The 57671-nt window shown below is 41.0% G+C and carries 43 protein-coding genes, 8 tRNA genes and 3 pseudogenes (2 of these 54 only partly in view); 31 read left to right on the forward strand and 23 right to left on the reverse strand.

Going from position 1 to position 57671, the window contains the following annotated elements; translation table 11 throughout:
* The 14 genes from BCU57_RS05725 to BCU57_RS05790 form a co-directional block, all read right to left on the reverse strand.
* On the reverse strand, window positions 1-95 hold the start of the coding sequence (locus BCU57_RS05725; protein ID WP_102437226.1) for an electron transport complex subunit E. 601 nt of this gene lie to the left of the window's left edge; 95 of the gene's 696 nt are visible here — the first part of the coding sequence; the start codon lies at window positions 93-95; its stop codon lies off the left edge, out of view.
* Window positions 88-723: an electron transport complex subunit RsxG gene (gene rsxG, locus BCU57_RS05730; protein ID WP_102437228.1), complete on the reverse strand. Its 636-nt coding sequence runs from the start codon at window positions 721-723 to the stop codon at window positions 88-90. The genes BCU57_RS05725 and rsxG overlap by 8 nt, the downstream gene beginning before the upstream one ends.
* Window positions 724-735: 12 nt before the next feature.
* A complete protein-coding gene (gene rsxD, locus BCU57_RS05735; RefSeq protein ID WP_102437230.1) occupies window positions 736-1785 on the reverse strand; it encodes an electron transport complex subunit RsxD in 1050 nt (349 codons plus the stop codon).
* Window positions 1786-1787: 2 nt separating this feature from the next.
* On the reverse strand, window positions 1788-4397 hold the full coding sequence (gene rsxC / locus BCU57_RS05740) for an electron transport complex subunit RsxC (RefSeq protein WP_102437232.1): 2610 nt from the start codon (window positions 4395-4397) through the stop codon (window positions 1788-1790).
* Window positions 4391-5017: an electron transport complex subunit RsxB gene (rsxB, locus tag BCU57_RS05745; protein ID WP_102437234.1), complete on the reverse strand. Its 627-nt coding sequence runs from the start codon at window positions 5015-5017 to the stop codon at window positions 4391-4393. The genes rsxC and rsxB overlap by 7 nt, the downstream gene beginning before the upstream one ends.
* Window positions 5018-5019: 2 nt before the next feature.
* On the reverse strand, window positions 5020-5598 hold the full coding sequence (gene rsxA, locus BCU57_RS05750) for an electron transport complex subunit RsxA (protein WP_076536414.1): 579 nt from the start codon (window positions 5596-5598) through the stop codon (window positions 5020-5022).
* Window positions 5599-5735: 137 nt separating this feature from the next.
* Window positions 5736-7637 carry a GGDEF domain-containing protein gene (locus tag BCU57_RS05755; RefSeq protein ID WP_102437236.1) on the reverse strand — a complete coding sequence of 634 codons (1902 nt, stop codon included), beginning with the start codon at window positions 7635-7637 and terminating at the stop codon, window positions 5736-5738.
* 177 nt (window positions 7638-7814) lie between these two features.
* Window positions 7815-7890 (reverse strand) — tRNA-Asn (locus tag BCU57_RS05760).
* Window positions 7891-7908: 18 nt separating this feature from the next.
* Window positions 7909-7984, reverse strand: a tRNA-Asn gene (locus BCU57_RS05765).
* 35 nt (window positions 7985-8019) lie between these two features.
* Window positions 8020-8095, reverse strand: a tRNA-Asn gene (locus BCU57_RS05770).
* 32 nt (window positions 8096-8127) lie between these two features.
* Window positions 8128-8203: transfer RNA gene (locus BCU57_RS05775), tRNA-Asn, on the reverse strand.
* 26 nt (window positions 8204-8229) lie between these two features.
* Window positions 8230-8305 (reverse strand) — tRNA-Asn (locus BCU57_RS05780).
* A 23-nt stretch (window positions 8306-8328) separates the two neighbouring features.
* Window positions 8329-8404 (reverse strand) — tRNA-Asn (locus BCU57_RS05785).
* A 39-nt stretch (window positions 8405-8443) separates the two neighbouring features.
* Window positions 8444-8519: transfer RNA gene (locus BCU57_RS05790), tRNA-Asn, on the reverse strand.
* 1424 nt (window positions 8520-9943) lie between these two features.
* Between BCU57_RS05790 and uvrB the strand changes: the two genes are divergently transcribed.
* Window positions 9944-11983 (forward strand): excinuclease ABC subunit UvrB, encoded by a 2040-nt coding sequence (uvrB, locus tag BCU57_RS05795; protein WP_102438163.1) that lies wholly within the window; start codon window positions 9944-9946, stop codon window positions 11981-11983.
* A gap of 166 nt (window positions 11984-12149) precedes the next feature.
* On the opposite strand, the gene asnS is transcribed toward uvrB, so the two are convergent.
* Entirely contained in the window at window positions 12150-13550 is a 1401-nt protein-coding gene (gene asnS, locus BCU57_RS05800) for an asparagine--tRNA ligase (RefSeq protein ID WP_102438161.1), read from the reverse strand.
* Window positions 13551-14088: 538 nt separating this feature from the next.
* Window positions 14089-14682, reverse strand: a complete 594-nt coding sequence (locus tag BCU57_RS05805; protein WP_102438159.1) for a CoA pyrophosphatase — start codon at window positions 14680-14682, stop codon at window positions 14089-14091.
* 404 nt (window positions 14683-15086) lie between these two features.
* Between BCU57_RS05805 and malQ the strand changes: the two genes are divergently transcribed.
* From malQ to BCU57_RS05835, 6 genes are all read left to right on the forward strand, one after another.
* The gene (malQ, locus tag BCU57_RS05810) at window positions 15087-17273 is read left to right on the forward strand and encodes a 4-alpha-glucanotransferase (protein WP_102438157.1); all 2187 of its coding nucleotides are present in this window, start codon (window positions 15087-15089) and stop codon (window positions 17271-17273) included.
* 54 nt (window positions 17274-17327) lie between these two features.
* Entirely contained in the window at window positions 17328-19565 is a 2238-nt protein-coding gene (glgB, locus tag BCU57_RS05815; RefSeq protein WP_102438155.1) for a 1,4-alpha-glucan branching protein GlgB, read from the forward strand.
* Between the two features lie 2 nt (window positions 19566-19567).
* Window positions 19568-21697, forward strand: a complete 2130-nt coding sequence (glgX, locus tag BCU57_RS05820) for a glycogen debranching protein GlgX (RefSeq protein ID WP_102438153.1) — start codon at window positions 19568-19570, stop codon at window positions 21695-21697.
* Complete coding sequence (locus BCU57_RS05825; RefSeq protein WP_102438151.1) at window positions 21684-24197, forward strand: glycogen/starch/alpha-glucan phosphorylase; 2514 nt, start codon at window positions 21684-21686, stop codon at window positions 24195-24197. The genes glgX and BCU57_RS05825 overlap by 14 nt, the downstream gene beginning before the upstream one ends.
* 55 nt (window positions 24198-24252) lie before the next feature.
* Window positions 24253-25515: a glucose-1-phosphate adenylyltransferase gene (glgC, locus tag BCU57_RS05830; RefSeq protein ID WP_102438149.1), complete on the forward strand. Its 1263-nt coding sequence runs from the start codon at window positions 24253-24255 to the stop codon at window positions 25513-25515.
* Between the two features lie 145 nt (window positions 25516-25660).
* Window positions 25661-27355 (forward strand): glycogen synthase, encoded by a 1695-nt coding sequence (locus tag BCU57_RS05835; protein ID WP_347231998.1) that lies wholly within the window; start codon window positions 25661-25663, stop codon window positions 27353-27355.
* Window positions 27356-27519: 164 nt separating this feature from the next.
* Here the strand turns inward: BCU57_RS05835 and pabB are convergent, their stop codons facing one another.
* Entirely contained in the window at window positions 27520-28935 is a 1416-nt protein-coding gene (pabB, locus tag BCU57_RS05840; RefSeq protein ID WP_102438147.1) for an aminodeoxychorismate synthase component I, read from the reverse strand.
* 157 nt (window positions 28936-29092) lie between these two features.
* On the opposite strand from pabB, the gene BCU57_RS05845 reads away from it, so the two are divergent.
* The 10 genes from BCU57_RS05845 to BCU57_RS05890 all read left to right on the forward strand — a co-directional run bounded on the left by BCU57_RS05845 (window position 29093) and on the right by BCU57_RS05890 (window position 38587).
* Entirely contained in the window at window positions 29093-30634 is a 1542-nt protein-coding gene (locus BCU57_RS05845; RefSeq protein ID WP_102438146.1) for a fumarate hydratase, read from the forward strand.
* Window positions 30635-30919: 285 nt separating this feature from the next.
* On the forward strand, window positions 30920-32980 hold the full coding sequence (locus BCU57_RS05850) for an alpha/beta hydrolase family protein (protein ID WP_102438144.1): 2061 nt from the start codon (window positions 30920-30922) through the stop codon (window positions 32978-32980).
* Window positions 32981-33592: 612 nt separating this feature from the next.
* On the forward strand, window positions 33593-34225 hold the full coding sequence (locus BCU57_RS05855) for a YchE family NAAT transporter (protein ID WP_102438165.1): 633 nt from the start codon (window positions 33593-33595) through the stop codon (window positions 34223-34225).
* Window positions 34226-34461: 236 nt separating this feature from the next.
* Window positions 34462-34549, forward strand: a tRNA-Ser gene (locus BCU57_RS05860).
* Between the two features lie 419 nt (window positions 34550-34968).
* The gene (locus BCU57_RS05865) at window positions 34969-35142 is read left to right on the forward strand and encodes a hypothetical protein (protein WP_157936433.1); all 174 of its coding nucleotides are present in this window, start codon (window positions 34969-34971) and stop codon (window positions 35140-35142) included.
* A 44-nt stretch (window positions 35143-35186) separates the two neighbouring features.
* Entirely contained in the window at window positions 35187-35387 is a 201-nt protein-coding gene (locus BCU57_RS05870; RefSeq protein ID WP_413211404.1) for a DUF3465 domain-containing protein, read from the forward strand.
* Window positions 35388-35407: 20 nt separating this feature from the next.
* Window positions 35408-35593 (forward strand): DUF3465 domain-containing protein, encoded by a 186-nt coding sequence (locus BCU57_RS05875; protein ID WP_413211405.1) that lies wholly within the window; start codon window positions 35408-35410, stop codon window positions 35591-35593.
* Between the two features lie 95 nt (window positions 35594-35688).
* Complete coding sequence (locus BCU57_RS05880) at window positions 35689-36258, forward strand: hypothetical protein (RefSeq protein ID WP_303503452.1); 570 nt, start codon at window positions 35689-35691, stop codon at window positions 36256-36258.
* A 94-nt stretch (window positions 36259-36352) separates the two neighbouring features.
* A complete protein-coding gene (locus BCU57_RS05885; RefSeq protein WP_102436206.1) occupies window positions 36353-36568 on the forward strand; it encodes a hypothetical protein in 216 nt (71 codons plus the stop codon).
* A gap of 432 nt (window positions 36569-37000) precedes the next feature.
* Window positions 37001-38587: a BCCT family transporter gene (locus BCU57_RS05890; protein ID WP_102436208.1), complete on the forward strand. Its 1587-nt coding sequence runs from the start codon at window positions 37001-37003 to the stop codon at window positions 38585-38587.
* Window positions 38588-38657: 70 nt separating this feature from the next.
* Here the strand turns inward: BCU57_RS05890 and BCU57_RS05895 are convergent, their stop codons facing one another.
* A complete protein-coding gene (locus BCU57_RS05895) occupies window positions 38658-39374 on the reverse strand; it encodes a 3'-5' exonuclease (RefSeq protein WP_102436210.1) in 717 nt (238 codons plus the stop codon).
* Between the two features lie 3 nt (window positions 39375-39377).
* Window positions 39378-41261 (reverse strand): DUF294 nucleotidyltransferase-like domain-containing protein, encoded by a 1884-nt coding sequence (locus BCU57_RS05900; protein WP_102436212.1) that lies wholly within the window; start codon window positions 41259-41261, stop codon window positions 39378-39380.
* Between the two features lie 267 nt (window positions 41262-41528).
* On the opposite strand from BCU57_RS05900, the pseudogene BCU57_RS05905 reads away from it, so the two are divergent.
* The 7 genes and pseudogenes from BCU57_RS05905 (at window position 41529) to BCU57_RS05935 (ending at window position 46602) form a co-directional block, all read left to right on the forward strand.
* Window positions 41529-42527 (forward strand): annotated as a pseudogene (locus BCU57_RS05905) (transposase).
* Between the two features lie 429 nt (window positions 42528-42956).
* Entirely contained in the window at window positions 42957-43304 is a 348-nt protein-coding gene (locus BCU57_RS05910; RefSeq protein ID WP_102436214.1) for a hypothetical protein, read from the forward strand.
* Window positions 43305-43417: 113 nt separating this feature from the next.
* Window positions 43418-43687: pseudogene (locus BCU57_RS05915) on the forward strand (DUF885 family protein); the annotation flags it as partial.
* Window positions 43688-43893: 206 nt separating this feature from the next.
* Window positions 43894-44658, forward strand: a complete 765-nt coding sequence (locus BCU57_RS05920) for a response regulator transcription factor (protein ID WP_102436218.1) — start codon at window positions 43894-43896, stop codon at window positions 44656-44658.
* Window positions 44659-44867: 209 nt separating this feature from the next.
* Window positions 44868-45998, forward strand: a complete 1131-nt coding sequence (locus BCU57_RS05925; RefSeq protein ID WP_102436220.1) for a M14-type cytosolic carboxypeptidase — start codon at window positions 44868-44870, stop codon at window positions 45996-45998.
* 8 nt (window positions 45999-46006) lie between these two features.
* Window positions 46007-46324, forward strand: a complete 318-nt coding sequence (locus BCU57_RS05930) for a zinc ribbon domain-containing protein (RefSeq protein WP_076536453.1) — start codon at window positions 46007-46009, stop codon at window positions 46322-46324.
* Window positions 46321-46602 carry a YeaC family protein gene (locus tag BCU57_RS05935; RefSeq protein ID WP_102436222.1) on the forward strand — a complete coding sequence of 94 codons (282 nt, stop codon included), beginning with the start codon at window positions 46321-46323 and terminating at the stop codon, window positions 46600-46602. The genes BCU57_RS05930 and BCU57_RS05935 overlap by 4 nt, the downstream gene beginning before the upstream one ends.
* A gap of 106 nt (window positions 46603-46708) precedes the next feature.
* Here BCU57_RS05935 and ansA read toward each other — a convergent pair whose 3' ends face one another.
* Window positions 46709-47719 (reverse strand): asparaginase, encoded by a 1011-nt coding sequence (ansA, locus tag BCU57_RS05940; RefSeq protein ID WP_102435808.1) that lies wholly within the window; start codon window positions 47717-47719, stop codon window positions 46709-46711.
* A gap of 162 nt (window positions 47720-47881) precedes the next feature.
* Window positions 47882-49723 carry a signal peptide peptidase SppA gene (gene sppA, locus BCU57_RS05945; protein ID WP_102435806.1) on the reverse strand — a complete coding sequence of 614 codons (1842 nt, stop codon included), beginning with the start codon at window positions 49721-49723 and terminating at the stop codon, window positions 47882-47884.
* 163 nt (window positions 49724-49886) lie between these two features.
* Between sppA and BCU57_RS05950 the strand changes: the two genes are divergently transcribed.
* The 6 genes and pseudogenes from BCU57_RS05950 (at window position 49887) to BCU57_RS05975 (ending at window position 55589) form a co-directional block, all read left to right on the forward strand.
* Window positions 49887-51902, forward strand: coding sequence for an FAD-dependent oxidoreductase (locus BCU57_RS05950; RefSeq protein ID WP_102435804.1), 2016 nt, complete (start codon window positions 49887-49889; stop codon window positions 51900-51902).
* Window positions 51903-52316: 414 nt separating this feature from the next.
* Entirely contained in the window at window positions 52317-53210 is an 894-nt protein-coding gene (locus tag BCU57_RS05955) for a hypothetical protein (protein WP_102435802.1), read from the forward strand.
* Window positions 53211-53737: 527 nt separating this feature from the next.
* Window positions 53738-54204, forward strand: a pseudogene (locus tag BCU57_RS05960) ((2Fe-2S)-binding protein).
* On the forward strand, window positions 54204-54728 hold the full coding sequence (locus tag BCU57_RS05965; RefSeq protein ID WP_102435800.1) for a molybdopterin cofactor-binding domain-containing protein: 525 nt from the start codon (window positions 54204-54206) through the stop codon (window positions 54726-54728). Before BCU57_RS05960 ends, BCU57_RS05965 begins: the two are co-directional and overlap by 1 nt.
* Complete coding sequence (locus BCU57_RS05970; protein WP_102435798.1) at window positions 54729-55067, forward strand: hypothetical protein; 339 nt, start codon at window positions 54729-54731, stop codon at window positions 55065-55067.
* Window positions 55068-55148: 81 nt separating this feature from the next.
* The gene (locus BCU57_RS05975) at window positions 55149-55589 is read left to right on the forward strand and encodes a molybdopterin cofactor-binding domain-containing protein (RefSeq protein ID WP_157936417.1); all 441 of its coding nucleotides are present in this window, start codon (window positions 55149-55151) and stop codon (window positions 55587-55589) included.
* A gap of 247 nt (window positions 55590-55836) precedes the next feature.
* On the opposite strand, the gene BCU57_RS05980 is transcribed toward BCU57_RS05975, so the two are convergent.
* Both BCU57_RS05980 and BCU57_RS05985 read right to left on the reverse strand, forming a co-directional pair.
* Entirely contained in the window at window positions 55837-56961 is a 1125-nt protein-coding gene (locus BCU57_RS05980) for an IS91 family transposase (RefSeq protein ID WP_413211406.1), read from the reverse strand.
* On the reverse strand, window positions 56958-57536 hold the full coding sequence (locus BCU57_RS05985; RefSeq protein ID WP_413211448.1) for a tyrosine-type recombinase/integrase: 579 nt from the start codon (window positions 57534-57536) through the stop codon (window positions 56958-56960). The genes BCU57_RS05980 and BCU57_RS05985 overlap by 4 nt, the downstream gene beginning before the upstream one ends.
* 100 nt (window positions 57537-57636) lie before the next feature.
* On the opposite strand from BCU57_RS05985, the gene BCU57_RS05990 reads away from it, so the two are divergent.
* Window positions 57637-57671, forward strand: partial view of a transposase gene (locus BCU57_RS05990; protein ID WP_413211407.1) — the beginning only. It continues 943 nt past the right edge of the window; only the first 35 of its 978 coding nucleotides appear in the window; the start codon lies at window positions 57637-57639; its stop codon lies beyond the right edge, outside the window.

Here is a 57671-nt window from a genome sequence, read left to right on the forward strand (position 1 = left end):
GTTACAGCTAATAACGGACATAAGCCTAATAACTGAACCAATCCGGGATTGTTTTTCCATAATCCTTGCCAAGCTATTTCGCGGTAATTAGTCATGATCTCGTCCACATTGGTTTACGGTGCTATAAAGCATTTGCCTGTTGTTTTTAACATAGGTTAGGGCATTATTAATCGCTTTGACATAAGCTCTTGGGGTAATGGTAGCCCCTGTAAATTGGTCGATGTTACCACCATCTTTTTTAACGCCTAATGGTTTATCGTTTGAATTAAAAACTAACCCAGCAAAGGCTAAAACCCAGTCAGATTTTCTTAAATCAATTTTGTCACCTAAGCCAGGTGTTTCCTGATGTGCTAAGGTTCTTACGCCTAGTAGGGTGTTGTCGTTATCGACACCGATAATAAGCTTGATATCACCGTTATAACCGTCAGGGGCAATGGCTTCAATGGCCATTGCAACAGGTAAATCGCCCTGTTTAGCAATATAGGCTGATAACGATTGATCGCTGCCCAAATATGCTTCATCAATCACGGCAATACAATCGTCAGTTAATGCATTGTCATGCATTGCTTGAGGTATGATTTGTTGCAGCACGCGTGTAAGTTGCTTGCGTTGCTGGTCAATAATCCTGTCTGCAGTTAAATAGTTCACGCTTGCTACTAAACCAGTGCAACACAAAGCAAATATCGCAAGTATCAGGCCATTTCGTGTAATAATATTAGACATAATAAATCCTGTTTAATTTCCTGCTCTATGGCCGTATGAGCGCGGACGAATGTAGTAATCAATAAATGGGGCACACATATTGGCAAGTAAAACTGCAAAGGCGACCGCATCAGGGTAACCACCATAGGTTCTAATCACAAAAATAAGCACGCCTATGATAGCGCCAAATAACAATCTGCCCCGGGGACTGGTTGCAGCGGTAACAGGATCGGTCGCAATAAAGAAAGCACATAACATGGTGCCACCAGAAAACAGATGCAGTAATGGGCTAGCATGAGTACTTGGATTTAATAAAAATCCCACACCTGCACAGATAAATATCGCTAATAATATGCCAGTACTGATCTGCCAGCGGATCACCTTGAGCTTTAACATCACAAGGCCACCAAGTAAATACGCAATATTGACCCAAAGCCAGCCAACACCTGCTATGCCGTCAAAAACATTCTTCTGTAAACTTTCGGCGCTAGTTAACCCCATAGATAAATCAGTTTTGAATGTGTCTAACGGTGTCGCCATAGTATGACCGTCGATGCCAAGGCGATATAAATGAATATCCACATTGGATAATTCAAATATTGAATTTAATGCTGCAATAATGCCCACATGATTGCTAGCAAGTTCTGCAGGTGCAACCCATGAGGTCATTTGCACTGGAAACGAAACCAGTAACAGAACATATGCAGCCATGGCAGGATTAAAGATATTATTACCTAGCCCGCCATATAAATGCTTTACGATCACGATAGCAAAAAGACAGCCTATAACCGTCATCCACCAAGGTGTTAAGGGCGGTATGGCAACGGCAATCAATAAAGCTGTAACTAAGGCACTATTATCTGCTAAGGCTGTTTTAATTGATTTATTACGTAACTTCATTATGCAAGCTTCAGCGCTTAAGGCTGTTACTACGGCAATAATGATTTGTACCAAAGTCCCCATACCAAAGAAGTAGGTTTGGGCTAAAATACCCGGAATTAAACAGTAGGCAACACGCAGCATGACTTTATTGGTCTGCAGTGTGGTACTGACATGTGGAGATGAAGCTATTTTAAATGCCATGTTTATTCCTTTTCACTCAGCTTACGCTGATTTTCAAGCTTCTTCGCTTTTGCTTTAGCAACTGCAGCTGCAATTCGTGCTTTTTTGTCGTCAGTAGCTTCTGTTGGAGCAGGCTCTTCTTTAAGCTTTGCTGGCGCTGATACAGTTTCATTTTCAGCGTCATGTTTAGGCGCAAGTTTTTTCGCTTTGGCCTTAGCAACAGCGGCTGCAATTTTCGCTTTTTTGTCGTCAACGGGTTCTGACTGTACTTTTGTCACTTCGCTAACAACTTGCTCGTTAGCAGCTTGTTCGTTAGTAGCTTGAACAGAGGCAGAGACATCATCAGTTGCATTTGTTGCAGCGAGCTTTTTCGCTTTAGCTCGTGCAACGGCAGCCGCAATTTTCGCTTTTTTGTCGTCAATTGGTTTTGACGTTACTTCTGTTACTTCGCTAACAACTTGCTCGTTAGCTACTTGAACAGAGGCAGAGATATCATCAGTTGCACTTGTTGCAGCGAGCTTTTTGGCTTTAGCTCGTGCAACGGCAGCCGCAATTTTCGCTTTTCTGTCGTCAATTGGTTCTGAGGTTACTTCTGTTACTTCGCTAACAACTTGCTCGCTAACAACTTGCTCGTTAGCTACTTGAACAGAGGCAGAGATATCATCAGTTGCACTTGTTGCAGCTGTTGCTGCGAGCTTTTTGGCTTTAGCTCGTGCAACGGCAGCCGCAATTTTCGCTTTTCTGTCGTCAACTGCTTCTGACGTTACTTCTGTTACTTCGCTAACAACTTGCTCGTTAGCGGCTTGAACAGAGGCTGAGACATCATCAGTTGCACTTGTTGCAGCGAGCTTTTTGGCTTTTGCACGTGCAACTGCTGCGGCGATTTGTGATTTTTTGTCTGTAGCTGTGTTGCTAGGTTCACTGCTAGTAGTAACAGTGCTAGTAGTTACAGGCGTGTCATTAGCATCAGCTGGAACTGCACTGGCGAGTTTCTTGGCTTTTGCTCGGGCAATAGCGGCTTTAACTGCTGCACTTTTATCTGTAGTGGCACTATTGTTATTGGTTTCTGCAGCGGGTGTTGCCGTCGCTTGCTTTTTGGCTGCAATACGCGCCATTGCTTCTGCAACAGCATCTTTTTTACTGCTATCCATAGCAGCTTTACGTTTTTCTGCTGCGAGTCTTGATTTTTCTTCGCGGGCACGCTTTTCATCTTCAAGGCGTTGCAAGCGGGCTTCAAAACGTATTTTAGCCTGTTCAGCTTGGAATTTTTCTTCCGCTTCATTTTTAAGCGCTGATTTGGCAATGCGATAATACTCAACAAGTGGAATATCACTGGGGCAAACATAACTGCAACAGCCGCATTCAATGCAATCTTTTAAATTAAAGCTAGCGGCCTTATCGTACTCCTGGGCTTTTGCATGCCAGAATAATTGTTGCGGTAACAACAGAGCTGGGCAGACAACAGCACATTCTCCGCAGCGGATACAGGCTTTTTCATCGACATCAGGGGCGATTTCATCACTGCTTGGTACCAATATGCAGTTTGTTCCTTTTAATACTGGAACATCAGTATTGGGCAGTGCATAACCCATCATAGGACCACCGATGATGACTTTAGCACTTATGTTATTAGTGTCTTTGACTGGCGTTTGTGTTTGCTTGAGTGCATGGGTGATCGGTGTACCGATAGGTAACCAATAGTTGCCTGGTTGTGATACTTGATTACCCGTGATGGTCACTAATCTCTCAATCAGAGGTTTACCATTTAACACAGCATCTTGAATCGCAAAGGCGGTGCCGACATTGTGCACCACAATACCTTGCTGGGCCGGAATGCTACCTGTGTGTATTTCTTTACCGGTCACAATTTGAATCAACTGCTTTTCGCCACCGGAGGGGTACTTAGTTGGAATGATGGTGATACGAGTCATTTTTGCTAAGGATTCAAAGCCTGCTAACGCCGTCTTCATCGCTGCAGCAGCTTGTGATTTGTTATCTTCGATAGCGATAATTATCCGTTGAGGTTTCAACAAATAATCGATGACTTCGATGCCTTTGATGATGTCAGTTGCGTATTCACGCATTAACACATCATCAGAGGTGATATAAGGTTCACACTCAACACCGTTAATGATCACAAGATCAATTTCACTGGCTGGATTAAGTTTTATATGACTTGGAAACGTTGCGCCGCCCATACCCGCGATGCCAGCTTGCTTAATTTTCTCAATAACTTGTTGGTTACTAAGTTCTGTCAATGTCGCAGGCAAAAATACCGCAGCAGTATCTTGACCATCAGCGGCAATGGTGCAAGTTAAACAAGGTAAACCAGAGGCATGATTACTTGCATGCTGTTCAATACTGATAATTTGACCAGATGTAGGCGCATGTACAGGAAGGTACATAAAGCCTTCACCATCAGTGAGCATTTGCCCTTTGAGTACCTGCTCGCCGACTTTTACTGTTAAACGAGCGCAATCACCGACTTGAGGCAGCGGTACTCTATATTGAGCTGCTAAGGGTAGTTGGCGTACAGCTTGAGTATTAGACAGAGTCTTAAGTTGTGGAGGGTGTATTCCACCTGGATAATGCCATAAAGTCCCTTTATCAATTTGTTCTAATAAAGTTAGCACTGAGATACCTCGTTTACATCGTTTACATCGTTTACTTTAGCTGCTTTTGAGCTTTTAACATGATCAATATCAATAAGCGTGACTGGGATAGAAGATAATTTCCAATCCCAGTTCTTTAGGTTTTGTTCAACTGGGATCATATCAATACAGTCAACTGGACAAGGCTCTACACACAAATCACAGCCGGTACAATCTTTAGTAATAACCGTGTGCATCAGTTTACCCGCGCCTAAAATGGCATCTACTGGGCAGGCTTGAATACATTTAGTACAACCAATACATTCATCTTCTCTGATGTAGGCGACTTTTTTAACCGTTTCCTGAGCTACTTCGTTTAATGGCTCTGGATCAACTCCCATTAATGACGCAAGTTTCTCCATAGTCGCAGTGCCACCAGGCGGGCACTTATTGATGTTATCACCATTGGCAATAGCTTCAGCATATGGTCGGCAGCCTGGATAGCCACATTGACCGCATTGGGTTTGCGGCAACAGGGCTTCTACTTGATCGACAATAGGGTTTCCTTCGACTTTAAATTTAATTGAAGCGTAACCAAGAATTAAGCCAAATATTAAGGCTAAGATGGTTAGCACAATGACAGCGATTGCAATACTAGACATGATTATTTAACTAGCCCCGCAAATCCCATAAAGGCAAGCGACATTATGCCTGCGGTAATCATGGCAATAGCACCACCTTTAAAAGGTAAAGGCACGTCAGCCGCCGCCAAGCGTTCGCGCATGGCTGAAAACAATACTAGTACTAAAGAAAATCCAACCGCTGCACCAAAACCATATACTGCAGATTGAATAAAGTTATGATCTTCATTGACGTTAAGTAGGGCGACACCGAGTACTGCGCAGTTGGTAGTGATGAGCGGGAGATAAATCCCTAATGCCCTATGTAAAGAGGCACTGGTTTTTTGTACTAACATTTCAGTAAATTGCACCACAACAGCAATGACCAAAATAAAGCTCATGGTTTTTAGATAGGTGATACCAAAAGGCTCAAGTAAAAATTCGTTGGTTAAGTAGCTAAGTATAGATGCTAATGTGAGTACAAAAGTTGTTGCCATGGACATACCGATGGCAGAAGCTAACTTGCTAGATACCCCCATAAAAGGGCATAGTCCAAGGAATTTTACTAATACAAAATTATTAACTAGCACTGTGCCAATTAACAGTAAGAGATAGTCTGTCATTACTACACTTTTCTATATGAGAGTTCTTTAAGAGATTAGCAGTATTATCTAAGGTTTAGGCTGGTTTAACAACGGATAAAAAAAAGGGTTATGTAAATAATAACCCTTTTTTTGAATAAAGGTCTTACATTGGTTATTTATTTATCTGTTTTCGCGATAATTTCTGGTCTGGCAATGTAATAACCTTGTAAGCCATCAACGAGTAATTTTTCAAGTGTTAGTTTCTCTTCTTGCTTTTCTACGCCTGTAGCGACCACTTTTATGCCAATTCTTTTGGAGATATCAACAATCATTCTTATGAAGAATTTATTGTTGTTGTTTTGATCAATCTTATCGCTATAACTGCTGTCAAGCTTGATAAAATCGGGTTTTACTTCCCTAAAGAATTTGAAAGATGAAAAACCTAATCCAAATTGTTGAATGGCAACCTTAACGCCAACTTTGTGCATCTCATTAACGAAGCGTTGGCTTGCATTTAAGTTCTTCTGCATACCTGATTCATTGACTTCAAAGATTAATCTTGCAGCAACACTGCGGTGGCTAGATAAAATATCTGTTAACCAAGACACAAAGACTTCATGGGTAGCAGATGAGGCACTAATATTGACGCCAAAATTACCCTTAAGGCTTGGATTGGTGCTGAGTAATTGTATGCAATGAACGATGAGCATTTTATCCAAATCGATATTTAATCGATGACGTTCAGCCATTGCGACCACACTGGCTGTGGGTAAATTGGAGCCTTCATTATTAAAGAAACGGGCAAATAACTCACGATAAACATCGACTTGATTATTACAAGGTAAGATTGGTTGTTGAAAAAACTTAACCCCTTTGCGGTTAATGAGGTCATTGATGGTTACTTTCCAGTGGTTATCGCCTAATTGTTCGTTACCATTGAATTTTTCAAGAATATGGTATCTGTTAAGGCCAGATGTTTGCGCGATGCTGACTGCGGTATCCGCGAACACCAATAGCGCGTGAGGGTCAAACTGGTTTTCAAAAGGGACTAAACCGGCATTGGCAATATTATCGGGTTCAATGGTTTGGGCATATTCATCAAAGCTTCTTTTTAGGTTATCTAAAAATCGCTCAGACTCTTTTGTCGTAATACCATGAATAAATAATGCAAAATCACTGCTTGATACCCGGTAAAATTCATTGACTCCCATCTTAGAGCCAGCTGTTCTGATGCAAGTCGCAATTTTATTTAAATAATCATCGCCAGCTTCACGTCCTTGCAACTGGTTTATACTGGCAAGTTCAGCAGCTTTAACAATACAAAGCACGCCAAATTGCTGCTTATCTGATTTCGAAATAGATTTTATTTGATCGTCAAAGCGTCTTCGGGTTGAAAAGCCGGTGACAGCATCCTGATAAGCGGCTTTGGTAAGGGTATCATTTTTGTTATGAAAACTGTCGATGCTGGCTTTTAATTCGCCTCGGCTCTTTTCAAGAGCAATACCTATGGGTTTAAGCGAGCCTTTTAATCTTGAGGTTTCTACAGCTTGAAATGACAGACTAGAAATATTACTGATGTAATCAGATGCATACTTTATCCCTCTGCGGTGCACATGCATTAACAGCGCAAAACTCAGCATAATAACTAAATACGCTAAAATGGTCAGACTCGCTGCTTTTTCAAGGTTAACAAAGCTTGTGGTGATAACTGAACTCGTGTTTAACCGGACTTGCAGGCGAGCGTCAGCAAACGTATTAATATGACCTAATTCGATAGAAAAAATTTTATCTTCAAAGTCGGCGTCAGTTTTAGCTAACGTTCCATAGGTAAAGTTATTATCACTGTCAGTACTGTGGATGTATTGGAAAAATTGGAAGCTAAAATTTTCGCTTAATTGCTGAAAGAGTGCCTGTCCATCACTATTCCATTCTGTAATTGAATTGATTTGGTGCTTGTAATTTTCAATTGCAATATGGCCTTGGCGTTGCATTTCTTTATTTTCAAGGTCATAAATACGAAATAATAACAGACCAAAAATAACAAAAAGTACTAACTGGAAAGATTTTGATAAGCCCATGAATGATCCGTTTCCTGTCTTAAATGCTTGAGTTTAATGAGAATAATGTACTCAAGGTATTATAAACTTAAAAAAGAAATATAACTGTATTAAATTGTAATAGAAAAAGACATAAAAGGAGAGGATTTTAAACTAAAAACGTGAGATATAACATGATGATATGCTAGAGGTAAATCTTGGCTCCCCGGACTGGACTCGAACCAGTGACATACGGATTAACAGTCCGCCGTTCTACCAACTGAACTACAGGGGAATTGAAGATTTATTGAAGTGGCTCCCCGGACTGGACTCGAACCAGTGACATACGGATTAACAGTCCGCCGTTCTACCAACTGAACTACAGGGGAATTGATACTTCATTTTTACAAACATACTATTAAAGTGGCTCCCCAGACTGGACTCGAACCAGTGACATACGGATTAACAGTCCGCCGTTCTACCAACTGAACTACAGGGGAATCGATACTTTAATTTTTACACTATTTTGAAGTGGCTCCCCAGACTGGACTTGAACCAGTGACATACGGATTAACAGTCCGCCGTTCTACCAACTGAACTACAGGGGAATCGATGCTTCAAAATTTGTTTTAATTGGCTCCCCGGACTGGACTCGAACCAGTGACATACGGATTAACAGTCCGCCGTTCTACCAACTGAACTACAGGGGAATCGATTAAAACTAAGATAAAATTGGCTCCCCGGACTGGACTCGAACCAGTGACATACGGATTAACAGTCCGCCGTTCTACCAACTGAACTACAGGGGAATTGCATTTTATCTTTATTTTCAACTAACTAAACTAAATTGGCTCCCCGGACTGGACTCGAACCAGTGACATACGGATTAACAGTCCGCCGTTCTACCAACTGAACTACAGGGGAATCGTCTTTAGCAATGTATTGCTGAGAACGGAGCGCATAGTAAAACGCCCTGATCAATCCGTCAACTCGAGATATAAAAAAAAGTGAAAAATTGATGTTAACTGCTCACCTAATACACATTGAGGCTTATAAATGGCCGTTATGGGTGTTTTTTAGTTAACTTATTTTTTGATTAAAACAGCTTTTAGAAATAAATGCTTGGTATTTCTAAAGCTTATATTTTCATATCGGCGCTAAAACAAGCTGATTTAAATGTTCAATACGCCTAATGTCACTTTTAGATTACTTTTTAGTGCTCAAGTGAATCTGCAAATAAGCCTGCCTGGTCAATTTAAGCTTTATGGTCATTACCACTTGTCGCAACTAAAGGACAGTTAAACGCTTCTATATAAGCTAAGTTCAAGCAAGCTGAGTAAAATAAAGACGTATCCCACTGCTTGGTCAAGCGGCTAATATAAGATGCTCGCTGTACATTTATAGGGCGACTTGAGTTATAGCGTTTGCTGGCTTGATATCTCTAGTCATAACTGCCATCAAATTGATCCATCAGCTAGCGCTATTCGTAACGCTATTAATTGGATTTAAAATTGATTGAAGCTTTGCTTATGTCACAACGCAGGTATCAGCGCTTATTCACCATTCTTAACAACACCGAATAGGGAATACCAATAAAGGTTGCGCAGCAGTTTGTTTCACTCTTGGCAGAATAGTTAAAAATGGAGTAAGTATACTAGTAGTAATGGGTGATATGCAGCTTGAGTGTACTGAGCTAACGTCTTAATTAAAGTAAGTCAGGATATAGACTCAAGCAGGTATTTTAAGCTAAATGCTTGATGTTAATCACATGCTATTTAATTTGCTAAAACCTAATAATCGAAACAGTGCAATTGTTATGTAAATTTTTTCTAGTTCGTAAGTCTAACTTTCAAATGTAATTTTATTTCATGATAGTTTTTTTACGATTTTATTAAACCGCACCTATTGCAATAGCCCATCAGTATTGGGTTAGAGTGACTTATCCACTAAATCTGTGGATAAGCCTGTGTGTTACTCTTGAAATATGCCCTCAAGCCCTTATAAACATTGGTAGTGACTTAAAATCTACCAATATTCAGCATGAATAAAATTCTGTTTAATTTCAGAGTGATAAGAAATGCAATGCTTTTATTCTGATGAATGTTGTTTAGCGAGCCTTAATGTAAACAAGCTTAAGTTAATGTTGTGTATTAAATGGTGCATTCATGAAGGGATTTAGGCACTTTGTTCACCTAATGCAGCCTAAAACTCCGTTTGTAGCAATATTTCATATTTCTAAGCTTGAAATGTAATAAATTACTGCTAAGTGTTGTTTTCTATAAATCTCATTCGCAAAGATGGATGGCTTCAGTATAAAATGCACCTTCAACAAAGAAGGATATATCCTAGTGTCAGAATCGGTTTTTAATCTTGTATCAGACTATACACCTGCTGGTGATCAGCCCACGGCAATCAAGCAATTAGTTGATGGCTTAGATGCAGGCGTGGCTAAGCAGACCTTATTAGGGGTTACGGGCTCTGGTAAAACCTTTACGGTAGCTAATATTATTCAAACCTTAGGACGCCCAACGATTATCATGGCGCCAAACAAAACCCTTGCAGCGCAGTTATACGGCGAAATGAAAGAGTTTTTTCCTAATAATGCCGTAGAGTATTTTGTTTCTTATTATGATTATTATCAGCCAGAAGCCTATGTTCCGGCGTCAAATACCTTTATTGAAAAAGATGCCTCGGTCAATGCGCATATTGAACAAATGCGGCTCTCTGCAACCAAAGCCTTATTAGAACGCAAAGACGTGGTGCTGATAGCCTCAGTGTCGGCAATTTATGGTTTAGGTGACCCCGAACTTTATATGAAAATGCTATTGCATCTTCGTCAGGGTGATCTGATGGGACAAAGAGACATCATTACCCGCTTAGGTGAATTGCAATACACTCGCAATGATATTGATTTACAGCGTGGTACTTTCAGGGTTCGCGGTGAAGTGATTGATGTCTTTCCTGCTGAATCAGAGCGTGATGCAATACGAATTGAATTATTTGATGATGAAATTGAGCAGCTCAGTGAATTTGATCCATTAACAGGGCAGGTTACTAAGCGCTTAGCAAGAACCACAGTCTATCCTAAAAGTCACTATGTCACTCCTCGTGAAACGATTATCGAAGCAACGGAACATATTAAGGAAGAGTTAAGAGAACGCCGTCAGGAGCTTTTGGATAACAATAAGCTAATAGAAGCGCAGCGGATCTCCGAACGGGTGCAATACGATATTGAAATGATGGTCGAACTGGGTTATTGCTCTGGTATTGAAAACTATTCACGCTATCTATCAGGTCGTACAGAAGGCGATGGGCCGCCTACCTTATTAGATTATCTACCAGCAAATGGCCTGCTGATTATCGATGAATCACACGTTACTGTGCCACAAATTGGCGCTATGTATAAAGGTGATAGAAGTCGTAAAACAACCCTAGTTGAATATGGCTTTAGACTACCGTCAGCGTTAGATAACCGGCCGCTTAAGTTTGAAGAGTTTGAGCAATTAATGCCTCAAACCATTTTTGTCTCTGCCACGCCCAGTGATTATGAGTTTGAACAAAGTGATGGCGAAATTGCAGAGCAGGTGGTTAGGCCGACAGGTTTATTAGACCCTGAATTAGAAGTGCGCCCAGTGGCGATACAAGTAGATGATTTGTTATCTGAAATTCCAAAGCGTGTCGCGGCCAATGAAAGGGTTTTAGTCACAACCTTAACCAAACGGATGTCAGAAGATCTTACAGAATACCTCGATGAACATGGGGTGAAAGTACGCTATTTACATTCAGACATCGATACCGTTGAGCGAGTCGAAGTTATTCGTGACTTAAGGCTTGGCGTTTTCGATGTATTGGTGGGGATTAACTTACTTCGTGAAGGACTCGATATGCCTGAGGTGTCTTTAGTGTGTATTCTTGATGCTGACAAAGAAGGCTTTTTGCGCTCTGAGCGCTCTTTAATCCAAACCATTGGCCGCGCTGCACGTAATGTTAACGGTAAAGTGATCTTATATGCTGACAAAATTACCAACTCTATGGCAAAAGCCATGGAAGAAACCGAACGTCGCCGCACCAAACAACATGAGCATAACCTGAAATTAGGCCAAGTACCTAAAGGGGTAGTTAAGAAAATCACCGATGTGATGGACTTAGGCGATCCTCACCGTGGTAACAGTAAACATCAATATACCGCCTTCGGTAAAGTTGCAGAGAAATCGCCTGAATATGGCGATAAAAACACTAAGGTGCTAAGTGTTGCAGAGTTAGCCAAGCAGATTGATGTACTTGAAAAGCAGATGCATCAACATGCGCGAGACCTTGAATTTGAACAAGCTGCAGCCTTAAGAGATGAAGTAAAACAATTGCGAGATAAAATCATTATTAACAGTTAACGATTAAAATATCAGTTCTTAAAAAACCTATTAAGTAATGGCTTAAAGTGATAATTACTTTGCTGAGAGCTTTTTTATTGAATGAAATTCAAAGGTATTTTGCCATATTTAAGCCATAAAAAAACGCGCTAATTAAGCGCGTTTTTATTGAGTGAGCCAGTTAGATTTAGAAGTTGGCTGACTTAGGTGAACGTGGGAATGGGATCACGTCTCGGATATTGCTTACGCCAGTAACATAAGATACTAGACGCTCAAAGCCTAAACCAAAACCTGCGTGTGGCACAGTGCCATAACGACGTAGATCACGGTACCACCAGTAATCTTCTTGGTCTAAGTTCATCTCAGCAAGACGAGCATCAAGAACGTCTAAACGTTCTTCACGTTGTGCGCCGCCAATAATTTCACCAATACCTGGTGCTAATACGTCCATTGCTGCTACAGTTTTACCGTCATCATTAAGACGCATGTAGAATGCTTTGATGTCTTTAGGGTAGTTTTTAACAACAACAGGCGCTTTAAAATGCTCTTCAGCAAGGTAGCGTTCATGCTCTGAATGTAAGTCGATACCCCATTCAACATCAAACTCAAACTTCTTATCACAAGCTTTAAGAATCTCAATGGCATCAGTGTAATCGATTTGGGCGAAGTCACTGGTCACGAATGCTTCTAAACGCTCAATGGCAGTTTTCTCTACTCGTTGAGCAAAGAATTCTAAATCATCACGACGTTCTTCAAGAACGGCTCTGAAACAGAATTTCAGCATGTCTTCAGCAAGTTTGGCCGCATCATCTAAATCAGCAAAAGCCACTTCAGGTTCAACCATCCAAAATTCAGCTAAATGACGGCTAGTATTTGAGTTTTCAGCGCGGAAAGTCGGGCCAAAGGTATACACTTTTGATAATGCACAAGCGTAAGTTTCAGCATTTAACTGACCTGATACGGTTAAGAATGATTCTTTACCGAAAAAGTCTTCGCTGTAATCAACTGTGCCTTGATCGTTACGGGGTAGATTTTCTAAATCTAACGTCGAAACGCGGAACATTTCACCCGCGCCTTCAGTATCAGAAGCAGTGATAAGTGGTGTAGAAACCCAGATATAACCTTGTTCATTGTAAAAGCGATGGATAGCTTGAGATAAACAGTTACGAACACGGGCCACTGCGCCAATAATGTTAGTGCGTGGGCGAAGATGAGCTAATTCGCGTAAATGCTCAATTGAGTGACGCTTAGCAGCCATAGGGTAAGTATCAGGGTCTTCAACTAAACCTGCAACTTCAACCTTGGTTACTTGCATTTCAAATGCTTGGCCTTTACCCGGAGATTCAACAACTTCACCAGTCATGATCACAGAGCAACCAGCAGTAAGCTTTAGCACTTCATTGGTATAATTTTCTAAATTATTCGGTACAACACCTTGAATAGGATCAAAACATGAACCGTCATAAACGGCTAGAAATGAAATACCAGCTTTAGAATCGCGGCGTGAGCGAACCCAACCACGTACCGTAACTTGCGAACCGATCGCAAAGTCACCTTTAAATACAGAAGCGACAGATGTAATGCTCATTGTTGCTTAGTTCTCCAATGAATCAATGATATAAATAGGGGCTTTATATTACCTTGAAATGGGCTTTTCACAAGGGTAAAAGCCGCTTGCAGGCAGATATTTTCACAAGTTTTAACAAACCCAGCAGAATCTGCTTAAAAATATTGCGGCAATATTACTTTTTTATCTGAAAATTCAGTTATAAGCGTATGACAAAGTGATGTATTTAAAACCTGCCAAACTTAACTAGCGGTGATATGTAGATGACCAAGGCTAATACAAGTCTTACTTAGGCTGCTATCAGTGGCTGGCGCTTAGCCGTTTTCCAATTTGGGGATTTTAGTGAGACTTATGCTAATAGAAGCCGCTGTTATAGCGATTAAAATTATAGCTAGTTCCAATATAGCGAGCTCAAAAGGATTGAGAACCGATTATTCTGAGAGCCTGCTTTAACTGTAACACTTGAATATGTCACAGGTAGCGGGTTTGTAATTCGCTAGCTTATTTGAATGGTTGGTATCATCTCGTTTGTAGGGAAACTAAACTTAAGTTTCTTTTATTAACCATTAAAAACGTTAGCTGAATTGTTTAAATGACAACAGAGTAAATTAATGATTGCCGCTGTTACTCCCCAAATGAATTTACCTTGATAGGGCATATAATGGACATCATAAAAGCTGCCATGACGTTGATACTGAATACTGTGTCGATTTTTAGGGTTTAAAAAGTGTTTAAGTGGCACCCAAAAAGCCTCGGCGACTTCTCCTGGATCTAGCGCTATCTCAAAAGGTTGTTTAACAATGCCGATAACTGGGGTTATTTCAAATCCGGTAAAGGTTGTATGGGGCGGAAATGTACCGATCACATCAACATTTTCAGGTAATAAGGCAATCTCTTCTTCAGCCTCTCTAAGGGCAGTAAAAATCATACTGCTATCTTGTTTATCTACTTTACCGCCAGGGAAACTAAATTGACCTGGGTGGGCGCGTAAATGTAATGCTCTTTTGGTTAGCAACAGTTGAAGCTCGCCATCTACTTCGAGTAAAGGCACTAATACCGCGGCTTTTCTAGAGCGAAGCTCTTTTGGTGGGGAAACAATATGGTTTGTTAATGTTTGCAATGAAAAGTGAATATTGAACTGCGTAGTATTCATCAAACGTCCCAGATAATCATATTGGTTTTATAAAAATAAAATGGCGCAAGTCTTCCCTTTAAATTAGCACAATAACCGTAAGTTTGACGGTTTTAAGCTGTTTATAAGCAAAGTTTTATGGCTGTTATTTTACTTTTTAGGCCCTGCAGTAAAATTGGGTTTGGTTTTTTTGCACGTTTGCTGTGCGTTAATGCACCAAAGTGATTGTTTTTAATTACGCTTTTAATTTCGTTTTAAACAAGTTTGTAAATTTAATTTACAATCAGTTGGTTTTAAGATCTTGAAATTTAATCTTTTTATTCTGTAACCTGATTGAAATTAAACTGTCGTTAAACTGTGATGTTGTGCTGGCATGGTAACTGCTGGGTTATTAATCAGTTAAGACATTCGCGAGGGCGACAAATATGGGACTAGGGAAGTTACTGTATTTGCAAGGCGTAGGCGCTGAGTTTATAGATTGCTTTGGCAACAATGTACAGATCCAGCCTCTAGATAGAAATGGAATTTTACAATCCATGTGTGTTAATGATGCATCAACTAAAGGTGCATCAACGAGTGACACGCTAAATGATATTGCTGCTAATCGTTCTTTTGTTAGCTCGACTTTAAGCGATGAATTTATTCAGCAACGGATTTTTGAATTAGATGCCGCGCCATGGTTACAGCCTCTGCATGGGTTTCAATGGAGCTATGTGGATGACCCTATTGTTGAGTTTCATTTACCTGAGCATTTTACTGGCAGCATAAAAGTTGAGATTGAAATTGAACATGGTGATAAATTTCATTTTCCAATCAGCCTCGGCCAAATGCGGGTTGTGGGTGATTATGGCATTGATGGTATCAGTTATCTTAAATATCAGTATCAATTAAATGATGACATTAATGCCCCGCTAGGCCTTGGTTACCACGGTATCAGTGCCACTGTTGAATCTGCAAGCTCCAGTGAAACATATACCGGTCAATTAATGATTGCGCCGCGCAGCGCCTATGTTCATGCTGACAGTAAAACAGCCAAATGGGGGCTTAGCACCCAACTTTATAGCCTTACTAGCCAAAGCCAGTGGGGGATTGGTGACTTTAATGATTTACAAAAGCTCATCGAGTTAGCTGCTGCCAAAGGCGCAGATTTTATTTTACTAAACCCATTACACGCTCTGGATTTACCAGAAAGTGCCAGCCCTTATAGCCCATCAGATAGACGTCGACTTAATCCGTTATACATTCACATCGAGTCAGTGGCTGAATACGCTGCCATTGAAGGGGTTATAACTTCTAAGCTTTGGCGAAATAAACAATATCAATTAGCTCAGTCTAGATTGCTTGATTACTGCGAGATACATGAAACTAAATTTTCTATTTATCAAATGCTGTTTAACGCGTTTATTAAAGAGCATAAAAACAACCACAGTAAACGCTATCTAGACTTTGCCTGTTTTAAGCAACAGCAGGGTGAAGGTTTAAGCCAATATGTCACCCACCAGCAACAGCGAAATTCGTGTTTTACAGATGCAGAATTTCTGTGTTATTTACAATTTATCGCTTATGAGCAATTACTTCAGTGTCAGGCAAAAGCCAAAACTGCAGGCATGTCCTTAGGGCTAATTCGTGATATGGCAGTCGGTGCCTCGCCTACGGGGGCTGAAGTCTGTGCAAATATCGATAATTTTTGTACCAATGCCAATATTGGTGCACCGCCAGATCCTTTTGCCCCTCAAGGGCAAAACTGGGGTTTAACGCCTTTTGACCCTATCAAATTAGCCCAGCATAAATTTGAGCATTTCATTGATTTGATCCGCTCGAATATGGTGTCTTGTGGCGGTTTACGAATCGATCATGTCATGGGCTTATTACGCTTATGGTGGTGGCCTAAGCAGGAAGGTTTAGGCAATGGGGCATATGTGTATTACCCATTGGATACTTTATTAGCCATTTTGTGCCTAGAAAGTCAGCGAGCCCAATGTGTGTTAATTGGCGAAGACCTTGGCATAGTGCCGCCAGAAATTGTCGCCAACCTAGCTAAAGCAAAAATATTTTCAAACGAACTATTTTACTTTGCTAAACATCATGACGGCTTTATGAACCCCGCCTTTTATAAGTCTCACAGTTTGATGATGCTAGCAAACCATGATGTGCCGACATTAACGGCGTGGTGGACTGCGGCAGATATTGAATTACGGCATCAGTTAAATCTGTATGACAACGAGCAACAACTTGATGAGGCGAAATCGCTAAGGCTGATAGAGAAACAACAACTACTGGATTTACTTAGTCAGCATCATCTTATCAAAGCCAATATTGTGATGGGTGAAGTTGATTTTGAGCAATTAATGCTTGCTTGGCTCCAGTTATCGGCATCGGGTAATTCAGCCCTATATAGCATTCAAATTGACGATCTGATCGATGAAGTCAAACCGATAAACATTCCCGGTACTTGGAAACAATACCCCAATTGGTGTCGACGCTTAAGTCGCACTTTAGAACAAATTTCAGCAGATTCAACAGTCAATAACAGGCTCGATGCCATCAATAAAACCAGACGTAGCAAATATATAGATGACAGCGGCAAGCCTGAATGGGCTGTTTACGGCTAATGCGAATAACGAACAGCGTAATCATTAATTCAAACATTTATGGAGCAATGCAAAATGACTAATAATGCCCCTTACTTTAATCATGGAACCGATACCGCATTACTGAGTGGTAATTTTACTGATGTATTTTCATTACTGGGTATGCATAAAGCCGACAATGGCAAATCTTTGATCGTTAGATGCTTCGTCAAAGGTGCAATAGAAGTTGAAGTGATCAGTCTAAAAGATGGTAAAAAAGTCGCTTCATTAACCCAAGTTGATGAGCAGGGTTTATTTGCTGGCACTATGGGACGACGGGTTAAGCCATTTTTATATAGCTTAAAAGTGACTTATCCAATGAGTATTGAAACCATAATCGATCCCTACCAGTTTGGCAGCTTGCTGGATGATGATGACATCTACTTATTTGCTGAAGGAAAGCAGCAAAAAAGCTACCAATTTCTAGGTGCGAACTGGAAGACTATCGCAGGTGTAGAAGGTGTTCATTTTTGTGTCTGGGCGCCGAATGCTCAAAAAGTTGCCGTAGTAGGTGATTTTAATCATTGGGATGGCAGAGCCCATATCATGCGCTTTCATCCTAGTAATGGCATTTGGGAAATATTTATTCCCAATGCTGATGCAGGCCAATTTTATAAATTTAGTGTCACTACACAAGATGGCGCTTTAACTGAAAAAGCCGACCCTTATGCGATTCAAATGCAAGCAGCGCCGGGTAATTCATCGGTTGTTCCACACAAAACTGATTATAAATGGCAAGACAAAAAATGGCTTAAGCAGCGCAAAAAACAGCAACTACATCAATTGCCTATGTCTGTTTATGAAGTTCATCTCGCTTCATGGAAGCGTAAAGGTGAGTGGGGCGATAGTTACCTCAGTTATCAAGACTTAGCTGATGAATTGATTCCATATCTTAAAGAAATGGGCTTTACCCACCTGCAACTGATGCCAATCAGTGAATACCCATTTGATGGCTCTTGGGGTTATCAACCTGTTGGTTTATATGCAGCAACTTACCGCTTTGGTGATCCCGTTGGCTTAAAAGCCTTTATAGATGAATGTCATCAACATGATATTGGGGTTTTATTAGATTGGGTGCCGGCTCATTTCCCTAAAGACCCTCATGGACTGGCTAAGTTTGACGGCAGTTGTTTGTATGAACATCAAGATCCACGTCAAGGGGAGCATCCTGACTGGGACACTTTAATATTTAATTACGGCCGCGGCGAAGTACAAAGCTTTTTACTCAGTAATGCCTGTTATTGGCTTGAAGAGTTTCACTTCGATGGGCTAAGGCTAGATGCCGTGTCTTCCATGCTATATCTCGATTACAGCCGAGAATCTGGTCAATGGCTGCCTAATGAGTATGGCGGACGCGAAAACATTCAAGCCATTGAATTTTTGAAATTGCTCAATGAGCGAATCTATGCCGCCTACCCAGGTGTCACTATGGTGGCAGAAGAATCAACCGCTTGGGGCGGAGTGACTGACACCACTGAAAATGGTGGCTTAGGCTTTGGCTTTAAGTGGAATATGGGCTGGATGAATGACTGCTTGAGTTACCTTAGTCGCGATCCCATTTACCGTAAACACCACCACCATGAAATGACCTTTAGCTTAGTGTATGCCTATACCGAGCAATTTATTTTGTCCTTAAGTCACGATGAAGTGGTGCACGGTAAAGGCTCGTTACTGCATAAAATTCCCGGTGATGATTGGCAAAAGTTTGCCACCTTAAGAAGCTTTTTAGGCTTTATGTGGGGCCATCCAGGTAAAAAACTGCTGTTTATGGGCACAGAGTTTGCCCAACGTGATGAGTGGAATCATAACCAAAGCCTAGATTGGCATTTACTGCAATACGCGCCGCACCAAGGCATGCAAGATTGGGTTAGAGATCTCAATAGCTTATACAGTGAAAGCCCAGCCTTATATGAACTGGACCATCAGCCATCAGGTTTTCAATGGCTGGATTGTGATAATGGTGATGCCAGTATCTTTAGTTTTATTCGCTATGCCAAAGACAGTGGGCAGCATTTAATATTTGTGGTCAATATGACCCCGCAAGTGCATTACGACTTTAGGGTCGGTTTACCTTCTGAAAATGATTATATCGAAGTGCTCAATAGTGATAGCCCGTGTTATGGCGGTAGCGCGGTAAGCAATGACACCATTATTAATACCGATGTTGACTGGCAAGGGATGGCACGCAGTGGTCTGGTGACTGTACCGCCATTGGCGACGATTGTGCTCAGTGTTAAGGTCGCCCGCACCAGTTTAGAATCTGAAGAGGATTAACTATGGAATCGGTTAACCCTTTGCTTACAGGAAAGCCTTACCCCTTGGGCGCCAGCGTTGATGATAATGGCGTGAACTTTGCGCTATTTTCAGCTAACGCCACCCAAGTGGTGCTATGTCTTTTTGACGAGTTTGGGCTTAACGAACAACAATTTCCGTTAACCCAAAAAACCAGACAAATTTGGCATGGTTACTTGCCACAAGCGAAAGCGGGTACCTTATATGGTTATCGGGTTTATGGACCCTATCAACCCTTACTTGGGCACCGCTTTAATCATCATAAACTATTGCTAGACCCTTACGCCAAGCAGCTGTTTGGTGAACTTGAAGCTAACGATGCAACTTATGGCTATCAAATTGATAGCCCTGATTCTGATTTATCTTTTTGCAGCAAAGATAACGCCAAATACATGCCCAAATGCTGTGTAGTAGATGACAGAGCACTAAGAAACAGACCGGTTAAAAGGCTTAATATTCCTTTAGAGCAAACCATCATTTATGAAACCCATGTGAAAGGTTTTAGTGTGTTAAATCCTGAAGTAAATGATGATATTAAAGGCACTTATGCTGGCCTTGCAGCCCCCAGCAGTATCCAATATTTAACCCAGTTAGGGGTTAACTGTGTTGAACTACTGCCAGTGCAAAGCTTTTTCAATGAGCCATTTTTAATCGAAAAGAACCTCAGTAATTACTGGGGCTACAACAGCATTGGATTTTTTGCACCCAACGCAGCTTATATGAGTGGCGAGAGTATTACTGAGTTTCGAGACATGGTTGATAGCCTGCACGATGCGGGTATCGAAGTGATCTTAGATGTGGTTTATAACCATACCGCAGAAGGCAGTCGTTTGGGGCCCACCTTAAGCTTTCGCGGCATCGACAACGCCAACTATTATCGATTGGTGTCTAACGAACAGCGTTTGTATATCAATGATACCGGTTGTGGTAACACCTTTAATTCCAACCATCCGCAAGTGTTGCAATTGATTATGGACTCATTGCGATATTGGGTTGAAGTCATGGGAGTCGATGGTTTTAGATTTGATTTAGCCAGTTGCTTAGGCCGTGAAACCTATGGTTTTGATCCAGGATGCGGTTTTTTTGATGCCTTAGCGCAAGATCCCGTGCTGTGTCAGGTGAAACTGATTGCAGAGCCTTGGGATATTGGCCCTGGGGGTTATCAGCTGGGTAATTATCCTATTGCCTTTAGTGAATGGAACGATCGCTACCGAGATACTATGCGCCGTTTTTGGCGCGGCGATCATGGCATGCTACCTGAATTTGCCAGACGCTTTCATGGTTCAGATGATTTTTTTGAACACCATGGTCGCAGTCCATCGGCGAGTATCAATTTCATTACCAGTCATGATGGTTACACCTTAAAAGACTTAGTCAGTTTTAACCAACGGCATAACTTGGCCAATGGTGAAGGAAACCGTGACGGCCATCATGAAAACCTTAGTGCCAATTACGGCGAAGAAGGCGAAACCAGCAAAGTTGTGATTAACCAAACTCGTCAACGTCAGCAACGAAACTTTCTTGCCACGCTATTGCTGTCTCAAGGGGTACCCATGATCTTGTGTGGTGACGAGATGGGTCACAGTCAGCAAGGCAATAACAATGCTTATTGCCAAGACAATAAGATTAGCTGGATAGACTGGCAAACTATTGATTGGTCATTAGTTGAATTTACCTCGCAATTAATTAACTTACGTCAGCGCTTCCCGATTTTATGTCATAAAGACTTTATTCATGTACCTGATAATAAACGTGATAGTGGCTTTGTTTGGTATGGGCGTGATGGCGAACCTATGTCCAAACGCCAATGGAGTGAACAAAGCTGTCGCAGTTTGGCGGTGGTGATAACTTCCGGTGAATTGGCGCAACAACCCCACGCACTATTACTGGTACTCAATGCTGATGTTGAAAATCAATCATTTACCTTACCGAGTTTAAATTGTTACGGCCCTTGGCAATGCTTGCTGTCAACCCAAAACCTTAATAACGACAATTTAGCGCAAAGTGAATTGATTAAAGAAAGTAAGGCAGTACTCCAAAGTCGAAGCCTGATGTTATTTCATGCCAATTTTCAACTAGTTCAAGATAAGGAATTAATCGATGACAGTCACTAAAAGGAAAACCCGCGAGAAAAAACCGGCCACTAAAGCGGCTAAATCGACACTCAAAAGTGAACCAAAAAGTAATGACCATCTAGATTGCGATCCTTGTGACAGTTTAGATGCGACCTTTAAGCGACAGCTTCAAGGGGTGTTAAGCCGTGATGAAAATGCCACCAATGATATGTATGGGGCGTTAGCGTCAGCGGTTAAAGCCAATTTACTGCAGCAATGGCGAGAAACACGCTTAAAGGATAACCAATATCAGCAAAAACAAGTGGCTTATTTATCGCTGGAATTTTTAATGGGCCGCACTTTAGGTAATGCTTTACTCAGTTTAGATTTAACTGACCAAACTCGTGAAGCACTAAATAGCTACGCAGTAGATTTAGAAACCTTACAAGAAGCCGAGCTTGATGCTGGGTTAGGCAACGGCGGTTTAGGCCGCTTAGCCGCGTGCTTTTTAGATAGTTGCGCTAGTTTAGACCTTGCGGTTGTTGGTTATGGTATTCGCTATGAATACGGCATGTTTAAGCAAAAAGTGGTTGATGGATATCAAATAGAGCAACCGGATCGCTGGTTAAGAGAAGGCAATCCATGGGAAGTGAGATTAGCCAATCACACCATTAGTGTGCCATTTTTTGGCCATACTGAATCCTATGTCGATCTACAAGGTCATCGTCATTATGTGTGGATTGATACTCAAGATGTCAACGCAGTGCCACACGATATGCCAGTACCCGGCTATAAAAACGATCGGATTAATACGTTAAGGCTGTGGAAAGCTGAAGCCACTGATGATTTTGATTTAGCAGAATTTAATGATGGTGATTATACCGAGGCCGTGGCCCGTAAAAATATGGCCGAGCAAATTACCATGGTGCTGTACCCCAATGACGCCAGTGAAAATGGTAAAGAGCTGCGTTTAAGGCAGCAGTATTTTTTATCTTCGGCCAGTTTACAGGACATTTTACTGCGCTATGTGGCGGTTCATGGCAGCGATTTTAGTCGCTTTAGTGAGCTTAATGCCATGCAACTTAATGATACTCACCCCAGTATTTCAGTACCTGAATTAATGCGTTTGCTCATGGATACCTATGGCTTGGATTGGGAGCAAGCATGGGATATTACCTCAAGCAGCGTGGCATACACTAATCACACCTTGCTACCAGAAGCGCTAGAGCGCTGGCCTGTGCGCATGCTAAAGCACATGTTGCCACGCATTTTGGACATTATTTATGAAATTAATGCCCGTTACCTCGAAGCCGTTGCTCACCATTGGCCAGGTGATAATGACAAATTAGCGGCGATGTCGATTATCGAAGAAGGCCACGAACCCCATGTGAGAATGGCATACCTTGCAATTGTGGCTAGCTTTTCGGTTAATGGCGTCGCAGGTCTGCATACCCAATTATTAAAGTCTGGTTTGTTTAATGATTTTTATCAGCTATGGCCACACAAATTCAATAATAAAACCAACGGTGTGACGCCAAGGCGCTGGCTGGCCCATTGTAATCCGCGCTTGGCACAGCTAATTACTCGCCGTTTAGGTGATAGTTGGGTGACCGATTTAACCCAGCTAACAGCCCTTAATGCCTTTACCGATGACCAAGCCTTTTTGAAGCAGTGGCAGACCGTCAAATTTGATAACAAGGTAGATTTAGCCAAATTAGTGGCAGCTGAGTGTGAGGTTGAGTTTGACCCTAAGATGATGTTTGACGTACAGGTTAAGCGCATTCATGAATACAAACGCCAGTTACTGAATATATTGCATGTTATTCATTTATATCAACGCATTGTGGCGGGTGATACCCAAGGGATGCAGCCCCGTTGTGTGCTGATTGGCGGCAAAGCGGCGCCTGGTTATGCCATGGCCAAGCAAATCATCAAACTCGCCAATAATGTGGCCCATATGGTGAACTCAGATCCTGTGGTAACGCCATATTTACGTTTTGCTTTTTTGCCAAACTATAACGTCAGCGCCATGGAAAAAATTTGCCCGGCCACAGATTTATCTGAGCAAATCTCCACTGCTGGTAAAGAAGCATCGGGCACCGGCAATATGAAATTTATGATGAATGGCGCTCTCACTATAGGCACCCTCGATGGTGCAAACGTTGAAATGCTTGAAGAAGTGGGTGATGACAACTTCTTCTTATTTGGTCTTAATGCTGACGAGGTTAGTCAGCTTAAATCTCACTACAACCCCCATCAATATATTCAACAGTCACCCGCACTCAAACATGTGTTAGAGATGCTTAAAAGTGGCCATTTCAATTTAGTGGAACCGGGTATTTTTGACAGCATTATTGCTGCCATTGAAGACCCATATGATCAATGGATGATCGCCGCCGATTTTGATGCATATCGCGTAGCACAAGAAAACGTCGCTGCTGCCTATGCCAATCAAGAACACTGGACTCAAATGAGTATTAGAAATACTGCATCCAGCGGACGTTTTTCTAGTGACAACACTATTAGTGCGTATCGTGACGACATTTGGTTTGCCAAATAATCACGCCATTATATTTTCAGCAAGTTGCTGAGTTTAAAGTTAGGAGTCTTAATATATGTCAAATGCTCGTTATATTAGTAATCTTACCCGTGATACCTATGCATTAATTCTAGCTGGTGGTCGAGGCTCTCGCTTACATGAGTTAACCGATTGGCGTGCTAAACCGGCGTTATATTTCGGAGGTAAGTTCCGCATTATTGATTTTCCATTATCAAACTGCATTAACTCAGGGATCCGCCGAGTTGGGGTTGTCACCCAATACAAATCTCACTCGTTAATTCGCCATGTTAGCCGTGGTTGGGGCCACTTTAAGAAAGAGTTAGGCGAGTCAGTGGAAATCCTGCCAGCATCACAGCAAACCTCAGGCAACTGGTATGAAGGCACTGCTGATGCGGTATTTCAAAATATCGATATTATTCGTCATGAGTTACCTAAATACGTGATGGTGTTATCTGGGGACCACGTTTATCGCATGGATTATGCCGGTTTACTGGCCGCTCATGCGGAATCTGGCGCGGATATGACAGTGTGCTGTTTAGAAACGCCCATTCCTGAAGCGGCTAATGCGTTTGGGGTAATGGAAGTGGATGAAGATATGCGAGTGGTCGGCTTTGAAGAAAAACCTGCCGTGCCTAAATCTATCCCAGGTAATGAAGAGTTTTGTTTAGCATCGATGGGCAACTATGTGTTTAACACTAAGTTTTTATTCGATCAGTTAAAGAAAGATGCCAATAACGAAAACTCAGACCGAGATTTTGGTAAAGATATTATTCCGTCTATTATCGAGCACGCCAATATATTTGCTTTTCCGTTCACCAGTGCTGTACCTGATGAGCCAGCATACTGGCGTGATGTGGGCACCTTGGATTCATTTTTTCAAGCCAATATGGAGTTATTGTCACCCACACCAGCACTGAATTTATATGATGCTAAATGGCCAATTTGGACTTATCAGGAGCAACTTCCACCCGCTAAATTTGTTTTCGATGATGATGATCGCCGTGGTATGGCGGTAGATTCAATCGTTTCTGGTGGTTGTATTATTTCAGGTGCTAAGGTCAAGCGTAGTGTGCTGTTTGATGAAGTGCGGGTGTGTTCATACTCATTAGTGAAAGACTCGGTGTTGTTACCTGATGTAGTGGTACTTAAAAATTGCCGTATTCAAAATGCCATTATTGATCGCGGTTGTATCATTCCTGAAGGTATGGAAATTGGCTTTAATCGTGCCCAAGATATTGCCCGTGGATTTAGGGTGTCAGAAAAAGGCATAACCCTAGTTACTAGAAAAATGCTCGGTTTACCTACGGGTTATGAGTAATTGATTTAGTCGACTTATTCAATTTAGTCGGCTTTTCAATTTAGTTGAGCTGCAGGTTTACCCTTTGGTTAAACTTGGCGGCTCAGCATTTTACATCATGTAACACCGAATAAAAAACCTAATAGCATTTAAAAGGTATTCACTAGTGAAAAAAGTATTAATGATCGCAGCTGAGAACGACGCGATATCTGGCGCGAAAGTCGGTGGTATGGCTGATGTTATTCGCGACTTGCCTCCAGCATTAGCAAGCGAAGATATTATTGTGGATGTGGCTATGCCTAATTATGGCTATATTGCACAAACTTATAATGCTAATAACATCGGCACTGTAGCGGTAAAATTTGGTGCTAATATTGAAATCGTCAGCGTGGCGCTGATGCCAAGACCCAGAACCAGTGTTGACGGCAATACAAACCTTAACAGCCAAGTATACTTATTTGAGCATCATTTATTTAATAGCGAGGGTAATCAAGTTTATTGTGCAGGCAGTAATGATAGGCCCTTTGCTGATGACGCCACTAAGTTTGCCTTATTTAATTTAGCGGTAGCCCAAGCTTATATTGATGGTTTAATCCCCGAAGTTGATGTGATGCATATGCATGACTGGCACGCCGGAATGCTGGTGATGTTACGGGCATTTGACCCACAATATGCCATGTTAAAGCAATGCCAATGTGTATTCTCAATTCATAATTTAGCCCTGCAGGGCATAAGACCAATACGTGATGATGTCTCATCATTTGCTGCATGGTTTCCTGAGCTAACGCAGCATTTAACGGATGAGCAAAAAGCCCATTTAAGCGATCCACGATACCCTAACTGTGTAAACCCAATGAAAATGGGTATTGAGCTCAGTGACAAGGTACATTTAGTGTCGCCGACCTATGCTCATGAGGTGTTAATGGCATCCGATCATCAAAATGGTTTTTTTGGTGGTGAAGGCTTAGAAGCATCCATGTTAGATAAACATAATCGTGGCGATATTGTTGGTATACTCAATGGCTGCGTTTATGAGAATGATGATAGTGGTGTTAATGATAGTGATGTTAATAGTGCTGAAAGTGAATTGACCACTGCAAAACCTGATAAGAAAACCGCTAACAAATCGATTAATCAGCTATTAGTGAAATCACAAGATGCAGTCATTAAATGGTTAGGTAAAACAGACTCTGCTCGCAGTGTCGATCAAATAGCTTTAGCGCGTTTACAACAATGGCAAATGCAACAAATCAACCAAGCGAGCTCGATTGATTTCTTAATGACATCAGTAGGGCGGTTAACAGATCAAAAGGTGTTGCTGTTACGTCAACCCTATCCCGTTGTGGCAAACAGTACTGGCCAAAGCCTATTAGACGCTATGCTGATTGAGTTAAAACGATTAAAACCCCAAGGGGTGTTTATGCTACTGGGGAGTGGCGATCATGTCATAGCCAAAGAGTTTCAACAGGTCGCGTCAAGGCACAGTAACTTTGTGTTTATTAATGGCTATGATCAGCAATTATCCGATGAACTTTATCAGTTAGGTGATTTGTTTGTCATGCCAAGTAGCTTTGAGCCTTGTGGTATCAGCCAATTATTAGCCATGAAGCAAGGTCAGGTGTGTATTGCCCATGGGGTAGGTGGTTTACGCGATACCATTAAAGATCAGCAAACCGGTTGGTTATTTGAAGGTCATAATTTAGCTCATCAAGCGGAACAATTTATTCAGGTGTTAATTAACGCCTTAAGCTTGAGTAATGAGCAACCTGAGCAATATCGTCAAATGGAGATTGCTGCCAGTCAAGAACGCTTTAGCTGGCAACAGGTGGCTAAGCAATATCGCCAGCAGTTATACAGTTGAATACCTTTTTACTACTAAGTTAAAGGTTAAGTAAAGCGGCAGTGTGATGATTGTGAGATTTAACTCAACCCTTAGCTTAGTTAAGTTTTAGCTGAGTTAACTTTCGTAAGCTTCAGCTTAACCCTTAACAGAGCTATTACTATGGTTGAATTAATATGCTTGTTTTAGAGCTTTTCTAATATAGGCAGAATCTTACTGACCTTATCAAAGCATTCTTGATACTCAGCATCGGCATTAGAATCTGCCACTACACCGCCACCGGCCCAGCAATAAATCTTATCTTCTTCAGTCAGCAAGGTTCTAATGGTAATGCTGGTATCCATAGTGCCATCTTGACTGATATAACCAATACTGCCGCAATAAATACTGCGTCTTGATGGCTCTAATTCTTCGATAATTTGCATGGCTCTAATTTTGGGCGCGCCAGTGATAGAACCACCCGGAAAGGCTGCCTTGATAATATCGATGGCAGACAAATTAGCCGCGAGGGTAGCTTCAATGGTGCTGACTAAATGATGCACCGCAGGGAAGCTCTCAATATCAAATAACTTGGGCACATTAACTGTGCCCGCAGTGGCGACTTTACTGATGTCATTACGCAGCAAATCCACAATCATCACGTTTTCAGCGCGATCTTTTACTGAGTGCTGTAACTGCTGGGCTTTTTGTTTATCAATTTCTGCATCTGCTGAGCGAGGCAAGGTGCCCTTAATAGGCTTAGTAGAAATCTTATCACCAGAAAGTTGAATAAATCGCTCTGGCGAAATTGACATTATGCAGTGATTTTCCAATCTCAAGAAGGCTGAAAAAGGGGCTTTATTGGCTGCAGATAACGCGCAATAAGCTTGCCACTCATTGCCATGATAGTTAGCTGAAAACCGCTGAGTTAAATTTATTTGATAGCAATCGCCAGAATGCAAATATTGTTGCACCCTATTAAATTTTTCTTGGTATTGCTGGCTTGTAGTTTGATCCTCCCAAGGGGAGGTTAGTTTGAATTTTGGCTGCGTGGATTTGTTTTTGGTTATTTTTTTAGTTGCGACCTCAATTTTATTCAATGCAGTATCAAGGGCAATTTGGCCTTGATAATGTAAACCAAACCAGCATTGCTGTTGATAGCAATAGATTAAGCAAAAGTCATAAAAACCCACGCTCATTTCAGGCAAGTGAATATCTTGAATAGCGCTGTCTGGCAGTTTTTCTATCACTCTACCCAAGTCATAACTAAAGCTACCTAATGCGCCGCCGCTAAAAGGGAACTTGCATGGCTGTTTTGTCGGGTAAAGTGTTTGCTGCAGCTGAGCTAGATTATCAAAAACAGCTTGCTGACTATCAAAGCTCGCTAGTAACGGGCTTAACGCTTCATCGACAATAGTGAGTTTACTGAGGTTATTTTGATATGTTAAACAAGCTATTGGACTAATAGCAATAATGTCATATTTAGCATCAGTATGGGCTGCGTTGGCCGAATCTAACAGCATAGCCCAAGGCTTGTGGCAGAAATGTTCAAACAAGGTGTGCGTACTAATATTCCAATCCAGTTGCTGAATTGCCAGCGATTGCTTGCCCCGAGAATGCATGTTGTAACCTATTTAAAATGTGATGTAGCCCAAAAACGTTGGAAAGAGTATCATATTGTCCCTGAAAGGATTAATAGCTAATTGAAGGCAATTTTAAAATTGCATTCATATAAAAATAAAACAAGTTATGCCGCAATGGCTGCTGGAGCGCCCCTATATGTCTACAAACTCATCTGCTAATGTCGTGATCAAGCAAGCTGACTTTATTGAAAGCATTGCTGATTCTCTGCAGTATATTTCGTATTACCATCCTAAAGATTTCGTTGATGCAATGGCTAAGGCCTACGATCGTGAAGAAAGCGAGGCTGCAAAAGATGCCATCGCACAGATTTTGATTAACTCACGTATGTCAGCAGAAGGTAAACGTCCTTTATGCCAAGACACAGGTATTGTGACCAGTTTTGTCAAAATTGGTATGGCAGTGCAGTGGGACAAAACCGATATGACGGTTCAGGAAATGGTAGATGAAGGTGTACGCCAAGCTTACCTGAATCCTGATAACCCTTTACGTGCATCAATCGTTGCCGATCCTGCAGGTACCCGCAAAAACACTCGCGATAACACGCCATCTGTAGTTCATATTGATATGGTGCCAGGTAATCATATTGAAGTGATGATCGCAGCAAAAGGCGGCGGATCAGAAAACAAATCTAAAATGGTGATGTTAAACCCGTCAGATGATATTGCTGCATGGGTTGAAAAAACCTTACCGACTATGGGCGCAGGTTGGTGTCCGCCAGGTATGTTAGGCATAGGTATTGGTGGCACAGCTGAAAAAGCCGCAGTACTTGCCAAAGAGTCGTTAATGGACCCGGTTGATATCCATGAGCTAATGGAGCGCGGCGCTGAAACCACTGAAGAGAAGCTTCGTTTAGATATCTTTGAACGTGCCAATAATACGGGTATTGGCGCGCAAGGCTTAGGCGGCTTGACCACGGTACTTGATATTAAAATTAAATCAGTGCCGACTCACGCAGCGTCAAAACCTGTGGTAATGATCCCTAACTGCGCAGCAACACGTCACGTGCATTTCCATTTAGATGGCACTGGCCCTGCTGACTTAGTGCCGCCATCATTAGCTGATTGGCCTGAAATTACCCGTGAAGCAGGTGAGAATACTCATCGTGTTAATTTAGACACAGTCACTCAAGCTGAAATCGAAACCTGGAAAAGCGGCGATACCTTATTACTTAACGGTAAAATGCTAACAGGTCGTGATGCGGCTCATAAGCGCATTCAAACCTTGATTGAATCAGGTGAAGGTTTACCTGATGGCGTCGACTTTACTGGTAAATTTATTTACTACGTAGGGCCTGTAGATCCAGTAGGCGATGAAGTTGTGGGCCCTGCAGGCCCAACAACCGCAACCCGTATGGATAAGTTCACTGATCTTATGTTAGATAAAACGGGCTTAATGGGCATGATTGGTAAGTCTGAACGTGGGCCACAAACCGTTGAATCAATCAAAAAACACAAAGCCGTTTATTTAATGGCTGTCGGCGGCGCTGCTTACTTAGTATCTAAAGCGATTAAGAAATCTCGTGTGGTGGCTTTTGAAGACTTAGGTATGGAAGCTATCTATGAATTTGATGTTCAAGATATGCCGGTTACCGTGGCTGTGGATACTCAAGGCGTTAATGCCCATGAAACAGGTCCGGCAATTTGGAAAGTTAATATTGCTAATGCCAAAACCAAATAAGCGTTAATTTTAATTTCACGTTATGGTTTTTGTGGTTAATTTCGTCAAATAGCGCAAATAATCTCGCTCAGGTTTGGATTGTGTCAAAATCCTATTGCCTGAGCGTTTTTGTTTGGGTAGTGTGCTATCAGTACTTATTATTGGTATTTTTGAAACAGTGTACTTTCAGTCTGTAAACTGTTTGATAACAGCATTTCATCGATTAATCATTTTGCTGTGATGTAGCACTAAAAAATAACACAGACATTGGTAACACAACAAAAATTAAAAAGAGAACTTCATCAAATGAAAAAATCGTCAATTTTACTCGCTATTGCAACTGCAGGCTTTGCCTTGTCAGTACAAGCAGCAGAGCCTGCTAAAACCCCCTTTAATGTTCAACAACTTGTAAAGTTGAATAAGCTTCATTCTGCCGCTGTATCAAATGATGGCAGCAAGTTAGTGTATGCCGTTAAGTTAATTGACGAGCAGGGCGACAGCAGCTCTGATTTATACTTACTGGATCTGAGTGATAAAAATGCTAAGCCAGTTCAAATTACCTCACATAAAGGCACTGAACATGACGTAACTTTTAGTGTTGATGGTAAATCAATTTACTTCTTAGCAGCGCGTAACGGTTCTAGTCAGTTATTTAACTTAGCCTTAACTGGTGGCGAAGCGATGCAAGTGACTGACTTACCATTGGATATCAATGGCTATAAGTTATCAAATGACGGCAAACAAGTTGTCATGAACATGCGCGTATTTCCTGACTGTAAAGACTTAGCTTGTACGGTTGATCGTATTGAGGCTGAAGAAAACAAAAAGACCACGGGTCGTGAATACAAACAACTCATGGTTCGCCATTGGGATACATGGGAAGATCACGCCCGTAACCATTTGTTTGTCGGTCAGCTAAATGGCAAGCCAGTAACAGATGTTGTTGATGTTACCCAAGGTTTAGATACTGAAACCCCGCCAAAGCCTTTTTCAGGCATGGAAGAGGTGACCTTTACCGCAGATGGTAAACACATTGTTTATAGCGCCAAAGCCCCAAGCAAAGATCAAGCATGGACGACCAACTATGATCTATGGAAAGTGTCTGTTGCTGGTGGCACGGCTGAAAACCTAACGCCAGATAATAAAGCATGGGATGCACAACCGACTTATTCTAAAGATGGTCGTCAACTGGCTTATCTTGCGATGAGTAAGCCTGGATTTGAAGCTGACCGTTACCGCATTATGTTGCGTGACACAGTTACTGGCGCAGAAAAAGAAGTGGCACCGTTATGGGATCGCAGCCCAAGCTCACTGACCTTCAGTGATGATGGCCGCACGCTTTATGTCACGGCGCAAGATGTAGGTCAAGTGACCATCTTTGAAGTTAACACTCAGTTTGGTGATGTCCGTCCGATATACAATGATGGCAGTAACAACCTTGTCGCAGTGACAGAGTCAGGGCTTATTTTCAGCAACAAATCATTAGTTGAGCCGGGCGACTTATATAAAATTAGCCTTGAAGGTGAAAACCTCACCCGTTTAACCAATGTTAATGAAGACAAATTAGCTGAAATTCAATTTGGTGAGTTCCAGCAATTTAACTTCAAAGGTTGGAATAACGAGACAGTACACGGTTACTGGATTAAACCTGCTAATTATGAAGCCGGTAAGAAATACCCAATCGCATACTTAGTTCACGGTGGCCCGCAAGGTTCATTTGGTAACTCATTCAGTGGTCGCTGGAATGCACAACTTTGGGCTGGCGCAGGTTACGGTGTGGTTATGGTCGACTTCCATGGCTCAACCGGTTATGGACAAGCCTTTACTGATTCAATCACCCAAGATTGGGGTGGTAAACCGCTTGAAGACTTGCAAAAAGGCCTAGCAGCGGTTGGTCAGCAACAAAAATGGCTAGATACCGATAATGCCTGTGCATTAGGTGGCTCATATGGCGGCTACATGATGAACTGGATCCAAGGTAACTGGAGCGATGGCTTTAAGTGTCTTGTAAACCACGCTGGTTTATTTGATATGCGTAGCATGTACCACGTAACAGAAGAGCTTTGGTTTCCTGAGTATGAATTTGGTGGTACATACACTGAAAATAAAGAACTATATGAGAAGTTCAATCCAGTAAACTATGTTGAAAACTGGAACACACCAATGTTAGTGATCCACGGTGAGAAAGACTACCGCGTGCCTTATGGGCAAGGACTAGCGGCATTTACATACATGCAGCGCAATAACATCCCATCAGAGCTATTAATGTTCCCTGATGAGAACCATTGGATCTTAAATCAAGATAACCTACAGCAGTGGTACAAAAACGTACTAGGTTGGATGGACCGCTGGACTGAAAACAAATAGTTTTACGGTTAGGCGAACAAAAAAGAGATGCTATTTAGCATCTCTTTTTTTATGGGCTGAAAAATTAATTACTCTGAAATGGGTAATTTTTCAGCTAGATAGTTTCGAGGCTTGTTTTATCGACTATATTGAGTTCTGTAGATGGGCACTTTTGAGCCGTTTTAGTAATACATACAAGGTAAGTTAATCTTCTGCGTGACCCCGTCATTTTTCGATGACCATTTTTATGACAGATCCTAGTACGTTTACTCATAGTGTTTACCCATAGTGATTTCAATCTACTTACTGTCGTTAATAACGCCGATTAAGTAACTAACATTCAATAATGAGGTTTATTGTAACAGTACAAAGCTTGATGATGAATATTTATAGCGCTTTTTTACTCGATTATGTCATTAAATTTCATTTATGTCGTAAGTGGTGTTTGTAGACATTGAATTTTGTTAATTGGCTCCGAAAAGCTATTGTCGTAAAAGTAAATTAAGGTCAGATTAGGTTTATTATTAACTAGCTCATATTTGTAAGAAAATACATTTGTAAAATGCATAAAAAGCAGTAGAGTTGCGCGATTATTTTTTTGACCACAAAACCATTGATATAGAGGGTAAGCTCGTGGATTTAATGCTTTACGTTAAGTTTTTCTTAGGATTGATAGCAATTATCAACCCTGTGGGCTTATTGCCTGTGTTTGTGACCTTAACCAGTCACCAAACTGAGGTAGAACGTAACCATACAGGTAAAGTGGCAAACTTTGCCGTGGTGATTATTTTGTTAACCACGATTTTTATTGGAGAGCATATTTTAAATATGTTCAGTATCTCTTTATCAGCCTTTAGAATTGCCGGTGGCAGTTTGATTGCCATCATCGCGATGTCTATGCTGCAGGGTAAATTGAGCCAAGTGAAACGTAACCAAGAAGAAGACCGTGAAGCATCAGGCATGGAGTCGGTTGCTGTGGTACCACTGGCATTGCCATTAATGGCTGGTCCTGGCGCCATTAGTTCAGTTATTGTATTTTCTTCTACTAATAACTCTTTGGTGGACATGATAGGTATGTCCATTACGGTGATTATTTTTGGTTTAATGAGTTTTGGTTTGTTCAGAATGGCACCGATTATTTTTAAGTTGCTGGGTACAACAGGCATTAACGTCATCACGCGTTTAATGGGGCTGCTAATGCTTTCAATTGGTATTGAAGTGATAGCTGCCGGTATTAAAGGTTTATTCCCAACGCTAATGAGTTAATAACGTGCTTTATTTAATCAATCGAGCAACGGAATTGCTCGATTTGAACAGCAAACGTCCAAGAGTTTGTAAAACATCGATTTCTGCTTGACCTCAAATACGCATTTGCGTAAAGTACCGCTCGTTCTACAACATAAGGTTTTTCATAATTACCTTATATTCAATAGTGTTAGCTTATAGCAGTATAGATAAATAGAACCGTGCCACTCACACGTTAAAATGACAGCAACAAATTAGGTGACGTGTCCGAGTGGCTGAAGGAGCACGCCTGGAAAGTGTGTAAAGGGCAACCTTTCGAGAGTTCGAATCTCTCCGTCACCGCCAAATTCCTCCAAGCTATTTTTATTTAAATCCCCAAGTTATTATTTAAACTTCTAAGTTATTTATTAAACCCTCAAGTAATTCTTTAATTTCAAAAATTGATTTGTTTTAGCAAACTCAGTATCAAAACCTAGGATTTTTATTAATGCTTAGTATTTTTATACTGACATCAGCAATTAATCGTCATTTTAAAATTATTCCTCATCATGACTTTGTCAGTCTTAACACTGTTTTATCATCTACATTTAGTGTCGTCGATATGAATTTGATAAGTCACAGCGTGGCTTATTCGAGTATTATGCCTTTCAAATCTGCTACTTATTTATTGTATTAGTTCAATGGTTTAGTTAAAATAATTTAGCGCTTCATACGAGATTTAACAGCGCTTAATGGATTTAGCCATTTTATTAAAGGGATAATATATGTTCGCACAATTTTTTATCGTTATTGTAGGCTTAACCAGTTTGGTTGGAGGAATACAAGGTGGTGATTACTTATGGGCTTTTTGTGGGCTGATTATGTTTACAACTTCGGCTGTAACACTCTATTGCCTTAAAACGGGTAAGGTATTTGGCGACGATAAAAACACCCAATAAATGATTCACTTGAACGTTTAAAGCAAATACTTTTATAGATAATAATGATGAAATGGCTATTTACTTGCCTATTGGCGCTGACAAGAGTGTTACCCGTCTGGGCAAATTACACTGTCATTCATCGCGCTTATGAGTCTAAAAGCGGCGATGTTCAAGTTAACTACAGTGGTCGAGTGGTTCATATTCTCGCTGATGATAATCAAGGCTCAAGGCTCAAGGCTCAAGGCATCAAAAATTCATTCTAAAACTCAATAGTGGCTTAACCTTGCTGGTAGCCCACAATATTGATTTAGCCCCGAGAGTTTCAAATTTGCGTGTTGGCGACCTTGTTGAATTTTATGGTGAATATGAATGGAGCAAAAAAGGCGGGGTGATCCATTGGACCCATGCAGATCCTGCAGGGCGACACGCCGAAGGTTCGTTAAAGTATGATGGTACACTTTATAAGTGATTTTTCTATTTAAAACTCGATAAACCAGATGGTTAGCTACTTTTTACTATCAAATTTATTGGCATTTTAATATGATTAGATAGTTAGGCATTATTATGCCTTTTTTACGTTATAAATTATCAAAAGGACTGATAATGCTTAAATATATTTTTATAATAATTGTTGGATTTGCTTGCTATAAAACATTTTTTTCTACAGATACTAAATCCGAACCTTCGTGGAGTGAGGTTTATTCTGATGAGCATAAGTTTCAAGTTCAGTTTCCGCATCAGCCTAAAGAAGAATTTAAACAGGTAAATTTACCTGGATTAGGGAAAATAGAGCTAACTAGTTACATTATAAGAAGTCCTGAATTAACTTGTACAGTTATCATCTCTGATTATAAAGGACAAGCAGAAGTATTAGGAAGTGTCTATGACGTCATTGATGTCGCTAGAAGGGACTTGCTTAAAGGCTTTGGTGGCAGCATCACAAAAGAAGACTACATCTACAATCAAAATGTCAGCGGTTACGAGTTTTATATGCTAACAAATAACAATAAACTACTTCAGTCTAGAGTTTATAAGTACGAAAACAAAGCCTATAACCTTACATGCCAATATAAAGAGAATGAGGTTAATAGAAATAAAGTAAACCAATTAATGCAATCATTTACTTTTATTTAAATTATTCTTTAGTTTTTCATTAGTTGTAATGTGGACTAACTATCTCTCAGATTCACATTACCACTGAAAAAGGGATTAAGTTCAAGGAAGAAGTATGAATGATACAATAGTATTGCCAGCCATATTAAAGCATATCTTAATCAAAGGTATTTTGCTTTGGGGGATCTCAACTGCGATTTTATTCCAGTTGATTATGCACTTAACAGGAGAAGAACACTTTTTTGATGGCATTGTTCTATCTTTAATTACTTTTCCTATTGGTGGTATTTTTTATGGCTATTTAACTTGGCGATTGCAGCATAAAGAATAAAGCTTATAGTAACTTCACTTCGCTTATAGATAGTTCATCGATGTGAAAGACTCATGATGTAGAGAATAGCCATCTAGGAACAAGATGGCGCACTCTTACTAAAGTGATGTTTTTTACAGTTCGCCATAATCGCACTTTAAGTTATTGATTTATTTAGTTTTGGCCTAGGGTAATGTTATTCCGCTAATCAGTCCTCATCCCCCTAAAAGCAGAATTTCAAATGCTTGGCCATTTATGCGCTAAAGTTAACTAGACTTTAAACTTAGTTGCTAATCCGACTAAACCTTAGCAGACATTTTAGCCAGAACGTTTAACTCATAGTGTGTCAGGTCACATCAAGGGCAGCTTTTGCCAGAATAGACAGCAAGTTGCCGCTAAATAAAGTAAAATAACCTTTCATGTACTAATGAAGTTTGTTCTAAATGAGGATTAATGAATAGCAATAACGATAAATATAGTATAGACAATACCGATTACACAGTCGGACAAGATAACATTCAAAAGTGGGGCTTTGACGTCCACAACCCTGTTTTTGGGATCAGCGCCTCCTTAATTGGACTCTTCTTAATCGCCATTCTCTTGGTTGAACCAGAAACATCAAAATCTGTATTAGATGGCATAAAATGGAAAATTATAGGTACTTTTGATGGCCTATTTATGTGGTCTGCCAATCTGTTTGTGTTGTTTTGTTTGGCAATGATCATTTCGCCATTTGGTAAAATTCGCTTAGGTGGTGATGAAGCCAAGGCCGATTACTCAATGTTGTCATGGATAGCCATGCTATTTGCCGCGGGAATGGGCATTGGTTTAATGTTTTGGGGGGTAGCAGAGCCTGTAGCTTATTTCACTGGCTGGTATGAAACACCACTTAATGTCGAGCCAAACACACCTGAAGCTGCGAAGTTAGCACTGGGTGCCACCATGTTCCATTGGGGCTTACATCCATGGGCCATTTACGGTGTAGTATCACTATCACTTGCTTTTTTCGCTTATAATAAAGGCTTACCGCTTTCAATGCGTTCAGTTTTTTACCCAATATTGGGCGATAGAACTTGGGGTTGGCCAGGCCACGTTGTTGACATTTTAGCGGTACTTGCCACTTTATTTGGTCTGGCGACATCCCTCGGCCTTGGGGCTCAACAGGCTGCCAGTGGTTTTCACCATGTATTTGGTATGGATAATGGCTTAATGCTGCAAGTCGGCATTATCGTGATAGTGACGTTAATTGCTGTGGTTTCTGTGGTTCGCGGTATTGACGGTGGTGTAAAAGTTATCAGTAATGTCAATATGTTGTTGGCGCTGGCATTAATGTTATTTGTTATATTAGTGAGTTTTGCGGTTTCTATGGGTACCATTCCCATGACCGTAATGGGCTACATTGAAAATATCATTCCTTTAAGTAACCCAATGGGTCGTGATGACGAAGCTTGGATGCATGGTTGGACCGTGTTTTATTGGTCTTGGTGGATATCATGGTCTCCTTTTGTAGGTATGTTTATAGCGCGTATTTCCCGTGGCCGTACCATCCGTGAATTTATGATGGCTGTATTGATTGTACCTACAGTGGTGACAACCTTGTGGATGTCAGTATTCGGTGGCGTTGCGATTGATCAAGTGGTCAACAAGATTGGTACCTTAGGTGAGAAAGGCTTAACAGAAGTGCCTTTAGCGATGTTTGAGATGTTTGATGCATTGCCAATGGGCAATATATTATCGTTATTGGCCGTTGTATTGGTACTCGTATTCTTTGTAACCTCATCAGATTCTGGTTCACTGGTGATTGATAGCATCACATCAGGCGGTAAAGTCGATGCGCCCGTTCCTCAGCGTGTATTCTGGGCCTTTATTGAAGGTGCGATTGCTGCGGGTCTACTTTGGGTTGGTGGCACCCAAGCCATTGAAGCATTGCAGGCTGGTGCGATTTCAACGGCTTTACCATTTACCATTATTTTATTGGTGATGTGTGTCAGTTTGATTATGGGTCTGCGAACTGAAAAAAGGCCTGGGTTAAGGAGCTAACCTAAACCTAAATCAAAACCAAAGCCCAGTTTCACTTGTCATTATTCAAGTGAAACTGGGCTTATTCGATCTATACCCATAGCTTTTTTATCGGTGTGTCTGGGCTAAAGTGGTACTGAATTTGAGCTTGCAGTAATTCAGCGGTTGCGATGGCATCGGTTAATGCATCGTGTGGTGGATAGGTGGGTAGATTGTATCGGCTACGACTATTAGCAAGTCGAATTGATGCTGGGCGAGTGTTTCTCAGCCAATCTAAAAAGCTTCGGGGTTTTGCCTGTTGAATATTAGCTTCGAGCTGCATGGTATCAACTACAGGGAATACAATCCCTTCGTTTATTAAACTGCGAAGTGCGGCGTCAAAAAAATCTCGTTCTATTCTGCGATAATGCACTACCACAATTTTGCCTGCCAACTCATCTAATAGTTGTTCTAAAATTCGGAGTAAATCAGGTGCGCCTTTTAAGTCTGAATGGGTAATACCATGGATGATGATGGAGTCTTCTTTGAGTTTATCTTCTGGTGAGATAAACCAATGTTTCGCCTTTCGACAGGCGATGCGATCTAAGGTAAACGGCACCAAACCTATACTAATAATGCTGTTTTGGTTGGCATCTAAGCCAGTTGTTTCGAAATCTACAGCGACAAATTCAATATCTTTCAGTTTGATTTCTTCGTGGTAAGTGCTGGCATTATAGAATTTTTTTAATCTGCTATCTTTACTTTCTTTGGCTTTGATTTGCAAAAAAGCTTTCCAGTTTAAAATTTCTTGGTTTGTAAAAAGTCGCATTAATTATCCTTGCATGCTGCTAGCACTGTAGCGGAACTTTAAAAAGTTTTGCGCACTGCTTAGTACCAAAAAAGCATCTTTTAAATTACGTCTTTCAAAATCAGACATGTTTTCAGGTTCAATATTATTATCGGCTTCTTGATCCGATTGAATATCTAATGCTTGATGGCGAATGCGAACTAAAGAGATAAACTCCATTGCATGCTGTAAATCTTTACCTTTTGACGGCGGTAAAATTCCGGCTTCGATAATGTCTTCTAAGCGATCAAATGAATTTTGCGATTGTGAGCCAATGGCGAGGGCGTGGACACGGATAAGATCAGCTAATGGCGCGGTGCCACGGCGCTTTAAATTAATTGAGTTGTTATGGCGACCGTCTTTTTCCATGACAAAGTCTTTAAAAAAGCCCAGTGGTGGGGTGCGATTAATGGCGTTTCTTGCAAGGCAGGCTAAAAAGCGATTATTCTTTTTTGCTTTTCTGAGTATAAAGGCGTTGAGCTGTTCAGCCCATTTGGGTCTACCGTATACCCCATAAAGATCAAAAAAGATTGAGCAGTTTAATAGTGCTTGAGGCTTTGGATTATCAATCCAGTCGGCAAAACACTCTTCCCATTGGGATTGGGTTTTTCGATACTCTGGATTTGTTGCCATTATGTCACCGGTGCAATAAGTGTAGCCACAGGCAGCTAAACCATCACATACATAGGTGGCTAATTGCTTAAAGTATTCACCATGAAGTGATTCTTGATATTGATTATCTAAAATAATCGCATTATCTTGATCCGTTACAATAAGTTGCTCATCACGAGCCATAGAGCCTAATGCTAAAAAACAATAGGGCACGGGTGGCGGTCCTAATCTTTCTTCAGCCAACTCCAGTAAACGCTGCTTAAAACTTCTACCAATTTCAGACATGGCGCGACCCACCATGTGTGAGTTTGCATCTTCGTTGACCATACGCACAAAACAATCTTTAAGCTGATGTGACAAGATAATTAAGTCATCAATACTGTTTTGCTGAAAAATACTGCTAACAATCAATAAGCTGTTTTGGGATTCATAGCGAATAATGTCACTGACTTCAATTAAACCAATAGGTTGTTTGTTTTTTAATATCGGTAAGTGATGAACGTTATACCTGAGCATCAGCAGCATGGCTTCAAAAATATAGGCGTTATGATCTAAAGAGATAAGCTCGGTGGACATGACCTCTGCAACTTGGGTTTCTACATCTAACCCTTGGGCGAGCACCTTTGCACATAGATCTCGCTCAGTGATGATTCCCACAAAGCTATTACCACCTTCATCGGCAAGATTGGGGTCGTTAATAATGGCCGCTGATACATGCTCTTCAGACATGGTTTTAGCCACGTTTTGAATGGTGGTAGTAATGGGTAGCATCACAGGTTCGCGACTCAGTAGCGTTTTAACCTTCGAAGTAGTGAGTGAGTTAGCATCGTCGCTATTGTCCTCAACCGCTTGCTGTAAACGAATGCTACCTTCGACCTCAACAAAGTCAGCAAAGGCGTCATAGCGCTCGCAAAAGTCTTCAAAAATACTTTCAGGAATACAGTAGAGTAGGGAGTCTTTGAGGGATTTTGCAGGTAAGCGTACTTTATTATTGGTCAGTAGCCCCATTTGGCCGAATAAGCCTCCTTGATCAAGGCGGTTATACAGTTCCCCTGAACGTCGGTAAACCTCCACGACACCACTGCGGATCATATAAAGTTCGTGTATTTTATCATTAAAATCAATGATCATACTGTTAGCACGACTATAGGATATCTCGACACTTTGTGATACTTCGATTAATGCCTCTTCTGGCAATTGATCAAAAGGTGGGTACTGGCGGATGAAGTTACGAATTTCAAGTAGCTCGACTTCCATTATTCGCTCGATATTAGGGGGATTTGAATAGATGTTAACTAGTATATGGCATATATAGGTGATCTGCAGCTTGGTGGGTCGCAGACTGGTATTAATATCTAAATATTTTCATCGTTTTAAAATAATAGCAGCGAAATATCGTTAATCTTTAACCATTCAATCAAGTCTGTTGTAAAAGCTTAGTCATGGTCATACAGTCGATTTTATGTCTTTGCTCATTAGCGGCTAAAAACCACCTCTAGGTCTTTTTAATGGTGGGTAAAATAGATGCCGCGCCCTCGTAGAAGCCAAATTAGCCTAGAACTATTACCAACGAGATAACCCTTATTGCCATTGTTGCAGCCGTGTGGTTGGCCGTGCATTCTTTTAGAGTAAAGAGTATGTGGTGATGATAAATACACAGGTAACAACTATGACCACAGACGTGGCTGGGTTGAATCACTCATTCTTTAACTGACAGATGTGTTTGCCATTGATGTGGCGGCTTATGCGGTGATGTCTAATCATCTGCATGTGGTGTTACACATTGATATTGAAACAGTAAATAACTGGAGTGACCGCGATGTGGTGATGTAATGGCATAAGTTGTTTAAAGGCGATGGGTTAACCCAAAAATTTGCTAAAGGTCAGCTCATTGAACCTCACGAGGTAGTAAGGTAAAAGCACAGCATCGCTATTTACCGTAGCCGCTTATGTGACATCTTTTGGTTTATGCGCTGCTTGAATGAACCGATAGCCAGACAAGCCAATCAAGAGGATAACTGCTCGGGTCGATTTTGGGAGGGCAGGTTTAAATCTCAAGCGCTTTTAGATGAAGCGGCAGTTTTAGCCAGTATGGCCTATGTGGACTTAAACCCTATACGCGCCAATATGGCCGCCACACCAGAGCAATCAGACTACACCAGTATCCAACAACGAGTAAAAGCGGCAATAAAAGGTGAGCAGCCTAAAACCTTGTTGCCATTTATTGGTAATGAACGTGCTAACCAACCCAAAGGCATTGCATTTTCATTAAAGGATTACCTTGAACTAGTGGATGATACAGGGCGCATTATTCGTGATGATAAACGCGGCGCAATCAGTCAAAGCAGAGCGAAGTTACTCACCAGGCTTAATATTCCACAACAAAACTGGCTTAAAATCACCACCGAATTTGGTCAGCTATTTCATGGCCCTGTGGGCTCACTGCAAGAGCTAACACAATACTGTGAGCATTTACAAAAACGGCGACGGCACTTTGCTACAAGCTGCCAGTATTTTCAGTAAGCAGGCACGTTAAATAGGTTCAATATAACTAATATCACCAAAGTTAAACACTCAATAACCATCATCCTTGCATGGTTGCAAAGTGACGGCTTAAAAACGGTAAATTAAGCCGAAAACACTCAAATATCATCATTATCAACCTTCCAAGCCCACAACCAAACGCCGCGGGCTACTTAATCAAGCATGTTCACTTGTACATAGTTAAAAAGGTCGTTATGTTATTGATTTACATTGGCTGTCTAGTTTGTTTCGTTTTATTTTTTTTTAGTAAAGATGGCTGGCGCATAAAGTTATTCTGTCAGCTACTAACAAGCTGCTAAATCCAGGTTCACCAAGGTTGTCACGCCATTGCTGAGCAAATAGCCCGCCAGCATATGGTCCACTTATTAGCAGGGCGTTATGCGTTTGTAGAAATGATAGGTAATTATTATGGATGATTTAGTAAACTCATTACAAGATATCGGTTTTAAAGCCAAAGTCAGAAAAGGAAAAGTTTTGGTTACACTTGACGGGCTGTCCAATCCAGTTTCAATAGTGAAAGATATTGCCGCCGATGAATACAAGGTGAAAACGAATGACTCGATTCAAGCGATAATGGCTTTTATTTTACTATTTTTTGGCCTATTCGGTGTTTTAGCGGACAATGATTTAAAATTTACAAACGCTGCACTTATTTCAATAGCAATGTTCTCTTTCATCACCGTGTTACTTACAGAGTTCAAAGTAAATAATCTGCGCTCTGCGATAGCGGAAATCAATCGTGGAAGATGCGCATAGCAAAGCGTTTAAGAGGGATTCTTGCCGCGTGGCATTTTTGGTATGCGGTGATTTTTGTGGTGAAATTGGTCTGCGGAAAGTTGGTTTAGGCGGCACTCACCCCTTAACGCAGCGTTAACGGCATGACAGAAGAACAAGCCATTGAGTTAATGACTAACGAGGCGTTCCAGCAGCAAGCTGAAGCAGAAGGAAAGTGGCGCAGGGCAACATTAAGCCAAGTGCAACTAACCAGTTACTACTCTGGCTATCGTGAAATTTATGATTTACGTGAAGAACTAAAACAAACACAGGGTGAAGACTTCGATTTAAAGAGCTTCCATGAACAATTTTTAAGTTATGGCAGTGCACCAGTAAAATATATTAAGCAATTAATGGTTAACTAATTATGGCAATAAGCCATCAATGTAAGTTGCTTTATTAAGCAAATCTGCATTAGTAATACCTAAAAAAGGCCTGAATAATCAGGTCTTTTTTCATTTTTGTGAGCTAGGTTCAACAACCGTGCAGAAGCTTTACACTCCACATATAGTATTTTGATCATGACAGTGCTAATCTAAATGGTAATAGTTACCATTTAGATTAAGTCGTCATGAAAAAGATCCTCCTCATTGACCTGCAGCTAAAAAAAAGCTTGCCCTTATGTCAGCAATTACAACTTTTAGGCTATGTTATTACCATTGTTGATAACGGCTTTAATGCCTTAGTTGCAATGGAAAGTAATCAGTTTGAAGTGATTTTACTGGACTCTTCAGTAACACAAATGGATGCTTTTTGGTTACTCATGGGTAAGCATTGTCAAACACCCGTGATTGTTATTACCAACAATGCCAGTGTCGATGAACGTATTGCTGCATTTGAACTGGGCGCTGATGATTATTTACCTGAGCCTATTAATGTGAAAGAGCTTTTACTGCGTGTGAATGTGCTTAATCGACGCACAACAAAGCAAACTCACGATTCAATGACTCATGTTGCCAATATTGATTTTGCTGTTATCGAATCACAGTTAACCAGTGGGCAAATAGAGCATACTACCGAAAAACAACATATTGAACAAAGTGCCAATGTGGAGTTTGATGATGATATTAACGCGGTAACATTTAATGGTCAGCAATTAAATCTTACTCAAACAGAGTATCGTTTGTTCAAATATTTGTTTCAGCGTAAAGGAGAAATCGTCACTAAATCAGAATTGCAAATGCGTGTGTTGCATAAAGAGTTAGGCGAGTTTGACCGTAACCTTGATATGCACATCAGTAATACCCGTAGAAAAATGGCCAAAGAAAGTCTACCAAGAGAACTCATCAATACGGTTAGAGGTAAGGGCTATTGCTTTAGTCCATTATTTAGCTAATCTCATTTAACGTATCCGTTAACACCTAGCTAATGTGATCTTACAGGGGCTTTTTATTGTATTGGTATTAATAACCCTCATCAGCAGAAAATTAAGTCACCATATTGAATAGATGTAGAGCAGATGCTGTGGATTTGATTTTATTGCGTAACGGCTTTTGATAAGATGCAGGGATAACGTCGATTATAACCTTACATAAAGGAAGTCCTATGCGTATTAGCGCGAATTTTGATGGCGGCAACATTGAGACCATTAGTTTAGACAAGCACGATGACATTCAACTCGCCATTAGACCTGATGAAGGTGGAGAGTTTTACCAATGGTTTAACTTCCGTATGGAAGGTCAAATTGGTCAAACTTACACATTGAATATCGTTAACGCAGGCAGTGCCTCTTACCCGAAAGGTTGGGAAAATTATCAAGCCGTTGCTAGTTACGATCGCCAGCATTGGTTCCGATTACCGACAACATATCAAGATGGTAAATTATCAATCCAAGTTGATTTAGATTGCGATGCCATTCAAATTGCTTACTTTGCGCCTTACAGTTACGAACGTCACTTAGATCTGATTAGCTCAGTACAACTTCACCCATCAGTTAAACTAGAAAATTTAGGTTTAACCCTTGATGGTCGTGATATGAGCCTGCTAACTATTGGTGATAACGATCCTTCAAAGAAAAATATTTGGATTACCGCAAGGCAGCACCCTGGTGAAACCATGGCTGAATGGTTAATTGAAGGCCTGCTAAACCAATTATTAGACAGTGATTGTCCAACCTCGAAACTGCTATTGGATAAAGCTAATTTCTATATCGTGCCAAACATGAATCCTGACGGAAGCGTCAGAGGCCATTTACGTACGAATGCTGTTGGAACTAACTTAAATCGTGAGTGGGAGTCGCCTAGTTTAGAGCGAAGCCCTGAGGTTTATTATGTTACCAATAAGATGAAAGAGACTGGTGTAGATTTATTCTATGATGTTCATGGTGATGAAGGCTTACCTTACGTGTTTGTTGCTGGCTGTGAAGGCGCACCAAATTACACTCCACATATGGCCAAGTTACAAGAACAGTTCCTTGCAGCGTTAAGTATGGCAAGTGCTGATTTCCAAACTAAATATGGTTATGACAAAGATGAGCCAGGAAAAGCGAACTTAACCGTTGGTTCTAACTGGGTCGGCAACACATTCAAATGTCTAGCGAATACCTTAGAAATGCCATTTAAAGACAATGACAACTTAGCCGATCCTGTGGTTGGGTGGTCACCGGCGCGCTGTGAATATTTAGGTGAAGCATCACTAGTTGCGATGTTGGCTGTGGTTGATAATTTAACAGAATAGGCAGTTTTATGGCGTTAATCGAATGTCCTGTGTGTCAAAAGCGAATTTCGAGCAAAGCAAAACAGTGCCAATACTGTAAGGCTTCTGCTGATGGCGATAGTGATTCAAAAAGAACAATTTCACACATTCAGAAGTCTAATAAATTAATGAATCAAATGATGTTGTTTCTAACGCTATTTATTGCAGGTGCAGTATATGGTTTTTGGGGCGGCGAAGTTGCCACTGGAACGGATGCATATATTGCAGGTAGTTGTTTTGCTTTTGGCTTTGTTGGCTACATTATTACTCGAGTCAGAAGTCTAATCCATAAGCGGAAAAGTGTATGAATGATATTAATAAAGTCATAGATGAAATGCCTGATGAGGTTTATCAACGTTTACGCGCAGCGGCAGAAACGGGTAAATGGGAAGATGGCACAGTGCTATCTAGCGAGCAAAAAGAGTCAACGTTACAGGTAGTGATGTTGTATCAAGCGCGTAAGTTAACTCAAACTGATCATTTTACAATTGCTGCTGGTGGCGAGATAAACGAGCTGTCTAAATCACAGTTAAAAAAACAATTTCGCGGTGAAGCTATCGCAGAATTTAAAGAGCCAGAACTATAAACTGATTTTTAGTTATCTCTAGTGAATTTATTTCAGCAATAAAAAGCCGCATCAAAGATGCGGCTTTTTATTGTCTAAAGTACATTACATATTTATTTTCAAAAATTTATTCAGTTAGCTCACCCAGTAAGTTTTGCTGCATTGCGATTTTTACTTCATTTGAAGTTAAATTTTTTGATAGTAAATAATGTAATTTAGCCAATGCTGCTTCAATGGTCATATCTGAGCCGCTAATCACTCCAGCTTTGGCTAATGCATTACCCGTCGCATAACCCCCCATGTTCACCTTTCCTTGAAAACACTGGGTTAGATTAACAATTACAATGCCACGTTCATCAGCTTGTTTAAGGGTATCTAATAAGGCTTTATCTTGAGGCGCATTCCCAACACCAAAGGTCAGTAAGATAAGTGCTTTTACTGGCTGCATTAAGATGTTGTTAAAAATCTCAGTTGAAATACCTGGGTATAAGGTGATCACGCCTACAGGTTGCGGGCTGATGTTAATCACCTCTAAGGGCTTAGTGGTGGGCTCGGTGATCTTACCTGCACGTAAATTAATTTTAATCCCAGCTTCTAACAATATAGGAAAGTTAGGTGACGCGAAAGCATCAAAACCATCAGCATGGGCTTTGGTTGAGCGGTTGCCCCTAAACAACTTATTATTAAAGAATAAACACACTTCAGCGACGGGATAATTCGCCGCAATATACAGTGAATTAAGCAGGTTAGTTTGCCCATCTGAGCGCAGCTGAGCTAATGGGATTTGCGAACCGGTTACGATAACAGGCTTGGATAGCCCTTGTAACATGAATGACAAGGCAGAAGCCGTGTATGCCATGGTGTCAGTGCCATGCAAGATCACAAAGCCGTCGTAGTTATGGTAATTGGCTTTGATGTCATTGGCGATGCGCTGCCAATCAGGTGGTGCCATGTTTGAAGAATCAATCAATGGTGAATATTCATTAATGACAAAGGTTGGCATTTCTTCATGGTAAAACTCTGGCATGGACTTTACACAATCAGTTAAAAATCCTGCCACAGGTGCAAAGCCATCATCGGTTTTGCGCATACCAATCGTACCGCCAGTATAGGCAACGTATATGGAGCGTTTTGTCATTGTAATGAATTCTCAACCACTTAAATTATATAATCTGCAAATTATACGGCTTGAGCTGAATAAAACCCAATAAAAAAGCCCGAATAACGGGCTTTTTTGAAGATAATTTAATTTGATCTTATTCTGACTTCATGCCTAACAAGATTAAACAATCACAATAGCTTAGTAATCGCAGAGTTCGCAATACATGTATAGGCCATTGGGATCATCAAACTGAGTCATTTGTTCAACAACAGTGCGCCATTGACCCATAAATTGTTCAACCATAGGTGACTGTGTGGTTGCTACAGGTAAATATGTTGCAGCAGATGCGAGCATTTTTTGCATGAAGATTTGCTCGGTTGTGAGCTCTTGCTCGATGACTTTAGTATCAAACTTTACCATTTCAGCCATTTCAGCCGCTTTAGCAATGGCGCTATCCATATCGCCAAGTTCGTCAACCAACCCCAGTTCAACGGCGCGGGTGCCAGACCAAACACGGCCTTGGGCAATGCGGTCTACTTGTTCTAACGACATGTTTCGTTCAGTGGCAACTAACGAGATAAATTCATGATAGCCGTGTTCAATATGGCGTTGTATGACAGCAGAAATATTTGGGTCTAACTCACGGGTCGCCGAAATACCAGCCCATTTCGAGGTCGACACACCATCTGAGTTAATGCCCCAATTGGACAAGACTTTTTCAAAGGTGGCAAACATGCCAAAGATCCCGATAGAACCAGTGAGGGTAGTTGGAGTGGCATAAATGTAATCTGCACTTGCTGAAATCCAATAACCGCCAGATGCCGCTAGGCTACCCATACTGACCACTACGGGTTTACCAGCCTGTTTAAGGGCAATGACTTCTTGTCTAATTTTTTCAGAAGCAAATGCACTCCCACCTGGGGTGTCGACACGTAGCACGACTGCTTTAACTTTGTTATCAAAGCGAGCTTTCTTTAATAGTGCTGAAGTGCTCTCGCCACCAATTTGTCCCGCTTGTTGTTTGCCATTGAGGATATTACCTTTGGCGACCACAATGCCGACAGATTCTTGTTCTATCAGTGAAGGAATTGGCTGTACTAAATTAAAATATTTAGAAAAAGAGATTTGCTTGTATGAGTCGCCATTGGCTTCTTGACCTACGGTTTTAAGCATGGCGAGTCTAAATGACTCATCTGAGACTAATTCATCAACCCAATTCATTTTTATCGCTAATTGAGCTGAGTCACCGTTAACACTATCAAGTTCCGCTAGGTAGGTTTGTGGGTTTAATACGATATTCTCGGTCGCAATTTGACGGTTAGTGGCAATGGTTGTTTCAAAGTTTTGCCATAAGTCAGTAAGCAGGGCGTTGCTGGCTTCTTTTGCCGGCGCTGACATATCATCACGGATAAAGGGTTCGACCGCTGATTTGAAAGTGCCGACTCTAAATACATGGGTGCTGATGTTCATTTTCTCAAGTGCGGTTTTAAAGAACATACGGTAGCTGCTAAGGCCTTCAAGTGACACGCCACCTTTATGGTTGAGATAAATGGTATTCGCATAACTTGCCAGGAAGTATTGATTTTGCTCGTATGAATTGCCAACAGCAACCACGGTTTTACCCGCTTCTTTAAACTTGTTTAAGGCATCACCAATGGCGGTCATTTTACTGATCCCACCACTACGTAAATTGCCCATTTTCAATACGATGCTATTAATACGTTTGTCATGAGTGGCATTTTCAATGACGTAAAGAATGTCGGCTAAAAGTATTTCTGCTTCCGGATCATCAGTGTTACTTTGTTTAAATATCGCTTCAATCGGGTCAACATGACGTTTTTGATCCACAATGCTGCCAGATAGGTTTAAGACTAAGGCAGATTGATCTTCAATGGTGATTTCTTCTTCAGATGTCATAGCCATAATGATCATGGCAATGATGCCGAAGAAAATGATATTGAGGATTAATTTACGAATACCGTTGATGGTTTTCCAAATAAATCCAAAGAATCTCTTAATTAATGAGGGTTTAGCGGACATTAGCCACTCCTGTAACATTCTAATGCTGTAATGCTAACTGATCTTGAGTGATTTTGGGAAATTGAATTGTAACGGTTTTTAACAATAGCTACGCTAAATGATTGAGCTTATGATTATGTCGTTGTATGCTAGTTTAAATCACTTGTTTAAAAAGGATGTTTGAATGTCGTTTCCACATTTATTAGAACCCTTAGATCTAGGCTTCACCAAGTTAAAAAACCGTGTATTGATGGGTTCAATGCATACGGGGCTAGAAGAAGAAAAGGGCGGATTTGAGAAACTAGCTGCATTTTATAAAGAACGTGCAGCAGGTGGCTGTGGCTTAATTGTCACCGGTGGCATAGCGCCAAATTTCAGAGGTCGGCTAGCGCCTCATGCATGCCAATTAAGTTTTCCTTGGCAAGTAAGCAAACATAAAATTGTTACCGATGCCGTCCATGAAGCGGATGGCAAAATCTGTATGCAAATTCTACATGCAGGCCGTTATAGCTACCATCCATTTTCATTAGCGCCAAGCAAAATAAAATCACCTATTACCCCTTTTACGCCGTCAGCAATGTCATCAAGACAAGTGCGTAATACCATTAAAGATTATGCATCTAGCGCTGCGCTTGCAAAAAAAGCGGGCTATGACGGTGTTGAAGTAATGGGCTCAGAAGGCTATTTAATTAATCAGTTTATCAGTTCGCGTACCAATAAACGTACCGACGAGTGGGGCGGTGACTTTACTCAGCGTGCTAAATTCCCCGTTGAAATTGTTAATGCTATTCGTGCCAAAGTCGGTAGCGATTTTATCATAATATTCAGGCTTTCTATGCTTGATTTAGTCGACAATGGCTCAAGCTGGGATGAAGTAGTGCAACTGGCTAAATGGCTAGAAAGTGCTGGTGTGAGCATCATCAATACCGGCATCGGTTGGCATGAAGCACGTGTACCTACCATTGCCACCAGTGTGCCGCGCGGCGCTTTTGCATGGGTGACTGAAAAACTCAAATCAGAAGTTAATGTGCCATTAATTGCGACTAACCGTATTAATACCCCTGAAATTGGTGAATCAATTATCGCATCGGGTCAGGCTGACATGGTATCAATGGCGCGGCCTTTCTTAGCCGATGCTGAATTTGTTAATAAAGCGGCAGCTGATCAAAGTGAATTAATCAATACCTGTATTGGTTGTAACCAAGCGTGTTTAGATCATACCTTCTCAATGAAACGTGCTACCTGTTTAGTTAATCCACGTGCATGTTATGAAACTGAGATTAATTTTACCCCAACCACAGGTAAAAAACGTCTTGCGGTTATGGGCGCAGGCCCTGCTGGAATGGCGTTTTCTGTATATGCCGCTTCACGTGGCCATGAAGTAGTATTGTTTGAAGCTAAAGACGAAGTGGGCGGCCAATTTAACTTAGCGCGTAAAATTCCAGGTAAAGAAGAGTTTCACGAAACCATTCGTTATTTCAAAAATCAAATGAAGCTGCATAATGTCGAATTACGATTAAACACCCGTTTAGATGCAGCAGTATTAGCCACTGAAAAGTTTGATGAAGTGATTATTGCCTCTGGGGTTGTCCCACGGGCGTTATCCTTACCGGGATTTGATGATCCTAAAGTGGTTGATTATCAGCAAGTGCTAAAAGGTGAAGTAGAGATTGGTGATAAAGTTGCGTTAATCGGTGCTGGCGGTATTGGTTTTGATATGGCGCATTTCCTGTGCGAGAAGGAATCATCAACATTACAGCCTGAAAAGTGGTTAAAGCAATGGGGTATTGATAAAAGCTATCAACATGCTGGCGGTTTAACTGACGAATCAGAGCACAACCCTGGTCGTGATGTGTATTTACTGCAACGTAAAACTACAAAAATGGGTAAAGGTTTAGGTAAAACTACCGGCTGGATCCATCGTAGTGTATTGAAACAACATCAAGTAAACATGAAAACTGGCGTCAGTTATGAAAAGTTTGACGACCAAGGTTTACATATTAAAGTCGGTGAACAGTCAGAAATTCTCGCTGTCGATAACGTCGTGTTATGTGCTGGCCAAGAATCTAACCGCACTCTAGTCGATGAAATGAAAGCAACAGGCTTGCCTGTTCATTTAATTGGTGGTGTCGATGTTGCTGCTGAATTAGATGCCAAACGTGCGATTAGACAAGGCGCTGAACTGGCCATGGCAATTTAACGGGCGATATTAAATAAGACAGTTAAACCGTCAATTAAATATGAAAACCTAACCTTTGCGTTAGGTTTTTTTATGTTTGGTGTGGTTAGCACATTGCTTGAAGAACTAAGTCAAAAATAGATTCATTTACTGGTAGATTTATTGCCAATATCGTTTTCATAACCACTATGACATTTTTCTATTTTTAATCCAGACTCACTAAATCTTAAGTAAACGAGCAGGGTTTCAGTAACAGGTTATATGTTTGTCCATTAGCAATTTCTTCACTTAGTCACTAAATAGTTTAATTGTATCGTTAATCCTATTAAACAAGTTTTTATTGCATTGTTTATCATTTTTTTTGACCATTGGCAAATTGAAATATAAAGGTGACATGTTAAATATGAACAAAAAGTCAATGGTATTGACTACTTTTTGAATCGTAATACAGAAAAGCGTAATGGTATTTTAGTCACCTCAATCGACAAAGTGCTAGTTGAGCATAGCCTATTTAAGAAAGGTTACTCAGTAGGTATTACGCTCGATGCAGGCAATGATGGAAGAAATGAATCAAAAGTTGATGGAAAAAAAGTGGGTCGACGTTATACCGAATCTGTTGATATGAGCGATTCTGTTTTTCGAAATGATACTTTTGAAAAAACGACTAAATTTCATATTGCCGGTGTTCAAGCTAAAGGGTTTAAAATTTCAGGAAATACCTTTGCAGGGATGACTGATAATGCCGCATCAGGTTCAAATTCGCTTCATTTTGAGCAATTTACAAAGAATGTGAAAATATACAATAATACTTTTGATATGAGTGATAGCGTGTCTAAAGCGTATCCTTATATTTCTTTTGCTGGAACTGAGGGTCATAAGCGAGTGTCACAAAAACTAGCGAGTGATACTTTTAAAAGCTGGACGTATTTTTACGAAGGCAGTAATGAAAGGCGTGCTGACACAAGCTACGCGTCTTCAGGAGATACCAATAAAAGCTGTAAACGGGATGTACATGCGTATGGACCTCAAGATATTTATATCGCCGGGAATACCTTCAGCTCTTCTTCAATAATTTCTAAATACCTTCTAGTTCACGAAGGTGAAAATATTCAAATAGGTATGAAAAAAAATAGTACCGTTAATCTAAATGCCTTTAAGGGAGGTAATAACGCGACTAAGAAAATTAGCTTTGGTGGTCATGACGAAGGTAAATGTAATGTGAACATTGTAGCTGGGCAGGGCATCATCGACAGTAATGTCAGCATTGCAAAAGTTGATTTCGAATTACCTGCATGCAAAATAGCAAAACCAATCGCAATTGGTACCTAGTTGTTATTGAGTCAAAAAATACATTAGCAGTAAATGAGGGAGTGACAGTAGCTTATCAATTGAGAATGCCACTGTTTTAGTCCCTTCAATAAATCAATCCAGTCATGATAAGTAGAGGAGCACTTGTTGCTCCTTTTTTCCGTTTATAACCTGTACCCATCAATCCCCTTGACCCAATAGTCATGGTTCATTAGTCATAGCTCACGAGTCTTTATCCATTCCTGAAGTCACTAAGGGTATTTGATTTTTAGTCAGTATTAATAGTGAGGTGTTGATTCATATTTAAGTTGTAAGTATTGTATATGATTATGTGCGGCTAATTATTACTCGTTCTAAATACTTTCATTATGCGTCTAAGTAGACACTAGGCTTGATAATAGATTGCTAATCTACCATTTTCTAGTTGAGTCAAAATAGTGTATTTAGATGACTTTTTATGGGCAGTCATTTTAATGAAAAAGACGGTAACTACGTCATGACATAACACATAAGAACAGCCCATAGCATTTTATATCTAGAAGGTGAGCATGTTAACTATTGATATTAATGATCAACAACATCAGGTAGATGTTGAGGCCGATACTCCGTTGTTATGGGTATTACGTGATGTTCTACATATGACTGGTACTAAGTTTGGTTGTGGTAAGGGGCTTTGTGGGGCTTGTACTGTACATTTAAATGGAAAACCAGTGCGTTCCTGTTCGCTTCCTATTTCTGCCACTACGACAGCGAAAATTACCACGATTGAAGGCGTAGAGAATAACTTATCAAATGCGATAGCTGTAAAGCAAGCTTGGATAACTGAAAATGTGCCTCAATGTGGTTATTGCCAATCAGAACAGATAATGTCGGCAATTGCCTTAATTGGCAACAATAAAAGTCCTAATGATGAGGAGAATAAATTGCAATGTCTGGCAACCTTTGTCGCTGCGGCACATATAAACGTATTAAGTCTGCTATCAATACAGCTTCGAACGATGTAGGAGAAAAGTAATGGATGTTATAGATAAACCCATCATTGAAAATGTCAGTCGCCGTTCATTTTTAAAAGGCTTAGGCCTGGCTTCTGGTGGTTTTGTTTTAGCCACTACTTTAACCTTTGGTCATATCGCTATGGCTGACACCGCTAAACATAATGCGTTGAATGTATTTATCACTATTCATGCTAATAATCACATTGATATTATTTGTCATCGTTCTGAAATGGGACAAGGAGTCCGTACCAGTATTCCACAAATTATAGCCGATGAATTAGAGGCTGATTGGTCATTGGTGAATGTTGTTCAAGGCATGGGGAATAATGCTTATGGTAGCCAAAATACCGATGGTTCTTCATCTATTCGTAAAGCTTTTTTACAACTAAGACAAATAGGGGCTTCTGCTCGATACATGTTAAGGCAAGCTGCAGCCAATTTTTGGCCGGTCTCGATTGATGAGTGTTTGGCACTTAATCATCAGGTCAGTCATCAAATAACCGGTAAAAGCTTATCCTATGGGCAGCTAGCAGAGCTCGCTTAAATGATGACTCCCCCATCCCTTGATACTCTGCGTTTAAAAGATAAATCAGAATTTAATTACATTGGCAAAAAGCTAGCCAGTATAGACTTACCAGATATCATTAATGGCACTACTACGTTCGGCCAAGATATTCAAATACCCAATATGCTTATTGCTAGTATTTCGCGTTGCCCTGTTATTGGCGGTAAAGTGAAATCCTTTGATGCAAGTTTAACGAGAAAAATTACAGGGGTTAAACAGGTTGTTGAAATAGGCTTAACGCCAGGGGCTGTGAACTTTCACCCATTAGCAGGTGTTGCTGTGCTAGCCACCAATACTTTCATTGCGATAAAAGGTTGAGAACAACTGGAAATTAGTTGGGATTATGGTAAGAACCTAGCGCATCAATCTGCTGAATATTTAGCTAAGCGCCAATCGTTAGTGCAACAACCGGGTAAAATTTGTCGAGATGAAGGTGACATTGGCAATGCGTTTAAACAACATGTAAAACAAGTCAACGCTGTTTATACCGTCCCTTATTTAGCTCATGCGCCAATGGAGCCGCCAGCAGCAACTGCGATGTTCCATGGTGATGGTCGTTGTAAAATATGGGACTGTACTCAGTCGCCGCAACGTGCGCGTGACAAGGTAGCTAAGGCATTAGGGCTCGATAAAGACCAAGTATTGGTCAATGTGACTTTACTCGGTGGCGCATTTGGCCGTAAAGCAAAGGCTGATTACCTTGTTGAAGCAGCTATATTAGCGAAAGCTGCTGGGCAGCCAGTGAAGGTGGTTTGGAGTCGAGAAGATGACATTCAAAATGATTATTATCATGCTATCAGCGCTCAATATTATCAGGGAGCGTTGGACGATAACAGATAAGGATAGGCCGCGCGTAGCCGCGGCCTTATCCCAAGTGTTGAACAAGCCCGAGTGATACCTTTATAGTGTAAATATCGGCGTAAGATCTTACGCTTTTTCGATGTGTGCAGAGCAGTTACATTTTTTACTAGCCGCATAGATCCCTTAGCATCGTCAGCTAATTTCTTTACCTAAAATATCAATGCCTTAGCACCTCCTGATACTTTTCTTGTTCCGCATCTTAAGTGTTAATTTTTAATCCTTCCGCTTAAACAGTGGCGTTAGGTGTGGTTGGTTTTTGCCTAAGAAAGCTTGTCAGTCGTGCATGCTTATTCCTATGCACCCCCATAAATATCATCGGTTGTCGGCAACAAGGGCAAGGTCGTATGGCTTGAGTTTTAGTGGTGTTTTCGAGCGGCGCAAACACGGTGCCAGCAACGGCTAGCATCAAGCGTATTCGTTGCCGCAGCCTGGCTGAACCTCCTCTGAGTAATCCAAAATCTCTGACTCGCCGTAAGCCTTTCGGCAGTACATGTTGCAGTACCAACCATAGAAATTCGACAGTAGGTAATGTACGTATTTCAGTGGTGTTGGTTTGGCTATTTTGCCCATGATTTTCAAGATAGGCAAAACTAATTTGTCCGTCGATGTTACTGACGATATTTTTATCGGGTAACACGCCGCGATAAAGGTATCGCGACAGGTACTTTAACGCTGGCAGTCCTTTACCCACATGTTGGCAGTCTACCACCCACTTTTGGGGTATTGAGCTAGGGAGTTTTAGACTCAGTTTTGCCAGTTGCGCCAGCAGTCTTGCTCGCCACACTTTGGCCGGGTTAAAGGCGTTGAACAGGTATTTACCCTTGTTCTTTTTCCACTGTTTTTTGTGCTTATTAAAGCTGCCTGCCGGAATGATGAAGTGGATATGAGGATGGTAGTCACGCCTTCGGTTATGGGTATGCAGCACGCCCGTAAATCCAATATCACCACCGAGTTGCTTTGAGTTTTTAGCAAAGTCTTTTAGCACGCTGGCGGCCACCGAGAACATGGCTTGATACATTAACTCGGATTGATGTTTAGCCGTTACTCGCAACTCATAAGGCAAGGTAAACGTCACCATGTAATACTCCACGGGCAGGAGTTTAGCTTGCTGTTTGTTGAGCCACTCTGTCGTGGCGTTGTGCTGGCATTGAGGGCAACTGCGATGACCACATGACAGCGGGAAATCAGCAGTATGAGTGCAGCTGCGGCATGCCCACTGGCTGGTTCGCTCAGTATTGCTGCGACAATTAAGCATGGCGAAAATAGCTTGGCGCATGGATGATGTTATTTGACCATCATAAGCCTGATTAAAGGCATCGAGGTGGTCGCGTAAAAGTTCAATGAACTTCATAGGTTACACTCCCACTTGAGCACCAAATTATCAGTCAGTTGGTTAACGGACAGGGCAGTGTTTTTTCGCGTGATGGTGGTAAGGCGGGTATATCGGGCGGTGGTATTAAGGCTGTTGTGGCCGAGCAGGCTTTGCACTGAGCGCAAATCTAACCCTTGTCCTAACAAATGAGTGGCGTAGCTGTGGCGCAGGTTATGTGGGCTGATGGACTTATGAATATTGCACTCACGGATAACCCGTTTTAGCGCCTTCTGAATGCCGCCTTTATCTATCAATGAATCAGGTTTGCTATCTTTACCAGGAAAAATCAGCCGTGGGTGGCGATGAGTTTGCCAGTAATATCGCAGCGCTAACAAGGTACGTTGTGGCAAGGGAACTAGTCTGTCTTTACCGCCTTTAGCGTTACGAATGTGCACCTGCATCATCTGTGAATCGATATCACCAACCTGCAGTGAAATAGCTTCACCGAGGCGCAACCCCATACTGTATAAGGTGAGAAAGCACACTTGATATCGAAGCTTATGAGTAAGGCTAATAACAATAGAAACTTCTGCGGGCGTGAGTATATCAGGCAGTCTATGGACTTGCTGGAATTAATATGGCCACCCAATCTATTTGGCTAAATATTCAACATTGAACTAGGCTTTAACTACCCCTTTAAAACAGTATTTGAAGATGGCCAGACCAAGACAAACCCTTGTGAGTTTAGA

The organism is Shewanella sp. 10N.286.48.B5 (assembly GCF_002874355.2).
Lineage (GTDB): Bacteria > Pseudomonadota > Gammaproteobacteria > Enterobacterales > Shewanellaceae > Shewanella.

What these genes read in the sequence shown, in the direction of transcription:
- rsxG (WP_102437228.1), bottom strand. Translation starts at nt 723, where the DNA reads ATGTCTAATATTATTACACGAAATGGCCTGATACTTGCGATATTTGCT.
- rsxD (WP_102437230.1), bottom strand. Translation starts at nt 1,785, where the DNA reads ATGGCATTTAAAATAGCTTCATCTCCACATGTCAGTACCACACTGCAG.
- rsxB (WP_102437234.1), bottom strand. Translation starts at nt 5,017, where the DNA reads ATGTCTAGTATTGCAATCGCTGTCATTGTGCTAACCATCTTAGCCTTA.
- rsxA (WP_076536414.1), bottom strand. Translation starts at nt 5,598, where the DNA reads ATGACAGACTATCTCTTACTGTTAATTGGCACAGTGCTAGTTAATAAT.
- BCU57_RS05755 (WP_102437236.1), bottom strand. Translation starts at nt 7,637, where the DNA reads ATGGGCTTATCAAAATCTTTCCAGTTAGTACTTTTTGTTATTTTTGGT.
- asnS (WP_102438161.1), bottom strand. Translation starts at nt 13,550, where the DNA reads ATGAGCATTACATCTGTCGCTTCTGTATTTAAAGGTGACTTTGCGATC.
- BCU57_RS05805 (WP_102438159.1), bottom strand. Translation starts at nt 14,682, where the DNA reads ATGAATACTACGCAGTTCAATATTCACTTTTCATTGCAAACATTAACA.
- malQ (WP_102438157.1), top strand. Translation starts at nt 15,087, where the DNA reads ATGGGACTAGGGAAGTTACTGTATTTGCAAGGCGTAGGCGCTGAGTTT.
- glgB (WP_102438155.1), top strand. Translation starts at nt 17,328, where the DNA reads ATGACTAATAATGCCCCTTACTTTAATCATGGAACCGATACCGCATTA.
- glgX (WP_102438153.1), top strand. Translation starts at nt 19,568, where the DNA reads ATGGAATCGGTTAACCCTTTGCTTACAGGAAAGCCTTACCCCTTGGGC.
- BCU57_RS05825 (WP_102438151.1), top strand. Translation starts at nt 21,684, where the DNA reads ATGACAGTCACTAAAAGGAAAACCCGCGAGAAAAAACCGGCCACTAAA.
- glgC (WP_102438149.1), top strand. Translation starts at nt 24,253, where the DNA reads ATGTCAAATGCTCGTTATATTAGTAATCTTACCCGTGATACCTATGCA.
- pabB (WP_102438147.1), bottom strand. Translation starts at nt 28,935, where the DNA reads ATGCATTCTCGGGGCAAGCAATCGCTGGCAATTCAGCAACTGGATTGG.
- BCU57_RS05845 (WP_102438146.1), top strand. Translation starts at nt 29,093, where the DNA reads ATGTCTACAAACTCATCTGCTAATGTCGTGATCAAGCAAGCTGACTTT.
- BCU57_RS05850 (WP_102438144.1), top strand. Translation starts at nt 30,920, where the DNA reads ATGAAAAAATCGTCAATTTTACTCGCTATTGCAACTGCAGGCTTTGCC.
- BCU57_RS05865 (WP_157936433.1), top strand. Translation starts at nt 34,969, where the DNA reads ATGTTCGCACAATTTTTTATCGTTATTGTAGGCTTAACCAGTTTGGTT.
- BCU57_RS05870 (WP_413211404.1), top strand. Translation starts at nt 35,187, where the DNA reads ATGATGAAATGGCTATTTACTTGCCTATTGGCGCTGACAAGAGTGTTA.
- BCU57_RS05880 (WP_303503452.1), top strand. Translation starts at nt 35,689, where the DNA reads ATGCCTTTTTTACGTTATAAATTATCAAAAGGACTGATAATGCTTAAA.
- BCU57_RS05885 (WP_102436206.1), top strand. Translation starts at nt 36,353, where the DNA reads ATGAATGATACAATAGTATTGCCAGCCATATTAAAGCATATCTTAATC.
- BCU57_RS05890 (WP_102436208.1), top strand. Translation starts at nt 37,001, where the DNA reads ATGAATAGCAATAACGATAAATATAGTATAGACAATACCGATTACACA.
- BCU57_RS05895 (WP_102436210.1), bottom strand. Translation starts at nt 39,374, where the DNA reads ATGCGACTTTTTACAAACCAAGAAATTTTAAACTGGAAAGCTTTTTTG.
- BCU57_RS05900 (WP_102436212.1), bottom strand. Translation starts at nt 41,261, where the DNA reads ATGGAAGTCGAGCTACTTGAAATTCGTAACTTCATCCGCCAGTACCCA.
- BCU57_RS05910 (WP_102436214.1), top strand. Translation starts at nt 42,957, where the DNA reads ATGGATGATTTAGTAAACTCATTACAAGATATCGGTTTTAAAGCCAAA.
- BCU57_RS05920 (WP_102436218.1), top strand. Translation starts at nt 43,894, where the DNA reads ATGAAAAAGATCCTCCTCATTGACCTGCAGCTAAAAAAAAGCTTGCCC.
- BCU57_RS05925 (WP_102436220.1), top strand. Translation starts at nt 44,868, where the DNA reads ATGCGTATTAGCGCGAATTTTGATGGCGGCAACATTGAGACCATTAGT.
- BCU57_RS05930 (WP_076536453.1), top strand. Translation starts at nt 46,007, where the DNA reads ATGGCGTTAATCGAATGTCCTGTGTGTCAAAAGCGAATTTCGAGCAAA.
- BCU57_RS05935 (WP_102436222.1), top strand. Translation starts at nt 46,321, where the DNA reads ATGAATGATATTAATAAAGTCATAGATGAAATGCCTGATGAGGTTTAT.
- ansA (WP_102435808.1), bottom strand. Translation starts at nt 47,719, where the DNA reads ATGACAAAACGCTCCATATACGTTGCCTATACTGGCGGTACGATTGGT.
- sppA (WP_102435806.1), bottom strand. Translation starts at nt 49,723, where the DNA reads ATGTCCGCTAAACCCTCATTAATTAAGAGATTCTTTGGATTTATTTGG.
- BCU57_RS05950 (WP_102435804.1), top strand. Translation starts at nt 49,887, where the DNA reads ATGTCGTTTCCACATTTATTAGAACCCTTAGATCTAGGCTTCACCAAG.
- BCU57_RS05965 (WP_102435800.1), top strand. Translation starts at nt 54,204, where the DNA reads ATGGATGTTATAGATAAACCCATCATTGAAAATGTCAGTCGCCGTTCA.
- BCU57_RS05970 (WP_102435798.1), top strand. Translation starts at nt 54,729, where the DNA reads ATGATGACTCCCCCATCCCTTGATACTCTGCGTTTAAAAGATAAATCA.
- BCU57_RS05980 (WP_413211406.1), bottom strand. Translation starts at nt 56,961, where the DNA reads ATGAAGTTCATTGAACTTTTACGCGACCACCTCGATGCCTTTAATCAG.